The sequence below is a fragment of the Kitasatospora sp. NPDC048540 genome (assembly GCF_040651175.1).
Taxonomy (GTDB): Bacteria; Actinomycetota; Actinomycetes; order Streptomycetales; family Streptomycetaceae; genus Kitasatospora.
Map to the genome: position 1 here is coordinate 1 of NZ_JBEZIR010000050.1, position 54,414 is coordinate 54,414.

The 54,414-nt window shown below is 74.8% G+C and carries 44 protein-coding genes and 1 pseudogene; 29 read left to right on the top strand and 16 right to left on the bottom strand.

What is annotated here, in order from left to right; all coding sequences use genetic code 11:
• The first annotated feature begins 149 nt into the window (after positions 1-149).
• Positions 150-437 (top strand): hypothetical protein, encoded by a 288-nt coding sequence (locus tag AB0D08_RS20515; protein ID WP_033818318.1) that lies wholly within the window; start codon positions 150-152, stop codon positions 435-437.
• Positions 438-461: 24 nt separating this feature from the next.
• On the opposite strand, the gene AB0D08_RS20520 is transcribed toward AB0D08_RS20515, so the two are convergent.
• On the bottom strand, positions 462-1,061 hold the full coding sequence (locus tag AB0D08_RS20520) for a hypothetical protein (RefSeq protein ID WP_033818319.1): 600 nt from the start codon (positions 1,059-1,061) through the stop codon (positions 462-464).
• A 198-nt stretch (positions 1,062-1,259) separates the two neighbouring features.
• Here AB0D08_RS20520 and AB0D08_RS20525 point away from each other — a divergent pair, with 198 nt between their 5' ends.
• The 12 genes from AB0D08_RS20525 (at position 1,260) to AB0D08_RS20580 (ending at position 21,535) form a co-directional block, all read left to right on the top strand.
• Positions 1,260-2,954: an acyclic terpene utilization AtuA family protein gene (locus AB0D08_RS20525; protein WP_359890445.1), complete on the top strand. Its 1,695-nt coding sequence runs from the start codon at positions 1,260-1,262 to the stop codon at positions 2,952-2,954.
• The gene (locus AB0D08_RS20530) at positions 2,951-4,549 is read left to right on the top strand and encodes a carboxyl transferase domain-containing protein (RefSeq protein ID WP_033818321.1); all 1,599 of its coding nucleotides are present in this window, start codon (positions 2,951-2,953) and stop codon (positions 4,547-4,549) included. The genes AB0D08_RS20525 and AB0D08_RS20530 overlap by 4 nt, the downstream gene beginning before the upstream one ends.
• 43 nt (positions 4,550-4,592) lie before the next feature.
• Entirely contained in the window at positions 4,593-6,617 is a 2,025-nt protein-coding gene (locus AB0D08_RS20535; RefSeq protein ID WP_359890447.1) for a biotin carboxylase N-terminal domain-containing protein, read from the top strand.
• Between the two features lie 64 nt (positions 6,618-6,681).
• A complete protein-coding gene (locus tag AB0D08_RS20540; protein WP_051811792.1) occupies positions 6,682-7,884 on the top strand; it encodes an acyl-CoA dehydrogenase in 1,203 nt (400 codons plus the stop codon).
• A 104-nt stretch (positions 7,885-7,988) separates the two neighbouring features.
• On the top strand, positions 7,989-9,575 hold the full coding sequence (locus tag AB0D08_RS20545) for a 4-coumarate--CoA ligase family protein (protein WP_359890450.1): 1,587 nt from the start codon (positions 7,989-7,991) through the stop codon (positions 9,573-9,575).
• Positions 9,576-9,615: 40 nt separating this feature from the next.
• Positions 9,616-10,233, top strand: a complete 618-nt coding sequence (locus tag AB0D08_RS20550; RefSeq protein ID WP_033818323.1) for a TetR/AcrR family transcriptional regulator — start codon at positions 9,616-9,618, stop codon at positions 10,231-10,233.
• Positions 10,234-10,461: 228 nt separating this feature from the next.
• Positions 10,462-12,939: a SpoIIE family protein phosphatase gene (locus AB0D08_RS20555; protein ID WP_051811794.1), complete on the top strand. Its 2,478-nt coding sequence runs from the start codon at positions 10,462-10,464 to the stop codon at positions 12,937-12,939.
• Between the two features lie 256 nt (positions 12,940-13,195).
• Entirely contained in the window at positions 13,196-14,710 is a 1,515-nt protein-coding gene (locus AB0D08_RS20560; protein WP_033818324.1) for a hypothetical protein, read from the top strand.
• Between the two features lie 186 nt (positions 14,711-14,896).
• Entirely contained in the window at positions 14,897-16,126 is a 1,230-nt protein-coding gene (locus AB0D08_RS20565) for an MFS transporter (RefSeq protein WP_033818325.1), read from the top strand.
• A complete protein-coding gene (locus AB0D08_RS20570; protein WP_359890454.1) occupies positions 16,123-17,283 on the top strand; it encodes an aminotransferase class V-fold PLP-dependent enzyme in 1,161 nt (386 codons plus the stop codon). The genes AB0D08_RS20565 and AB0D08_RS20570 overlap by 4 nt, the downstream gene beginning before the upstream one ends.
• A gap of 320 nt (positions 17,284-17,603) precedes the next feature.
• On the top strand, positions 17,604-20,072 hold the full coding sequence (locus AB0D08_RS20575) for a hypothetical protein (protein WP_359890456.1): 2,469 nt from the start codon (positions 17,604-17,606) through the stop codon (positions 20,070-20,072).
• Positions 20,069-21,535: a leucyl aminopeptidase gene (locus AB0D08_RS20580; protein ID WP_359890458.1), complete on the top strand. Its 1,467-nt coding sequence runs from the start codon at positions 20,069-20,071 to the stop codon at positions 21,533-21,535. Before AB0D08_RS20575 ends, AB0D08_RS20580 begins: the two co-directional genes overlap by 4 nt.
• Before the next feature lie 385 nt (positions 21,536-21,920).
• Here AB0D08_RS20580 and AB0D08_RS20585 read toward each other — a convergent pair whose 3' ends face one another.
• The 7 genes from AB0D08_RS20585 to AB0D08_RS20615 form a co-directional block, all read right to left on the bottom strand.
• Entirely contained in the window at positions 21,921-23,492 is a 1,572-nt protein-coding gene (locus AB0D08_RS20585; protein ID WP_051811579.1) for an MFS transporter, read from the bottom strand.
• Positions 23,489-24,043 carry a TetR/AcrR family transcriptional regulator gene (locus AB0D08_RS20590; RefSeq protein WP_033817899.1) on the bottom strand — a complete coding sequence of 185 codons (555 nt, stop codon included), beginning with the start codon at positions 24,041-24,043 and terminating at the stop codon, positions 23,489-23,491. Before AB0D08_RS20590 ends, AB0D08_RS20585 begins: the two co-directional genes overlap by 4 nt.
• A gap of 130 nt (positions 24,044-24,173) precedes the next feature.
• On the bottom strand, positions 24,174-24,569 hold the full coding sequence (gene sepF, locus AB0D08_RS20595) for a cell division protein SepF (RefSeq protein WP_051811581.1): 396 nt from the start codon (positions 24,567-24,569) through the stop codon (positions 24,174-24,176).
• Positions 24,570-24,838: 269 nt separating this feature from the next.
• Positions 24,839-25,354, bottom strand: coding sequence for a DinB family protein (locus tag AB0D08_RS20600; protein ID WP_033817912.1), 516 nt, complete (start codon positions 25,352-25,354; stop codon positions 24,839-24,841).
• Positions 25,355-25,503: 149 nt separating this feature from the next.
• Positions 25,504-26,394 carry an SDR family oxidoreductase gene (locus AB0D08_RS20605; protein ID WP_359890460.1) on the bottom strand — a complete coding sequence of 297 codons (891 nt, stop codon included), beginning with the start codon at positions 26,392-26,394 and terminating at the stop codon, positions 25,504-25,506.
• An 8-nt stretch (positions 26,395-26,402) separates the two neighbouring features.
• Positions 26,403-26,930 carry a hypothetical protein gene (locus AB0D08_RS20610; RefSeq protein ID WP_051811584.1) on the bottom strand — a complete coding sequence of 176 codons (528 nt, stop codon included), beginning with the start codon at positions 26,928-26,930 and terminating at the stop codon, positions 26,403-26,405.
• Between the two features lie 154 nt (positions 26,931-27,084).
• The gene (locus AB0D08_RS20615; RefSeq protein ID WP_051811587.1) at positions 27,085-27,630 is read right to left on the bottom strand and encodes a MarR family transcriptional regulator; all 546 of its coding nucleotides are present in this window, start codon (positions 27,628-27,630) and stop codon (positions 27,085-27,087) included.
• Between the two features lie 162 nt (positions 27,631-27,792).
• On the opposite strand from AB0D08_RS20615, the gene AB0D08_RS20620 reads away from it, so the two are divergent.
• Positions 27,793-28,152: a DUF2568 domain-containing protein gene (locus tag AB0D08_RS20620; RefSeq protein ID WP_063794260.1), complete on the top strand. Its 360-nt coding sequence runs from the start codon at positions 27,793-27,795 to the stop codon at positions 28,150-28,152.
• Here the strand turns inward: AB0D08_RS20620 and AB0D08_RS20625 are convergent.
• The 3 genes and pseudogenes from AB0D08_RS20625 to AB0D08_RS20635 form a co-directional block, all read right to left on the bottom strand.
• Positions 28,142-28,888 carry a VTT domain-containing protein gene (locus AB0D08_RS20625; protein ID WP_359890463.1) on the bottom strand — a complete coding sequence of 249 codons (747 nt, stop codon included), beginning with the start codon at positions 28,886-28,888 and terminating at the stop codon, positions 28,142-28,144. The genes AB0D08_RS20620 and AB0D08_RS20625 overlap by 11 nt on opposite strands.
• Positions 28,889-29,012: 124 nt before the next feature.
• Positions 29,013-29,918 (bottom strand): annotated as a pseudogene (locus AB0D08_RS20630) (deoxyribonuclease IV); the annotation flags it as partial.
• 61 nt (positions 29,919-29,979) lie between these two features.
• Positions 29,980-31,170: an MFS transporter gene (locus AB0D08_RS20635; RefSeq protein WP_359890466.1), complete on the bottom strand. Its 1,191-nt coding sequence runs from the start codon at positions 31,168-31,170 to the stop codon at positions 29,980-29,982.
• Between the two features lie 114 nt (positions 31,171-31,284).
• Between AB0D08_RS20635 and AB0D08_RS20640 the strand changes: the two genes are divergently transcribed.
• The 8 genes from AB0D08_RS20640 (at position 31,285) to AB0D08_RS20675 (ending at position 39,997) form a co-directional block, all read left to right on the top strand.
• Positions 31,285-32,481 (top strand): ROK family transcriptional regulator, encoded by a 1,197-nt coding sequence (locus tag AB0D08_RS20640; RefSeq protein WP_033817903.1) that lies wholly within the window; start codon positions 31,285-31,287, stop codon positions 32,479-32,481.
• Between the two features lie 112 nt (positions 32,482-32,593).
• Entirely contained in the window at positions 32,594-33,010 is a 417-nt protein-coding gene (locus AB0D08_RS20645) for a TOBE domain-containing protein (protein WP_199520241.1), read from the top strand.
• A gap of 89 nt (positions 33,011-33,099) precedes the next feature.
• Positions 33,100-33,804, top strand: a complete 705-nt coding sequence (locus AB0D08_RS20650) for a glycerophosphodiester phosphodiesterase (protein WP_359890469.1) — start codon at positions 33,100-33,102, stop codon at positions 33,802-33,804.
• Positions 33,801-34,904 carry a winged helix DNA-binding domain-containing protein gene (locus tag AB0D08_RS20655; protein ID WP_359890472.1) on the top strand — a complete coding sequence of 368 codons (1,104 nt, stop codon included), beginning with the start codon at positions 33,801-33,803 and terminating at the stop codon, positions 34,902-34,904. Before AB0D08_RS20650 ends, AB0D08_RS20655 begins: the two co-directional genes overlap by 4 nt.
• A 300-nt stretch (positions 34,905-35,204) precedes the next feature.
• Entirely contained in the window at positions 35,205-37,571 is a 2,367-nt protein-coding gene (locus AB0D08_RS20660) for a SpoIIE family protein phosphatase (RefSeq protein ID WP_359890475.1), read from the top strand.
• 129 nt (positions 37,572-37,700) lie between these two features.
• Positions 37,701-38,831 carry an AI-2E family transporter gene (locus AB0D08_RS20665; protein WP_063794262.1) on the top strand — a complete coding sequence of 377 codons (1,131 nt, stop codon included), beginning with the start codon at positions 37,701-37,703 and terminating at the stop codon, positions 38,829-38,831.
• 81 nt (positions 38,832-38,912) lie between these two features.
• Positions 38,913-39,455: a GNAT family protein gene (locus AB0D08_RS20670; protein WP_033817921.1), complete on the top strand. Its 543-nt coding sequence runs from the start codon at positions 38,913-38,915 to the stop codon at positions 39,453-39,455.
• The gene (locus AB0D08_RS20675; RefSeq protein WP_033817922.1) at positions 39,452-39,997 is read left to right on the top strand and encodes a flavoprotein; all 546 of its coding nucleotides are present in this window, start codon (positions 39,452-39,454) and stop codon (positions 39,995-39,997) included. Before AB0D08_RS20670 ends, AB0D08_RS20675 begins: the two co-directional genes overlap by 4 nt.
• Before the next feature lie 23 nt (positions 39,998-40,020).
• Here AB0D08_RS20675 and AB0D08_RS20680 read toward each other — a convergent pair whose 3' ends face one another.
• Positions 40,021-40,980, bottom strand: coding sequence for an alpha/beta hydrolase (locus tag AB0D08_RS20680; RefSeq protein ID WP_359890479.1), 960 nt, complete (start codon positions 40,978-40,980; stop codon positions 40,021-40,023).
• Positions 40,981-41,240: 260 nt separating this feature from the next.
• On the opposite strand from AB0D08_RS20680, the gene AB0D08_RS20685 reads away from it, so the two are divergent.
• From AB0D08_RS20685 to AB0D08_RS20695, 3 genes are all read left to right on the top strand, one after another.
• A complete protein-coding gene (locus tag AB0D08_RS20685; RefSeq protein ID WP_051811595.1) occupies positions 41,241-42,026 on the top strand; it encodes a fused MFS/spermidine synthase in 786 nt (261 codons plus the stop codon).
• Between the two features lie 99 nt (positions 42,027-42,125).
• Complete coding sequence (locus AB0D08_RS20690; RefSeq protein WP_359890481.1) at positions 42,126-42,974, top strand: class I SAM-dependent methyltransferase; 849 nt, start codon at positions 42,126-42,128, stop codon at positions 42,972-42,974.
• Positions 42,975-43,388: 414 nt separating this feature from the next.
• Positions 43,389-44,996, top strand: coding sequence for an ABC-F family ATP-binding cassette domain-containing protein (locus AB0D08_RS20695; RefSeq protein WP_359890483.1), 1,608 nt, complete (start codon positions 43,389-43,391; stop codon positions 44,994-44,996).
• A 103-nt stretch (positions 44,997-45,099) separates the two neighbouring features.
• On the opposite strand, the gene AB0D08_RS20700 is transcribed toward AB0D08_RS20695, so the two are convergent.
• Positions 45,100-45,906: a carbon-nitrogen family hydrolase gene (locus tag AB0D08_RS20700; protein ID WP_033817908.1), complete on the bottom strand. Its 807-nt coding sequence runs from the start codon at positions 45,904-45,906 to the stop codon at positions 45,100-45,102.
• A 168-nt stretch (positions 45,907-46,074) separates the two neighbouring features.
• Between AB0D08_RS20700 and AB0D08_RS20705 the strand changes: the two genes are divergently transcribed.
• Positions 46,075-46,848: a glucose 1-dehydrogenase gene (locus tag AB0D08_RS20705; protein ID WP_033817909.1), complete on the top strand. Its 774-nt coding sequence runs from the start codon at positions 46,075-46,077 to the stop codon at positions 46,846-46,848.
• Positions 46,849-47,083: 235 nt separating this feature from the next.
• Here the strand turns inward: AB0D08_RS20705 and AB0D08_RS20710 are convergent, their stop codons facing one another.
• The 3 genes from AB0D08_RS20710 to AB0D08_RS20720 form a co-directional block, all read right to left on the bottom strand.
• Entirely contained in the window at positions 47,084-48,385 is a 1,302-nt protein-coding gene (locus AB0D08_RS20710) for a transcriptional regulator (protein WP_359890487.1), read from the bottom strand.
• A gap of 138 nt (positions 48,386-48,523) precedes the next feature.
• Positions 48,524-49,504: an NAD-dependent epimerase/dehydratase family protein gene (locus AB0D08_RS20715; protein WP_359890490.1), complete on the bottom strand. Its 981-nt coding sequence runs from the start codon at positions 49,502-49,504 to the stop codon at positions 48,524-48,526.
• Entirely contained in the window at positions 49,501-50,511 is a 1,011-nt protein-coding gene (locus AB0D08_RS20720; protein WP_359890493.1) for a ScbA/BarX family gamma-butyrolactone biosynthesis protein, read from the bottom strand. The genes AB0D08_RS20715 and AB0D08_RS20720 overlap by 4 nt, the downstream gene beginning before the upstream one ends.
• A 156-nt stretch (positions 50,512-50,667) precedes the next feature.
• On the opposite strand from AB0D08_RS20720, the gene AB0D08_RS20725 reads away from it, so the two are divergent.
• The 3 genes from AB0D08_RS20725 to AB0D08_RS20735 all read left to right on the top strand — a co-directional run bounded on the left by AB0D08_RS20725 (position 50,668) and on the right by AB0D08_RS20735 (position 54,290).
• A complete protein-coding gene (locus tag AB0D08_RS20725; protein WP_359890495.1) occupies positions 50,668-51,342 on the top strand; it encodes a ScbR family autoregulator-binding transcription factor in 675 nt (224 codons plus the stop codon).
• A 573-nt stretch (positions 51,343-51,915) separates the two neighbouring features.
• Positions 51,916-52,578: a ScbR family autoregulator-binding transcription factor gene (locus tag AB0D08_RS20730; protein WP_051814096.1), complete on the top strand. Its 663-nt coding sequence runs from the start codon at positions 51,916-51,918 to the stop codon at positions 52,576-52,578.
• A 164-nt stretch (positions 52,579-52,742) separates the two neighbouring features.
• Positions 52,743-54,290 (top strand): MFS transporter, encoded by a 1,548-nt coding sequence (locus tag AB0D08_RS20735; RefSeq protein WP_359890498.1) that lies wholly within the window; start codon positions 52,743-52,745, stop codon positions 54,288-54,290.
• Positions 54,291-54,414 lie beyond the last annotated feature (124 nt).

The window sequence follows — 54,414 nt, forward strand, 5'->3', positions numbered from 1 at the left end:
ACCATCCACGCCACCACCGCCTACGGCGACATCACCGCCCGCAGCCTCTGAACCACCACCCACCGCACCGCCACGGCGCGCCACGGCGGGCACGCAGGTCGACGGGGGGGGTGCACCCCTGCCGCGCCCGCGGGTGAGACCATCTGCGCATGGACTCGGGACGTCGCAAGGAGCGCCTGCGCGAGCAGCGTGCCGCAGGCGGGGAGACCGCCGGTGACGTCCTGCGGCGTGCCGTCCGGAGCAAGCCGACGCTCCTGAGGATCCTGGCCGTGGTGGTCCCGCCGACCGCGGTCGGCGTCGCGTTCGTCCCGGCGCCGTACCAGAGCTTGCCGGGCGCCCTGCTGGGTATGCCCGCGGTGGCGTGGTTGCTGAGGCGGGACCGGCCGGAACCCACCCTGCCCACGCCGGCGCAGCCCGGCCCCGCCGAGGAGTCCTGAGCCGCTCGCAGTGCCGGCGCGGGGCTACCCCGCCGGCTCGCGCCAGGCCGTGACGAGATCGTGGAAGCGCGGGAAGCGGGCGCCCGGAACGGTCTCGCCGCTGATCGCCTCGCCGTTGAGCCAGCAGATGTCGAAGGTGTCGGTCTCGGTGTCGAGAACGCAGCACGCGCCACCGGCGGCGGCGGTGAGCTCGGTGAACACCTTCCTGACGTTCGCGGACTGCTCGAACATCCGGCTCATGCCCGAGGTGGCCGCGGTGAACTGCAGCGAGGCGAAGTCCGGGTGCCATGCGGGCGAGAACCTGACGGTCAGGTAGATGCACCCGACCGGCGCCCTTCCCGATGCGTCGACCCGGTCGAAGACGCTGAGGTGGAACTCGCGCACCGCGTCGTCGACGCCGATCATGACGACGAGGTCCAGTTCCAGCGTGCCGCCCGCCGAACAGTCGACCGGTTCACTGCTGAACCTCGAGGTGAACGGCACGGTCAGCCGCTCGCCGCCCGGCAGGGTGACCGGAAGCGGGGGTGTGCCGCGGTCCCGGGGTGCGAGGTCGGCGAGCAGGGTCAGCGCCTTCGCAACGTTCCGGGCGGGCATGAAGATCTCGTAGCTGTAGTCCAGTCCCATGCGTCCGGCCTCCCGTCTCCTGTCCCCCCCGTCTCCCGGTCCTGAGCCGGCATCCTCCCACCGCACGGACCGGCCGCCCATCCCATTTTCCGGGCCGGCTCCGGGCTCCGGGCAGAAACAAGCATGCATGCTTGATTTATCCGGACGGCGCTGCCAGGCTGCTCGCGACGGGCAGCGGCGGCGGCAAGGAGGCTTGCGGTGCTGAGGATCGGCAATGCGTCGGGGTTCTACGGCGACAGGTTCACCGCGTTCCGGGAGATGCTCACCGACGGGCCGCTGGACGTGCTCACCGGCGACTACCTGGCCGAACTGACCATGCTGATCCTGGCCAAGGACAGACTGAAGGACCCCGGCCTCGGATACGCCAAGACCTTCCTGCGGCAGATGGCGGACTGCCTGGCCCTCGCCGTCGAGCGCGGCGTCCGCATCGTGGTGAACGCCGGCGGCCTCAATCCGGCCCAACTCGTCAAGGCGCTCGAGGAGTTGGCCGAGCAGCAGGGCGTACGGGTGCGGATCGGGCAGGTGGTCGGGGACGATCTGCTGCCGCGGGCCGCAGAGTTCGGGCGCCCCGGGCTGCTCGCCGCCAACGCGTACCTGGGGGCGCAGGGCATCGCCGAGTGCCTGCGCGGCGGCGCCGACATCGTGGTGACCGGCCGGGTCACCGACGCCGCCCTGGTGGCGGGCCCCGCCATCGCGCACTACGGCTGGGGCCCGGCGGACCTCGACGCGCTGGCCGGCGCGGTGGTCGCGGGCCACGTGCTGGAGTGCGGCGCGCAGGCGACCGGCGGCAACTACGCGTTCTTCACCGAGCACGACACCACCCGCCCCGGCTTCCCGATCGCCGAACTGCACGCCGACGGCAGCAGCGTCATCACCAAGCACCCCGGCACCGGCGGCGCTGTGACCACCGAGACGGTCACCGCCCAACTGCTGTACGAGACCGGCGGCGCCCGCTACGCCGGTCCGGATGTGACGGCCCGGCTGGACACCGTCCGCCTCACCCAGCAGGGCCCGGACCGGGTGCTGATCGACGGCGTCCGGGGCGAGGCGCCGCCGCCCACCGTCAAGGTCGGCCTCAACCGGCTCGGCGGCTGGCGCAACGAGGTGGTGTTCGTCCTCACCGGCCTGGACATCGAGGCCAAGTCGGCCTTGGTGCAACGGCAGTTCGCCGACGCGCTGGCCGCCTCGCCGGCCGGACCGCCGGCCGAGCTGCGCTGGACCCTGGCCCGCACCGACCACCGCGACGCCGACACCGAGCAGGCCGCCAGCGCCCTGCTGCAGCTGACCGTCCGCGACCGCGACCCCGAGCGGGTCGGCCGGGCCGTCGGCGCCGCCGCGGTCGAACTCGGCCTGGCCGGCTACCCCGGCTTCCACCTGGCCGCGCTGCCCGGCGCCGGCAGCCCGTACGGCGTCTTCGAGGCCGCGTACCTGGACGCCAAAGCCGTCGAGCACACCGCGGTGCTTCCCGACGGCCGCCGGATCCCGATCGAACCGCCGGCAGCCGTACGGGAGTTGCTGCCGCTGCCCGAACCGCCGCGACCCGAACCGCTCCCGCCGGGGCCGGTCCGGCGGGCGCCGCTCGGCCTGGTGGCCGGCGCCCGCAGCGGCGACAAGGGCGGTGACGCCAACCTCGGCGTGTGGGCCCGCAGCGAGGACGGCTGGCGCTGGCTGGCGCACGCCCTGACCGTCGACCGGCTGCATGAACTGCTCCCCGAGACCGCCGGACTGACCATCACCCGGCACCTGTTGCCGCAGCTGCGGGCCGTCAACTTCACCATCGAGAAGCTGCTCGGCGAGGGCGTCGCCGCCCAGGCCCGCTTCGACCCGCAGGCCAAGGCCCTGGGGGAGTGGCTGCGCTCCCGCCACCTCGACATCCCGGAGGCCCTGCTGTGACCGTGCTGCCCACCCGCCTCGACCCGGCCGCCCCCGACCACGCCGCCAACCGCACCCAGATGCTGGACCGGCTCGCCGCGCTCGACACCGAACACGCCAAGGCGCTGGCCGGCGGCGGACCCAAGTACGTCGAACGCCACCTGAGCCGGGGCAAGTTGCTGGCCCGGGAGCGGATCGAGCTGCTGATCGACCCGGACTCGCCGTTCCTGGAGCTGTCGCCGCTCGCCGCCTGGGGCAGTGACTACCCGGTCGGTGCGGGCCTGGTCAGCGGGATCGGGGTGATCGAGGGCACCGAGTGCGTGATCACCGCCAACGACCCGACCGTGCGCGGCGGCGCCAGCAACCCGTGGACCCTGCGCAAGGCGCTGCGGGCCAACGAGATCGCGCTGCGCAACCGGCTGCCGCTGGTCAACCTGGTGGAGTCCGGCGGCGCCGACCTGCCCAGCCAGAAGGAGATCTTCATCCCTGGCGGGGCGCTGTTCCGCGACCTCACCCGGCTGTCGGCGGCCGGTATCCCCACCGTCGCGGTGGTGTTCGGCAACTCCACCGCCGGCGGCGCGTACGTCCCCGGCATGTCCGACCACACCATCCTGGTCAAGGAGCGGGCCAAGGTCTTCCTGGGCGGCCCGCCGCTGGTGAAGATGGCCACCGGCGAGGAGTCCGACGACGAGTCGCTCGGCGGCGCCGAGATGCACGCCCGGACCTCGGGCCTCGCCGACCACTTCGCGCTGGACGAGCCGGACGCCTGCCGGCTGGCCCGCCGGGTGGTGCGGCGGCTGAACTGGCGCAAGGCCGGGCCCGAGCCCGCCGCCGTGGTCGAGCCGCCGAAGTACGGCGAGGAGGAGCTGCTCGGCATCGTGCCGGGCGACCTCAAGGTGCCGTTCGACCCGCGCGAGGTGATCGCCCGGATCGTCGACGGCTCCGACTTCGACGAGTTCAAGCCGCTGTACGGGCAGAGCCTGGCCACCGGCTGGGCCAGCGTGCACGGCTACCCGGTCGGGGTGCTGGCCAACGCGCAGGGGGTGCTGTTCAGCGCCGAGTCGCAGAAGGCCGCGCAGTTCATCCAGCTCGCCAACCAGCGCGACATCCCGCTGCTGTTCCTGCACAACACCACCGGCTACATGGTCGGCCAGGCGTACGAGCAGGGCGGCATCATCAAACACGGCGCCATGATGATCAACGCGGTGGCCAACAGCACCGTCCCGCACATCTCGGTGCTGATGGGCGCCTCCTACGGCGCCGGACACTACGGCATGTGCGGGCGGGCCTACGACCCGCGCTTCCTGTTCGCCTGGCCGAGCGCCAAGTCCGCGGTGATGGGCCCGCAGCAGCTCGCCGGCGTGCTGTCGATCGTGGCCCGCCAGTCGGCGGCGGCCAAGGGACAGCCGTACGACGAGGACGCCGACGCCGCGATCCGCGCCATGGTCGAGCAGCAGATCGAGGCCGAGTCGCTGCCCGCCTTCCTGTCCGGCCGGCTGTACGACGACGGCGTGATCGACCCCCGCGACACCCGCACCGTCCTGGGGATCTGCCTCTCCGCCGTGCACGGCGCCCCGGTCGAGGGCGCCCGCGGCTACGGCGTCTTCCGGATGTGACCGGGTGCCAGCCGTGACCCCGCCCGAGCCGAAGGAGAGGCCGATGCCGACCGGGACGACCGACCAGGGAGACAAGCACGTGCAGCAGCCGGCAACAGCGGCCGACGGCCGGGAACAGGCGCCGCCGCAGCGGCGCACCATCCGGTCGGTGCTGGTCGCCAACCGGGGCGAGATCGCCCGCCGGGTCTTCCGGACCTGCCGGGAGCTGGGCATCGCCACCGTCGCGGTCCACTCCGACCCGGACGGCGACGCCCCGCACGTCCGCGAGGCCGACACCGCCGTCCGGCTGCCCGGCGCCGCTCCCGCCGACACCTACCTGCGGGCCGACCTGCTGATCGCCGCCGCCCGCGCCGCCGGGGCGGACGCCGTCCACCCCGGCTACGGATTCCTCTCCGAGAACGCCGAGTTCGCGCAGGCCGTACTGGACGCCGGGCTGACCTGGATCGGTCCGCCGCCCGCCGCCATCGCCGCGATGGGATCCAAGACCGAGGCCAAGCGGCTGATGGCGGCCGCCGGCGTCCCGGTGCTCAGCGCGCCGGAGCGGCCCGGCGAGGCGGACCTGCCGCTGCTGGTGAAGGCCGCCGCGGGCGGCGGCGGCCGCGGCATGCGGATCGTGCGCACCCTCGCCGAGCTGCCCGGCGCGCTGGCCGCCGCCCGCACGGAGGCCGCCAAGGCGTTCGGCTCCGACGAGGTGTTCTGCGAGCCGTACCTGCCGGCCGGCCGGCACGTCGAGGTGCAGCTGATGGCCGACGGGTACGGCACCGTACTCGCCCTGGGCGACCGCGACTGCTCGCTCCAGCGCCGCCACCAGAAGGTGATCGAGGAGGCTCCCGCCCCCGGAATCGCCGACACCACCCGCCGCGACCTGCACGCCGCCGCCGTCGCCGCCGCCCGCGCCATCGGCTACACCGGCGCCGGGACCGCGGAGTTCCTGCTCGCCCCCGACGGCCGGTTCTTCTTCCTGGAGATGAACACCCGCCTGCAGGTCGAACACCCGGTCACCGAGTGTGTCACCGGACTCGACCTGGTCGCCCTCCAACTCGCCGTCGCCGAGGGCGGACACCTCCCCGAGCAGACCCCGCCCACCACCGGCTGCGCGATCGAGGCCCGGCTGTACGCCGAGGACCCCGACCAGGACTGGCAGCCGCAGACCGGCCCGCTCCACCTGATCGAACTCCCCGGCGAACCCGTCGAGTTCACCACCCGGGCGACGCCCACCGGGCTGCGGCTGGACTCCGGGGTGGGCGCCGGCTCCACCGTCACCGTGCACTACGACGCCATGCTGGCCAAGGTGATCGCCTGGGCACCGACCCGCCCCGCCGCCGCCCGGCTGCTCGCCGACGCGCTCACCCGCGCCCGCCTGCACGGCCCGCGCACCAACCGCGACCTGCTCACCCGGGCGCTGCGCCACCCCGCCTTCCTGGACGCCCGCCTGCACACCGGCTTCCTCGACGAACACGCGGCCGCGCTGACCGCACCCGCCGACAAGGACGCGCCGCTCGCCGCCCTGGCCGCCGCGCTGGCCGACGCCGCCACCCGGCGCACCGAGCTGCCCTCCGGCTGGCGCAACCTGCCCTCCCAGCCGCAGGTCAAGCGCTACCGTACGGCCGACGGCGCCGAGTCGGAGGTCCGCTACCGGATCACCCGGGACGGCCTGCAGGCCGAGGGCCACCCCGACACGGTGCTGGTCGAGGCCGCCGAGGACCGGGTGGTGCTGGCCGTCGGCGCGCTGCGCCGCAGCTACCGGGTGGCCCGCTACGGCCCGGTCGTCCACCTGGACTCGGCGGCCGGTGCCACCGCGCTGACCGCGCTCGACCGCTTCCCGGACCCGGTGCTGCACACCGAGCCCGGTGCGCTGCTCGCCCCGATGCCGGGCACCGTGGTGCGCCTGGGCGCCGCCGTCGGCGACCGGGTCACGGCCGGCCAGCCGCTGCTGTGGCTGGAGGCGATGAAGATGGAGCACCGCATCACCGCCCCCACCGACGGTACCCTCACCGACCTGCTGGTCGGCCCCGGACACCAGGTCGAGCCCGGCACCCTGCTCGCCGTCGTCGCCGAGACCGCCTGAACCCCGGGCCCGGTCCGTCAGGCGCCGGGCCACCCCACCACCCGCCCGCCCGGAAGGACCGCCGATGTCCGCACCGCGCACCACCGACAACTCCGATTCCACCACCGACAGTTACCTGGCGGAGAGCGCCGAGCGCCGCGCCCTGCGCCAGGCGGTCGGCGACCTCGCCCGCCGCTTCGGGCCCGGCTACTTCCAGGCCAAGGCCCGCGCCGGCGAACCCGCCGACGAGGTCTGGGCCGAGGCCGGAAAGCTCGGCTACCTCGGCGTCAACCTGCCCGTCGAGTACGGCGGCGGTGGCGCCGGGATCGGCGAACTCGCCATCGTGCTGGAGGAGATGGGCGCCGCCGGCTGCCCGCTGCTGATGATGATCGTCTCCCCGGCGATCTGCGGCACCGTGATCGCCCGGTTCGGCACCGACGAGCAGAAGCGGCGCTGGCTGCCCGGACTCGCGGACGGCACCCGCCGGATGGCCTTCGGCATCACCGAGCCCGACGCCGGCTCCAACTCGCACCGGATCTCCACCGTGGCCCGCCGGGACGGCGACGAGTGGGTGCTCAGCGGCCGCAAGGTGTTCATCTCGGGCGTGGACCGCGCGGACGCGGTGCTGTTCGTCGGCCGGACCGAGGACGCCCGCACCGGCAGGCTCAAGCCCGCGCTGTTCGTCGTCCCGCGCGAGACGCCCGGCTTCGAGTACCGGGCCATCCCGATGGAACTGGTCACCCCGGAGAAGCAGTTCCAGGTCTTCCTGGACGACGTCCGGCTGCCCGCCGACGCCCTGGTCGGCGACGAGGACGCCGGGCTGCTGCAGCTGTTCGCGGGTCTGAACCCCGAGCGGATCATGACCGCCGCGTTCTCCCTCGGCGTCGCCCGGCAGGCCCTGGACACCGCCGTCGGGTACGCCAAGTCCCGTACCGTGTGGGACACCCCGATCGGCGCCCACCAGGGCATCGCCCACCCGCTGGCCCAGTGCACCATCGAGGTCGAACTGGCCAGGCTGATGATGATGAAGGCCGCGCACCTGTACGACGGCGGTGACGACCTGGCCGCCGGCGAGGCCGCCAACATGGCCAAGTACGCGGCGGGCGAGGCCTCCTGCCGGGCCGTCGACCAGGCGGTGCAGACCCTCGGCGGCAACGGCCTCACCCAGGAGTACGGCCTGGGCGCCCTCCTCACCGCGACCCGGGTCGGCCGGGTCGCCCCGGTCAGCCGCGAGATGATCCTCAACTACGTGGCCCAGCACACCCTCGGCCTGCCCCGCTCGTACTGACCGGCCCCCGGGTCGGCCGGCCGCGGACCGGTCCGGACGCCCTCTGTCCGGACCGGCCCCCAGCCGCCACCCTTGAGACTCCACCCCTCGGTCAGGAGGCCCGCATGGCGTTCCGCAGTGACTACCCGGACATCGAACCGCTCGACCAGCCGATCCACGAGGCGGTGCTCGGCGGCTGTGCCGGGTACCCCGACGTGCCGGCCCTGGTGGACGGGATCACCGGGCGGTCGGTCAGCTACGCCGAACTCGACGCCGCCACCCGCCGCACCGCCGCCGGTCTCGCCGAGGCCGGGGTCCGCAAGGGCGACGTGGTGGCGCTGTACAGCCCCAACACCATCGCCTACCCGGTGGCGTTCTTCGGCGCCACCCGGGCGGGTGCCACCGTCACCACCGTCAGCTCGATGACCACCGCCCAGGAACTGGCCGGACAGCTGCGCGACAGCCGGGCCCGCTGGATCATCACCGTCTCGCCGTTCCTGCCGGTGGCCGCCGAGGCCGCCGCCGCGCTGGCCGCCGAGGGCCGCCCGATCGCCGAGATCTTCGTCTGCGACACCGCCCCCGGCCACCGCTCGCTGACCGACCTGGCCGCCACCACCGCGCCCGAGCCGCAGGTGGCGATCGACCCGGCCGAGGACGTCGCCGTCCTGCCGTACTCCAGCGGCACCACCGGCCTGCCCAAGGGGGTGATGCTCACCCACCGCTCGATCGCCTCCAACCTGGCCCAGGTCGACGCCGTGCACTCCACCGAGCCGGGCGAGCGGATCCTCGCCGTGCTGCCCTTCTTCCACATCTACGGACTGGCGGCCCTGCTGAACCACCCGCTGCGCTGCGGCTCGACCGTGGTGGTGCTGCCGAGGTTCGACCTGGAACAGTTCCTGCGCACCATCCAGGACCAGCGGATCCAGGGCGTCTTCGTGGCCCCGCCGATCGCGCTGGCGCTGGCCAAGCACCCGATGGTGGACCGGTTCGACCTGTCCTCGCTGCGCTACGTGCTGTGCGCCGCCGCGCCGCTCGACGCCGAGCTGGCCGACCTGTGCGCCCGCCGCCTCGGCCTGTCCGCGATCCGCCAGGGGTACGGGATGACCGAGCTCTCCCCGGTCACCCACGTGGTGCCGCTGACGGACGACCAGGCCCCGCCCGGCACGGTCGGCCGGCTGGTCGCCAGCACGGAGCTGCGGGTGGTCGCGCTGGACGGCTCCGGCAAGGACCTCGGACCGGGCGAGGACGGGGAACTGGTCTTCCGCGGCCCGCAGGTGATGAAGGGCTACTTCGGGCGGCAGTCCGAGACCGACGCCATGATCGACGAGGACGGCTGGCTGCACACCGGCGACATCGGCCACGTGGACGCGGCCGGCTACCTCTTCGTGGTCGACCGGGTCAAGGAGCTGATCAAGTACAAGGGCTACCAGGTCGCCCCCGCCGAACTGGAGGCGCTGCTGCTGACCCACCCCGGGATCGCCGACGCGGCCGTGATCGGGGTCGTCGGCGAGGACGGCGAGGAACGGCCCAAGGCGTACGTCGTCCGGGCCCCGGGCAGCGCGCTGACCGAGCAGGAGGTGGCCGAATTCGTGGCCGGGCAGGTCGCGCCGTACAAGAAGGTGCGGGCGGTGGAGTTCATCGACGCCGTCCCCAAGTCCGTCGCCGGGAAGATCCTGCGCAAGGAGCTGCGGGCCCGCTCCCGCCAGGTCTGACAGGATCGGCGGGTACCGGCCCGACCATCGGAAAGCAGCCATGAACACCACCCACGCCGCCTCCCGCACCCCCCAGCAGGACCGCAGCCGCGCCACCCGGCGGCGGCTGCTGGAGGCGGCGGTGGAGTGTCTGGCCGAGCTCGGCTGGAACGGCAGCACCGTCGCCGTGGTGGCCGAACGGGCCGGGGTGACCAGGGGGGCCGCACAGCACCACTTCCCGACCCGGGAGGACCTGTTCACGGCGGCCGTGGAGCACGTGGCCGCCGAGCGGCTGGCGGCGGTGCGCGCCCACAGCGAACTGCTGCCCCCGGCCGGTCCGGCCCGGACCGAGGCGGTCGCCGAGATGATCGTCCGGCTCTACACCGGACCGCTGTTCCGCGCCGCACTGCACCTGTGGGTGGCCGCCGCCACCGAGGAGCCGCTGCGGGAGCGGATAGTCGCCCTGGAGAACCAGGTCGGCCGGGAGGCCCACCGCGCGACCGTGGAGTTCCTGGGCGCCGACGAGAGCGCCCCCGGCGTCCGCGAGAGCGTCCAGGCCACCCTCGACCTGGCCCGCGGACTGGGCCTGGCCAACCTGCTCACCGACGACGGCCCGCGCCGGGCCGGGATCGTCCGCCAGTGGGCCAGCATGCTCGACGCGGTGCTGGCCACGGCCTGAGCCACCGGGCGGACACCGGGGAGCGCGGGCCCGCCGCCGGGGCCGGCCGGCACCGATTCGGACGGATGTCTTGCACGCCCGGGTCAGACGCTCGTACTGTCTGACCGGCCGGCCGCACGGGCGGCCCGTGGAGCTGACTCGCCGTCCGGGCGGGTGCCGTGCAGTCTGGTGGAAGCCGGGTTGGCCGGGCTCCGAACGGGAAGGTACCGGGCAGGTGGTCACCTGATCATGCACGGATTCGAGCAGACCGCGCCGGACGGCGCCGGCCGGGATGCGGCGGGCGCCGCTTCGGCGCGCCTGGCCGGTCACCGCCTGGTGCCACTGGCCACCGCACTGCTCCAGGACGACGGCCGGATCCTGCACTGGAGCCAGGAGGCCGAGGCACTGCTCGGCTACCCGGCCGGGGACGCCATCGGCTCCTACGCCGCCCAGCTGCTGCTCACCGACGCCGAGCGGCCCCAGGTGGTCGGCCTGTTCCGGCAGATCATGTCCGGCCGCGGCTGGTCCGGCACCCACCCGGTGCGCCACCGCGACGGCCACCTGGTCGAGCTGGAGTTCCACACCTACCCCATCAGCGGCCCCGGCGACCGCCCGCTGCTGCTGGCCACCGCCTCCGACGTGTCCGCACTGCGCCAGGTCGAGTCCGACCTGGCCATCCTCGACGGCTTCTTCACCCAGTCGCCGATCGGCCTGGCCGTCTACGACACCGACCTGCGCTACGTCCGGCTGAACAACGCACTCGCCCGGATCAACGGCATCCCGGTCGAGGACCACCTCGGCCGGCGGATCAGCGCGGTCCTGCCCGGCATCAACAGCAGCGAGATCGAGGCCGTCATGCGGCAGGTCCTGCTCACCGGCCGCCCGGTGGTGGACGCCCGCTCGCACGGCCACACCCCCGGCGACCCCCGGCGCGACCGCGCCTGGTCGGCCTCCTACTTCCGGCTGGAGGACCCCACCGGCCGGGTGCTCGGCGTCAGCTCCTCCATCATCGACGTCACCGAGCGCTTCCGCGCCGAGGCCCGCGCCTCCCGCGCCCAGGAACGCCTCGCCATGCTGGCCGCCGCCACCGCCCGCATCGGCACCACCCTCGACCTCCAGCGCACCGCCGAGGAACTGGTCGAGGCGGTGGTGCCGCGGTTCGCCGACTTCGCCACCGTCGACCTGCTGGAGTCCGTGCTCGGCGGCGAGGAACCGGGCCCGCTGCGCCCCGACAGCTCGGTGCAGGTACGCGCCGTCGCGGTCGGCGAGGCCTTCGGCTCCGGGCTCACCCAGGCCGCCGACGCGGTCGGCCTGGTCTCCCGGTACGACGCCAAGCGGATGTACGCGCGCACCCTGTTCAGCGGCCGCCCGCTGCTGCGGGCGCACGTCGACGAGGAGACGCTGACCGGCCTGGTGCCCTCACCGGACCGGGTCGGCCCCGCGATGGCGGCCGGCATCCACTCGTACCTGCTGGTGCCGGTCATCGCCCGCGGGATGGTGCTGGGCGGTGCCGAGTTCGTCCGCACCCGCAACCCGGACGCCTTCACCGCCGCCGACGTGGCCCTCGCCGAGGAACTGGTCGCCCGCACCGCGCTGGCCATCGACAACGCCCGGCTGTACCGCCGCGAGCGGGAGACCGCACTCACCCTGCAACGCAGCCTGCTGCCCCAGGAGATCCACCGCACCCTCGGACTGGAGATCGCCCACCGCTACCTGCCGAGCAGCCTGGTCAGCGAGGTCGGCGGCGACTGGTTCGACGTGGTGCCGCTCTCCAGCGGCCGGGTCGCGCTGGTGGTCGGCGACGTGATGGGCCACGGCATCCGGGCCGCCGCCACCATGGGCCAACTGCGCACCGTCGCCCGCACCCTGGCCACCCTGGACCTGCCGCCCGAACAGGTGCTGACCCGCCTCGACGAGACCGCGAGCGGCATCGGCGAGGGCCAGTTCGCGACCTGCGTCTGCGCGGTCTACGACCCGGTCGAACGGATCTGCACCATCGCCTCGGCCGGCCACCTGCCACCGGTCGCGGTCGCCCCCGACGGCTCCGCCCGGATCCTGGACGTACCGCCCGGCGTGCCGCTCGGGGTCGGCGGGGTGGCGTTCAGCGCGGTCGAGTTCACCCTGCCGCCGGGCGGCCTGATCGCCCTCTACACCGACGGCCTGGTCGAGCGGCGCGGCCGCGACCTGGACGAAGGCATCGGCCTGCTCTCCAAGATCCTCGCGGTGCGCGGCCGCACCCTGGAGGAGAGCTGCGACGCCGTCCTCACCGAACTGGTCGCCGAGGGCACCGACGACGACATCGCGATGATCATGGCCCGGGTGCTGCCGGTCCCCGCCGACCGGATCGCCACCCTCCCGCTCACCGGCGACGGACCACTGCCCAGCAGGGCCCGCCGCTTCACCCGGGCCACCCTGGAGGCCTGGGGCCTGTCCGCCGCCGCCGACTACGCCGAGCTCATGGTCAGCGAACTGGTCACCAACGCCATGCTGCACGCCGACGCCCCGCGGCGGCTGCGGCTGTTCCGCGACCGATACCTGACCCTCGAGGTCTCCGACGCGGGCCGCCAGGCGCCGCGGCTGCGCAGCTCGGCCGAACAGGACGAGGGCGGCCGCGGCATGCACCTGGTCAGCGAACTCGCCCACCGCTGGGGCACCCGCCAGACCAGGAACGGCAAGGTCGTCTGGGCCGAGATCGACCTCGGCCACCGCGGCGGCCTCCCCATGTGACCCCAGGGCCCCACCCGGGCCCCACCCGGGGGGCACCCCGGGGGGCACCCGAGGGGCGCGGGGAACTGCGCGAAGCCGGGAGGTGACGGCCCGACTGTCCGGTTCGCGCCACTCGGCCCCGCCGGCAGGCGCCGCCTGGACGTGCGCGATCACGGCCCGACTCCCCGGCTCGCGTCGTTCACCCCCACCCGCGCGCGCCGCCGTCCCCCCGGGTACCGTCCAGTCCAGTGCGGGACGGGGAGACGGGGGAGGCCCGATGCTGGGGTACGACGAGTTGACGGTGGCCGAGCGCCGGGTGTGGGACGCGTTCCCGACCGGTGCCGCGGTCGAGCTGGCGGACCTGGGCGCGGCACCCGCCGACCCGGCCGAGGAGTCCGGCTGGGACACCCGCCGCGACGTACGGGCCGAGGTGATCGCCGCACTGCTGCTCGGCGCCCGCCCCGCCGCCCCCGGCGCCGTCGCCGCCGTCCGGCTGACCGGAGCCCGGATCACCGGCCGGCTGGACCTGGCCGGTGCCCGCGTCGAACACGAACTGCTGCTCCGCGGTTGCCGGTTCGAGGAACAGGTCACGCTCCGCGGGGCGAGCCTTCGGTCGGCCTCGCTGCTGTCCTGCCGGATACCCGGCCTGGACGGCTGGCTGCTCAACCTGGACGGCAACCTGTTCTTCGAGGACTCCGTCATCGACGGCCGCCTCACCCTCACCCGCGCCCACATCACCGGTGAACTACGGCTCAGCGGAGTCCGGTTGACCGCCACCGAGCTGCTGGACACGTCCACCGCCGACCCGGCCTGCGCGCCGGGCGTCTGGGCGCTGTGGGCCGGCGGCATGGTGCTGGACGGCGGCTGCTTCGCCCGCAAGGGTTTCCGGGCCCGTGGCGGACTGCGCCTGGTGGGTGTGCAGTTCAACGGCGGACTGTTCATGGAGGCGGCCCGGATCGACAACCCGGGCGGTGACGCGATCAGCGGTGACGACCTGACCGCCTCCACCGTGGCGCTCAGCGACGGCTTCACCGCCAACGGCGCCGTCCGGCTGCCCGGCGCCACCGTCCGCAGCCGGCTCACCTTCGCCGGGTCCGTCCTCGCCGGGCCCGAAGTCGCGCTGGAGGCACCGAGGTTGCGGGCCGGCGAGCTGCGGCTGACCCCCGCCGCGGTCCCGTCCGGCATCGTCGACCTGCAAGAGGCCCAGCTGTCCGTCCTGTGCGACAGCGAGCTCGGCTGGCCCGCCGACTTCCGCCTGGACGGGCTCGGCTACACCTCGCTGCAGCGCACCGCACCGGCCGCCCTGGCCGACCGCCTGGCCTGGCTGGACCGCCTGCCCGCCTACTCGCCGCAGCCGTACGAGCAACTGGCCGCCTGGTACCGCCGGTCCGGCGAGGACGACGCGGCCCGCTCGGTGCTGCTCGCCAAGCAGCGCCGGCGCCGCCGGGGGCTGCACCTGCTCGGCCGGGCCTGGGGCCGGCTGCTGGACCTCACCGTCGGCTACGGCTACCGCCCCTGGCAGGCCGGACTCTGGCTGCTCGCACTGACCGCCCTCGGCACCACCGTGTTCGGCTCCGGTACCCCCACCGCCGCCGGGCCCGAACCGGGCGCCCCGTTCAACCCGTTCATCTACACCCTCGACCTGCTGCTGCCGATCGGCGGCTTCGGCCAGCGCACCGCCTGGTACTGGACCGGCGAGCAGCAGTGGGTCGGCTACGGCCTGATCGCCGCGGGCTGGCTGCTCACCACGGCACTGCTGGCCGGCGTCAGCCGCTCGCTCAACCGCCAGTGACCGCAGACGGCTTCCGGGTCCGGCCTTGATCCCCTTCCGGCCTCGATCCCCTCCGGCCTCGATCCCGTTCCGGCCCCGGGCCCAAGGGTGCTGAGATGAACGGCTTCAGATAGTCCGTCAGCTCCCCTTGTCCGCAGCCGCTCGGGTGCGGCAGCATGTCGATCACCCGGACGGGAGGTGCGGCAGATGCCACCGCTGACGGCCGCGCCCCCAGCGGCCACCGCGACACGTCGGGACCTGGCGGTCTTCCTCACCGCCAAGGCGGTCTCCGACATCGGCTACGCGCTGGACTTCATCTGCCTGTCGGTCTTCGTCTGGGAACGCACCCGTTCCGCCGCAGCCACCGGACTGGTCAGCGTCGCGCTGTACGCGGGGGCGATCACCGGCGGCCGGCTCGGCCACCGCTTCGGCGACCGCTGGGACCGGCTGCGGGTGATGGTGGGCGCCGACCTGGTCCGGCTGCTCGCGCTGCTCACCCTCACCCTGCTGCCCGGGCGCCAGCAGGGCTGGTGGCTCTACGTGGCGGTGTTCCTGGTGGGCACCGGCCGTTCGGTCTTCGAGGCGACGCTCTCGGCGGCCACGCCGGTACTGGCGGGCCCGGCCACCCAGACCGTCAACAGCGTGCTCGCCGGACTGCGCGGCATCGCCTTCATGACCGGCATGGGCCTGGCCACCGTCGCCGTCCCGCTGCTCGGCTACCGGGGCGTCTTCGCCCTGGACGCCGCGAGCTACGGCCTGTCCGCGCTGGTCCTGCTCCTCCTGCGGCCGACCCTGCGGGAGGCCGCAGCCACCACCGGCCCGGATGCCGAACGGGTGCCCTCCTGGCCGCTGTTGGCCGCCGCCGGACTCGCTCCGCTGGTCCTGCTGCGCGCCCTGGACGCCTTCGGGAGCTCCTCCCAGCACGTCGGACTGCCGATGCTGGGCAGCGAGTTGCGGCCGGACGCGCCGACCGCGGTCTCCGGTGCGGTGTGGAGCTGCTGGGCGGCCGGGCTGCTGATCGCCGGGTTCGTGCTGCGGCCGCTGGCGCGGCGGATCGTCGAACGCAGCCCGCGGTTGGTGTTCTGCCTGGCCACCATGGTGATGTCGGTGGGCTTCATCGGGGTGTTCTGGCTGTCCGGCTGGTGGCCGCGGCTGGCCTGCGCCGTCCTCGCGGGCCTGGGCGACGCGCTCAGCGAGATCACCTTCAAACAGGCGATGCAGCGCCTTCCGGACGCCCGCCGCGGCCGGGCGTTCGGCTTCTCCCAGATCACGGTGAACGCCGGCTTCATGGCCGGACTGCTCGCCACCAGCGTCGTGCTGCAGCCGGACCGGGTACCCGAGTGGGTGCTGCTGCTGCACGGCGTACCGTTCCTGCTCTCGGCCTGGACCGCGGCCACCGCCGGGCGCGCCGCTCGGCTGGCGGAGCCCGCCCGGTGACCGGCCCCCCGCCGGGAGCCCCGCCCACCCCAGCGTCCACCCCCTCCGACCGCGCCTACTTCGACCACGCCGGCCTCGGCCGGCTGCGGCCGGTGGCCGCAGCCGCCATGCGCAGCGCCCTCGACGATGCGCTGCCGCACGGCAGCGCGGGGGTGGGCTCGCTGTTCCCGGCCCGCGCCGCCGCCCGCCGCTCGGCGGCCGCCCTGCTCGGCTGCACCCCGGACGAGGTGGCCTTCGTCCCCAATACCTCCACCGGGATCCACCTGGTCGCCGACGGTCTGGACTGGCGGCCCGGCGACCGGGTGGTGGTCTTCGACCGCGACTTCCCGGCCAACGTCCGGCCCTGGCAGCGGCTGGAGCGCCACGGCGTCCGGCTGTCCTGGGTGCCGATGCGCGAGGGCGGCTACCGGCTGGAGGACGTCGCCGACGCGATCGGCCCGGCCGCCCGGCTGGTGGCCGTCAGCCACGTCAACTTCGCCACCGGTTTCCGCCTCGACCTGGACGCCGTCTGCGCGCTGGCCGCCCGGGCGGGCGCCCTGGTCTGCGTGGACGCCGTGCAGAGCCTGGGCGCGCTGCCGCTGGACGTGGCCGCCACCCCGGTCGACTTCCTCGCGGCCGGCGCCCACAAGTGGCTCTGCGGGCCGCCCGGCACCGGCGTCTTCTACTGCCGGGCCGACCGGCTGGAGCTGCTGCGCTCCACCCCCACCGGCTGGTTCGGCCACGAAGGCGCCGCGGAGGTCTCCAAGGGCCCCGGCCGGCTGCGCTACGACCTGCCGGAACGTGCTGCCGCCGCCAAGGTGGAGGGCGGGATGTACGACCTGCTCGGGATGGCCGGCCTGGCCGCGGCCCTGGCGGAGCTGACCGGGGTGGGCATCGAGGCGGTGGCGGACCGGGTGCTGCGGCTCGCCAGCCGGGTCACGGCCGCCGCGGCCGGCCTCGGCCTGCCACTGGTCCTCGGGCCGGACGCACCGGCGGCCTCCGGCATCGTCGCCCTTTCCCGGCCGGGGGCGGACGGTATGCGAATGGCCGAGAAGCTGATCTCCTCGGGTATCCAGGTATCCACCGCCGACGGTGTGCTCCGGATCTCCCCGCACTATTGGACGACGGACCGGGAGATCGAACTCCTGCTGGGCCGATTGGCAACTCTCAAGCCTTGACGCTGCCTGACGGGGTGTCATAGCTTTCGAGCACCCAAACGGTTTCCGGACATCCGGATCCCGGCAATTCGGTGAAAGGAGTTGCGAAATGGCTTACGAGTCCTGGGAGTCCCTCGCGGACGAGGTCGAGATCAGCACCGGTGCAGCGGACTGCTGGACCTGTCTGATCGACGACGCAGCCTGATCCGATCCACTGCGGGCACGCCCTTCGGCCGCGTGCCGGGGGGCGTGCCTCCGGCGGGAGAAATAGGAGGGGGAATCCGCCCGTGGAGCGCTGGGATTTCAGTCGTGGGGCCGTCGGTGCGAATGCGCCGAGCTGGTTGACGTTCGAGGTGCACCGGCCCTATTTCGACGGCGGTGAATCCGAGTTCACGGCCGTCCAGGCGCGGGCCGCGCTGCTGGCCGCCCGCCGGTTCGAGCAGCGCTCGCCGGCCGCGCTGCGGTTCGGGATGACCATGCCCGCCAGCTACCGCAAGCTGCTGGTCGAGGAGTCCGGGCTGACGGCCTACCGGGCCGCCGCCCCCACCGACCTGCCCGAGGAACTGGCCTCGCCCGCCTGGCGGCGGATGGCGGAGGCCCACCGGCACCGCGCCGACCTCGACCCGACCGCGCGCACCGGACTCGCGCACTGGCTGGTCGCCGCCTGCCTGCTGCCGGCGGTCCTGGAGCTCGCCCCCGAGGACCTCACCGCCGACGCCTGCCGGGAGCCGGTCACGGCCGGCCTGCAGGCCGCCCGGGCGGTCGCACTGTTCGGCTCCGAGGGCCTGTCCGCGCGGACCGTCGCCGCCTACCGGCCGCTGGTGGAGGACCCGGTCCCGACCGTCACCCACGTCCAGGCCGTCGCCGGCTGGGGCTACCTGCTGGCCCGGCACTCCGGCGACGACCGCGCCATCCCCGCCCACCTGGAGCGCGCCCGCGCCCTGCTGGCCGACATCAACGCCGAACTCACCCCGTTCGACCACGCGATCCTGACCGTCCGGCTGGCCCTGCGCGAGGTGATGTACGCCGAGCGCAGGCGTGACTTCACCGGCGCCCACGCCCTGCTCACCGAGGCCCGCGCAACCGTCGCGGAGCTGCGCACCGACGATCCGGACGACGCCGAGGTGCTGCTGGAGTCGCGGCGCCGGGTGATCGACCGCCGGGTGGAGATCGCGGTCCGGCTCGGCGACACCGACGCCGAGCGGGAGGCGATCGAGGAGGGCACCGCCGCCGACCCCTGGTGCGTCAAGATCCGGATGCAGGCCGCCCAGGCCGCCGAGCGCGCGGGCGACCACGAGCGCGCCCTGGCCGGCTACCTGCACGCGGCCCGCCTCGGCCCCTTCGGCACCGCGTACGCGCTGCTCCAGGCGGCCGGTGCGGCCCGCACCCTCGGTCACCGCGAGTTCGCCCGGGTGCTGACCGAACGCGCCTTCCGCGCCGCCCCGCGCGCCACGCTCACCCGGGACCGGCTGGTCGAGGCCTGCCGCGACGCCGGCGACGAGCCGATGGCCGAGGTCGCCAGGCGTGCCTCGCTGGCCGAGCCGGGGCAGCCCTGGACCAACAACTGGCACTACCGGATGTACGCCGCGTACTTCAACCTCGGGGAATCCCGCTCGCCCGGCCTGTACGCCGACCTGCCGACGCTCGCCTTCGAATTCGCGGAACGCGGCGGCCGCCCCGAAATGAACTGGCAGCGGCTCATGCCGCCCGCATTCCGGAGCAATCTGATCCGCGAGTCCGGACTCACCGAATTCGCCGTCGACCACCCGGCCGACCTGCCCGAGCGGTTGCGCACACCGGCGTGGGAGAAGCTCTGCGCATGGCTCGATGATTTCGCCGGATCGGATGTCGAGACGCAGCACCGGATCGCGGTGGTGCTCTACCGGCTGGGATTCGGGAGACTCGTTCTCGAGCTGCTGCCGGAAATCCCGCCGGAGCGGCTCACCACCCCGGAGGAACTCCGGCTGCACCATTGGCTGGACACCGTCAGGTATGTCGGTTCGGTCGGCCGCCGGGTGGTCGCGCCGAGGAATTCCTTCGCCATCGCCCGGCACCCGGCCTGCCCGGTCCGGCTGCGCTTCACCATCGCGGTGTTCGCGGTGGTGTTCCACGCCCGGGAGACCAAGGACCTCGACGAGGCCCTGGCCTGGCGCAAGACCGCCGACGAGGCCCTGACCGAGCTCCTCGCGGACGAGGGCCGGCCGCCGTTCGAGAAGATGATGCTGGAGAGCCGGTTCTACCGCAGCGTCAGCTACGTGCCCTTCCTGCAGCGCGACCGCGCGCTGCTGCGGCAGGACATGGACCGGGCCGAGGAACTCGCCAGGGCGCTCACCGCCGACGGCGCCTACCAGGAGTTCCTGCGCCGGGAGAACCTGCGGGCCTGCCTGGAGAGCCGTTCCAAGGAGTGCTACGCCTTCGGCGAGGACGAGGCCGGGCACCGGCTGGTCGCCGAGGCGCTGGCGCTCGACCCGTACGAGCCGAAGACCCACATCGAGGTGGGCGAGAGCCTGTTGAAGCGCGGGCTGCCGGGGGAGGCGGCCGACAGCTTCCTGCGCACCGCCCGGCTCGGCCCGGTCTCCACCGCGCTCGGGTACGCGGCCGCCGCCGACTGCTTCGCCGCGGCCGGCCAGCCGGTCCTCGCCGAGGACTGCTACCTCCAGGTGCTGCGGCTCGACCCGTACGCGATCTCCGCGGCCCGGGGCTGGGCGGCCACCGGTGCGGCGGGCGGGATGGCCGGGGCGGCCGGGCAGTACCTGGCCGGGCTGGAGGCCTGGGGCGCGGCCCGGCGCTCGGCGAGGGCCGCCGGATGACCGTGCGGTGGCGGGTGCTCGGCGAACCCGCGGACGACACCGAGGCCGTGGTGGTGCCGGTCCACACCGGGGAGCTGCCCGGGTGGCTGCCGGCCGCGCTGCTGGCCGGCACCGGGTTCGACGGGACGGCCGGCCGCACGCTCCAGCTACCCGGCCCGGACGGCGGGCCGGTCACCGTCCTGCTCGGCCTCGGCCCGCGTGCGGGGGCGGACCGCGCGGCGGTGCGCGGTGCGGCGGCCCGGCTGGCCCGGGCCGTGACCGGCTACCGGCGGCTCGCCGTCCGGGCCGGCGCGCTCGACCTCGGGCAGCTCGCGGAGGGTTACCTGCTCGGCGGGTACCGCTTCGCCGGGTACCGCAGCGGCGGCCTTCCGGCGCCCGACCAGCGGGTCGACGTGCTGGCCGGGCCGCAGGAGCAGGCACGGGCGCAGGCCTCGCTGTTCACCGGCCGCCGCCGTGCCGAGGCCGTGCTGCTCGCCCGCGACCTGGTCAACGAGCCGGGCGGGGTGCTCACCCCGCGCACCTTCGCGGAGCGGGCGGCGAAACTGGCCGCCGGGGCCGGTCTGGAGTGCGAGGTCTGGGACGGCGAGCGGATCGCGGCCGAGCGGCTCGGCGGGCTGCTCGGCGTGGCCCGCGGCTCGCTGGAGCCGCCCCGGCTGGTCCGGCTCGGCTACCGGCCGGCCGGTGCGGGTCCGGCCGGTGCGGGGCCGGGGGGCCGCCGGATCGCCCTGGTCGGTAAGGGTGTCACCTTCGACGCGGGCGGCCTCTCCCTCAAGCCGAACGCCCAACTCGCCGACATGAAGGCCGACATGGCGGGAGCGGCGGCCGTCCTGGGGGCGATGTCGGTGCTGGCCGACCTGCGCTGCCCGGTGGCGGTGGACGGCTGGCTCCCGCTCACCGAGAACATGCCCAATGCCGATCCGACCAGGATCGGCGACGTCCTGCGGATGCGGGACGGCACCACGGTGGAGATCCGCAACGCGGACGCCGAGGGCCGGCTGATCCTGGCCGACGCGCTGCTGCTGGCGGGCGAGAGCGGGCCGGACGCGATCATCGACCTCGCCACCCTCACCGACGCGGCCGCAGTGGCGCTCGGCCGCCGGATCGCCGCCCTGATGGGCAACGACCGGGCGCTCACCGAGCGGGTCATGGCGGCGGGCGAACGCGCCGGCGAGCCCAACTGGCCGCTGCCGCTGCCCGACGCGTACCGCGGCCAGCTCGCCTCCCGCGTCGCCGACCTGGTCAACTACACCATCGGCACCCGGCACGGCACCGCACTGCTGGCCGGGCTGTTCCTGAGGGAGTTCGTCCCGCCCGGCGTCCCCTGGGCCCACCTCGACATCCAGGGCACCGCCCTGGCCGACGGCGACGAGGGCGAGTGGACGGCCGGCGGTACGGGCTTCGGGGTCCGCACCCTGATCGAACTGCTGCTGGAGGTGGACGCGGACCCAGGGGCGCAGCGGTAGCGCCCGCCGGCGGTTCCGGGACGCGCGCAGCCGGGCACCCCCCCCAGGGGGTGCCGATGGCCATCGACGGGGACGGCAAGGCGTACGGCGAGGATGACGGGGACGGCGGACCGGACGATCCGGCGGCGCGTTCGGCCGGGCGGATCATCGCCCTGCTGTGCGGGCTGTCCGCGGTGGGGGTGATCGTCGGCTGCGTGGTGGGTGTGCTGGTGTTCGGGCTGTTCGCGTGGACTTCGTCCACGACACGGTGGCCGCGATGTGGCCGGTCGAGGCACGCTGAGCCGGCCGGCCGACGGGTGGGCCGGCCGACCGGCGTCTCCCGGCAGCCCGGGGTGGGCCGGCCGACCGGCGTCTCCCGGCAGCCCGGGGTGGGCCGGCCGACCGGTCAGGCGTCGACCCGGTCGGCCGCCGCCCTCGGCCGGGCCGTCGACGCGGCCCCGCCGCGCGGGCGCCGTGGGCGCAGCAGGTACCAGGACAATGCGGCCGAGAGCAGCAGCAGTCCGGCCGCCAGCCAGGCGGAGGTGTTCATGCCCTGGACGAAGGCGTCCTTCGCGCTGTGCAGCAGCTGCCCGCCGCTCTGCGCCGGGAGGGAACCGGCCGCCTCCACCGCGCCGCCGATGGACTCGGCGGCCCGGGCGGCGGTGTCCGGGTCCGTCCCCGCGGGGACGGCCACGGTGCCGCTGTAGATCGCGGTGAGCACCGAGCCGACCAGCGCGATGCCGAGCGCGGTGCCCAGCTCGTACGCGGTCTCCGAGACGGCGGAGGCGGCGCCCGACTTGTCGGCCGGGGCGGCCCCGAGCACCAGGTCGGAGGCGAGCGTGTAGACCACGCCCTCGGCGGTGCCGACCGCCAGGAAGGAGGCGCCGAGCAGCAGGTAGGTGGTGTCCTGGTGGACCAGGCCGAGCAGGCCGATCCCGAGGCCCATCGCCAGCAGACCGGTGGTGAGGGCGGCGCGGTGGCCGAACCGGCGGGCGAACCGGGCCGTCAGCAGCCCGCCGACGACCGCTCCGACGAAGGCCGGCATCTCCGCGATCCCGGCGGTCAGCGGGCTGAGGCCCCGGACCAGCTGCAGGTACTGCGACATGAAGAAGATCACGCCGCTGAGGCCGATCAGCGCGGTCAGCGAGGCGACCACGGCTGCCGTGAACCGCGGTTCGGCGAACAGCCGCACGTCCAGCAGCGGGGTCTCCAGCCGGAGCTGGCGGCGGACGAAGACGGTCAGGGCGGTGACGCCGACGGCGAAGACCACCGGTACCGGCCACTGGCCGAGCCCGTGCGCCGCGGCCTCCTTGATCGCGTAGACCACGCCGATCACGCCGACCATGGAGAGCGCCACGCTCAGCACGTCCCAGCGGCCGGGCTTGGGGTCCTTGGACTCCGGCAGCAGCCAGGCACCGAATACCAGCAGCAGCGCGAGCACCGGCAGGTTCAGCAGGAAGACCGAGCCCCACCAGAAGTGCTCCAGCAGCACCCCGCCGACCAGTGGGCCGAGCGCGGCGCCCGCGGTGGCGCCGGCACCCCAGATGCCGATCGCGGTGGCCCGCTCCCGGGCGTCCGGGAAGAGCGTGCGGATCAGCGAGAGGGTGGACGGCATGATGGTCGCGCCGGCCACGCCCAGCAGGGCGCGGGCCAGGATGAGCCAGCCAGGGGTGGGCGCGTACGCGGCGAGCAGGGAGGCGGCGCCGAACGCGGTGGCCCCCGCCAGCAGCAGCTTCTTGCGGCCGATCCGGTCGCTCAGGGCGCCCATGCTGACCAGCAGGCCGGCCAGGACGAAGGAGTAGATGTCGCCGATCCACAGCAGCTGCGTGCCGCTGGGGTCGAGGGTCTCGCTGATGGAGGGGATGGCCAGCGACAGCACGGTCGCGTCGACCGCGACCAGGGTGACGGCGAGCACGAGCACGCCGAGACCGGCCCAGCGACGCCGGGCGCCCGCGTGGGTGAGGGGCTTGCCGGTCATGAGTTATCAGGTCTCCTGAGAGCGCCGCCGAGAAAGAGTTCGGCGAGCGAGTGGGCACTGTCACGGGGGGCGAGGCGTCCGTCCTGGACGGCCCAGCCGACGCCCGCGACGAGGTCGAAGAAGGCTTCGCTGAGCCAGCCGGCCGAGAGTTCGATCCGGAACACGCCCTCCTGCTGGCCGCGCAGGAAGAGCGCGCGGACCCGGGCGTCCTGGATCTCCCAGAGTTCGTTGATCCCCGGGTCGTCGTAGAGCTGGTTCTCGCCGGCCAGGAGCGCGCAGAGCGCGGCGTCCGGGACGACGGCGTCGATCAGGCGTCTGAGCGCGGCCTGCGCGTCGCCCTCCTCGATCATCGCGGTGTCGAGGGCGGTGGCGAACCGGCGCAGGCCGAGCGTGCCGACCTCGCGGATCAGTGCCTCCCGGCCGGGGAAGATCCGGTGCAGGGTGGCGCGGCTGATGCCGGCCGCCCTCGCGATCTCGTCCAGGTGGGCGGTGGGGCGGCGGGAGAGCACGCCGACGGCGGCTTCGAGCACGGAGTCACGGTCGGTTGCCATGAATCGAGTGTAGAGCAACTGAGACATCGATGTCTCATGAGATTGACGGCCGACTCAGCCGGCCCGGCTCCGGGCAGCAAAAAACCGGGGACGGCGGGTGCCGTCCCCGGTGGTACCGCTCGGGGCGTGGTCAGCTCTGGTTGTAGAAGCCGGTGTCGTCGAGCGGGCGGTCGATCACCGTGACCTCGACCTCCGCCGGTGTGAGCAGGAACACCCGGCGGGCGATCCGCTCGATCCCGCCCCGGGTGCCGAAGATCAGACCGGAGGCGAAGTCGACCATGCGCTTGGCCTCGGCCTCGCTCATCTCGGTCAGGTCCATCACGACCGGGACCGAGGCCCGGATGTGCTCGCCGACGGTACGGGCGGACTCGAACCCGGTCGGGCGCAGCGAGACGATCTTGGCGGGTGCGGGCACCGCGTTCTGCAGGGTCTCCTCGGAGTCCCACGGTTCCTCGTACACCGCGGCCGGGTAATTCCCGGAGGGCATCAGCCACCCGTTGTGGTGCTCGTCGCGAAGTGCTCCCATGCCGCGCCTCCCTGTCCCGTCCCGTACGCGTCCCCCGGGTTTCCGTGCCTTCTTGACACGTCATCCACTTGTTGGAACTGTCCGAGTATCGCATTGATCACCGGTCTGGTGCCCGCTCGCGACCGCCGGACGGGTTGTGGCGAGCGGGAAATCCGTGATTGTCCGGATGATCCATGCGACGCCCCAGGTCCGCCGGTGGTTGCGCGCGTAGACCATATCGGTGTGCGTCAGGCCTTGGTTGACTATCTGTCAACAATCATGTAACGGGTTCACTCGCCGGTGGCGCCGTCGATCCGCTCGCGGAGCAGATCGGCGTGCCCGTTGTGCCGGGCGTACTCCTCGATCATGTGGATCAGGATCCACCGGAGCGTCACTTCCTCGCCCCGGCGCAGGCCTTTGCCCACGGCGTCGAGCGGCACGCCGGCCGCGGACCGCCGGGCCAGCTCGACCTGCTCCCGCCAGGCGGCGAAGTCGGCGGCCACGTCGCCGGTGGCCACGTTGTCGAAGTCGCCGTCCGGGTCCTCCTTGGTCCAGTACAGGCCCTGCTCGCCGAGGTCGACCCCGTCGAGCACGGCCTGGAACCAGTGCCGCTCGACCTCGGCCATGTGCCGGACCAGGCCGAGCAGCGACAGCGAGGACGGCTCCACGGAACGCTCACGCAGCTGATCGTCGGTCAGGCCCTCGCATTTCAGGGCGAGGGTGGCGCGGTGGTAGTCGAGCCACGAGTGCAGCATCGCGCTCTCGTCGGCGGCGAACGGGGGGTCGATCCGGGAAATGGTCGTCATGCCCGTCATGATGCTCGCCGCTTCCCGGACCGGCCAGCAGTTTTACCGGGCGGCCTTTCCGGCATCCCGTTCCGACGCCATGCCGGGGTCCGTCCGGAGTTCTTCCGGACTCCTTCCGGGGCCCTTTCCGGCACCGTCGCCGGACATCTTCACCGGGTATCCCTGGCGGGTCCCGGCCGGAACGCCCCGAGGTGCTCGTGCAGGAATGCCTCCAGGCTCCGCGGCGGTCGGCCGAGTATCCCGGCGACCGTGGTGGTCGGCGTCTCCGGCCGGTCGACGGCCAGTTGCTGGATCTCCGCGACATGGGCGGCCAGCCAGCCCGGCATCCCGGCGTGTTCGAGCAGGTGGCGGCGCAGGCCCTCGGCACCCAGGTCGAGGTGGCGCACCGGGTGGCCGAGCAGAGTGCCCAGCAGGTGCGCCAGTTCGGGGTGGCTGTAGGCGCGGTCCCCGGTCAGGGTGTACGTCCGTCCCGCCAGTTCCGGCCGGGTGAGCACGGCGGCGGCCACATCGGCGATGTCCCGGCAGTCCACGTAGTTGCAGGGGGCGTCGGCCATCGCCCCGTACAGCACACCTCGTGCCGCGATCTCCGGGCCGAGCAGCAGCAGCTTCTGCATGAAGGCGTACGGGCGCAGCAGGGTGTGCGGCAGGCCGGAGGCGAGCAACTGCTGCTCGACGGCGTGGTGCCAGCGGGAGATCGCGACGGGGGAGTCGGCGCCGACGCCCGGTGCGGAGAGCTTGACCACGTGCCGGATTCCGCTGCGGGCGGCGGCCTCGACGGCGTTGCCCTCCAGGGCGGCCTGGGCCGGGCTGTTGGCCATGGTCAGGAAGAGCTGGTCGGCGCCCTCGAACGCGGCCCGCAGCGTCACGGGATCGGCGGCGTCCGCCGCCCGGATCTCGACGCCGGCGGCGGGTGAGCCGCCGGTGGGGGAGCCGAGGCGGGCCCGCAGCCGGGCGGGGTCGCGGGTCAGGGCGCGCACGGGGACGCCCAGGGAGGTGAGGCGGTGCAGGAGTGCGCTGCCGGTGGATCCGGTGGCTCCCATGACGACGATCATCGGTGGTCCTCTCGGGTCGGGATCTCCCCGGTCGGGGAGAGCGGGAGTGCTGTCGGGCCCGGGACGGTCCGGGTCCGTTCGGCGCTGCGCCAGCGCCAGCTGACGATGGCGGCCGCAGGCGCCGCCGCGATCGGCAGGTCCAGCTGGAGGCGGCCCGCCCAGGGGGCGAGGTGTGCGGTGGTCCAGACGTCGAACGGGCCGGTCGCGAGCTGGGCGGCGAGGGCGGCGACGGCGCCCGCGACCAGGGCGGAGCCCGCTGCCAGCAGGGGCCGTGGCACGGTCCTGGCCCAGCGGCGGCCCGGCGCGCGGCGGCTCAGCCAGCCGCCGGTCAGGGCCGTGGACAGGGCCGAGGTGCCGGCGATCGAGGTCCAGGCGGCCAGGGTCAGGCCCGGCTGCCCGCTGATCAGGCCGCCGGCGCCGGCGCTCAGCGCGGGCGCGGCGTAGCCGACCAGCACCTCGCGGCGGAGCCGGAAGCGGGGCGGCACCGGCCGCCGGCCGGGTGGGGCGTCCCTGCGTTTTCCCATGGGGTTCCTCCGGGTGTTCTCGGGGTGTTGCTCGGGGTGTTGCTCGGCGGGCCTGCGGGTCGAGCAGGCGGTCTAATTAGGTGCCTAACTATATGGGCGTGAAGGCTCCGGGCCGGGCTCCGGCCGGGTGGACGTGGTGCGGCCGGGGCCCCGGTTACGGTTCGGTCAGCGCCCCGATGCCGCGGGTGATCCGGGCCAGCAGGTCCAGGAAGACCGCGCGCTCCTCGCGGGTGAGCTCGCCGACCATCGCCTGGAGCCGGTCGAAGTGGTCGGGCGCCAGGTCGCGCAGTCGCTGCGCCCCGCGGGCGGTCAGCACCACCACGGCGCCGCGGCCGTCCTCGGTGGAGGGGCGCCGGACCACCAGTCCGTCCCGCTCCAGCGCGTCCACCAGCCCGGTCACCGTCGCCCGGGACACCCCGAGGCCGGCTGCCAGGCGGGAGGGCGACTTCTCGCCGCCGCTGTCCTCCAGGTCGGCCAGCAGCCGGTAGCGTCCGGTGGACAGCCCGTACCGGGCGAAGTGCGTCTCGGCCGCCTGGCCCAGCCGCGCCCCGGCCGACATCAGCCGGACCGCGACCAGGACCGCCTGCGGGTCCGCGTCCAGGCCGTAGTGCCGCAGCTGGCGGCGGGCCTGGTCGAGGGTCGGCGACTCCTCCTCGGGAGTGCCCGGTGTGCCCGGTGCGTCCGGGGTGCCCTTGCTCATGGCAAGTAATATGGCAGCTAACCAGTTGGCGGGTCAAGCGCGTGGGGCCGGGGGCCTGCGGTGAGCCGGTGCCGGTGGCCCGCAACCCGTGGTGCGCCCTGCGCGCAGCTCCTAGGATGGCCCGCGTTCCGGCCGTGGCGGCCGGGGACGGGGGCGGGCACTGTGCGTGCGGTACTGCGGGGAAGCAATCTGGCGCTCCGGCTGCTGCTGGAGCTGGCCGCGCTGGTCGCGCTGGGGGCGGGCGGCTACCGGGTGGACGGCCCGTTGGCGGTGCGGGTCCTGCTGGCGGTGGCGCTGCCGCTGGCGGCCGCGCTGCTGTGGGGCAGGTACGCCTCGCCGAAGGCGACCGTGCGGTCGGCGCCGGCCTGGTACCTGACCCAGGTGCTGGTGTTCGGCGGTGCGGTGGCGGCCCTGGCGTTCGCCGGCCGGCCGACCGGAGCGCTGGTCCTGGGCGTGGTGATGGTGGCCAACACGGCGGTGCTGCGGGCGCTCGGCGAGTGGCACCCCTCGATCAGGCGGTAGCGCGCTCCGGGACGGCCGGGACATCGGGGACGGGCGTGGCCGGGTGGTGCGCGGCGTCCCGGGCGGCCGAGGCGCGGGCGGCCGCCCTGGCCCGCCACAGGGTCACCACGGTGAGCACGCACATCAGCACGATCAGCGCGCTGGAGATCAGGAACGCCGGGGAGCCCGGCGAACCGGCGCTGGCCCCCGCCACCACGTACGCCGCGGTGCCCGGCGCCACCCCGAGCGCGGTGGCCCAGGTGTACGGCCAGAACCGGACCCCGGAGACCGCGCAGCCGAAGTTGGCCGCCTGGAACGGCACCCCGGGGACGATCCGCAGCAGCAGGACGCTGCGGAACCCCTGCTCGGTCAGCCGGCGGTCCAGCGAGGCCAGCACCTTGGTCCGCAGGAACGGGCGCAGCGCGTCCCGGCCGAGCGCCCGGCCGAGCCAGAAGGCCAGCACGCCGCCGAGGGTGGTCGCGGCGATGGCCATCGTCAGGCCCTCGCCGACGCCGAGCAGCAGGCCGGCCGCGGCGTTCAGCGCGGGCTTGGGGACGAACGCCAGCGTGCCGACGGCGTACGCCGCGATGGCGACCGGCAGCCGCCAGGGGCCGGTGGCGCCGGCCAGGACCGCGGCCGGGTCCCAGAGCAGCAGCGAGCCCGCCAGGGCGGCCAGGATGGCCACCAGCAGCGCGAGCCGCAGCCGGACGGCGCGGCCGAGTGGCGGGAGGGCGGGGAGGCCGGGGAGCTTGGGCACGGGGACGAGCCTAGCCAGCGGTCCGGGCGGCGGGCCCACGCAGGTGGCCGGTGGGCAGGCTGTCGGTCCGTGGGGCGTCGCTCGGTGGCCCGTCGTCGCTCGGTGGCGCGTCGGTGCGCAGCGGCCCGTCGGTGCGCAGCTCCTTGAGGCGGGCGATGTCGGCGGCGTGCCGGACGCCCTCGACCCGGTCGGGGTCGTGGCGGCCGTCCGGGGTCTCGATGACCAGCGGGACCCCGGCCGTCGCCGGGTGTGCCATCAGCACGCGGAACGCCTCGGCCCCGATGTGGCCCGCGCCGATGTTCTGGTGCCGGTCCTTGCGGGCGCCGACCACGTCCATCGAGTCGTTGGCGTGGATCAGCCGCAGCCGCCCCGGTCCGGCCGCCGCCACCAGCTCGTCCAGCATCGCGGCGACGCCGCCCGGCTCCGCCAGGTCGTGCCCGGCCGCGAAGGCGTGGCAGGTGTCCAGGCAGACGCCGACCCGCGGGTGGTGCTCCAGCGCCTCGAGGTACGGGGCGAGGTCCGCCATCCGCGAGCAGAGCGAGCTGCCCTGGCCTGCGGTGGGCTCCAGCAGCAGCCAGGGGACGTCCTCCCCGCGCCGGTCCAGCTCGTCCAGCAGCGGCAGCACGTCCGCGCGGACCTGGGCCAGTGCGGCCGGCCGGCCGCCTTCGCACAGGGCCGAGCCGGTGTGCACCACCACGCCCAGCGCGCCGATCGCGTGCGCGCGCAGCAGCGAGTGCCGCAGCGATTCGGCGGAGCGTTCCCGGGTGGCGGCCGAACCGGAGCCGAAGTTGATCAGGTAGGGCGCGTGCACGTACGCGGGGACGCCCTGCTCGGCGCAGGCCGCGCGGAACGCCTCGTCCTGGGCCGGGTTCCCGGCCGGGGTGGCCCACCCGCGCGGATTGGCGACGAACACCTGCACCGCCTCGGCGCCCACCTTCGCGGCGTACGCCAGGCCGGTCCCGGCCAGGCCGCGCCCGGCGACGGGGACATGGGCGCCGATCGGGTTGCGGGGGACGGCTGCGCTGCTCACCGGGGGAGCATCGCACGGCGGGCGGCGCCGGTGGGAATCGCGGGCGGCCGCCGGTCGCGGTTCAGCCGGCCCGTTGGAGGTCGGCCGCCGGCTCGGGTTCCGCCGCCGGGCGCTGCCGCAGGGCCGGGGCGCTCGCGACCAGGGCGGCGCACAGGGCGGTCACCACGGCGAACGAGACGGTCAGCGAGCTGGCCTGGGCGATGCCGCCGACGATCGCGGGGGCGACCAGCCCCGAGGTGTAGGTGATGGTGGCCACGCCCGCGATGGCCTGGCTGGGGTTGCCGCCGGCCCGGCCGGCGGCCGCGAAGGCGAGCGGGACCACCACGGCGATGCCGATCCCGATCAGGCCGAACCCCGGGATGGCGAGGTACGGGGTGCGGGCGAGGACCACCAGCAGGCCGCCGGCGGCCGCGAGGGCGCCGCCGAGGCGGACCGTGCGGACCGGGCCGAGCCGCCGGATCACGGCGTCGCCGGCCAGCCGGGCGGCGGCCATGGTGCCGGCGAAGGCCGAGTAGCAGGCCGCGGCCGTCCCGGCCGAGGACCCGGTGACGTCCCGCAGGTAGACGCCGCTCCAGTCCATCGAGGCGCCCTCGGCGAACACCGCGCAGAAGCCGACCAGTCCGATCGTGAGCGCGGCCCGCGGCGGCAGGGCGAACCGCGGCGGCGCCTGTTCGCCGGTGCGCGGCCGGACGTCCAGCAGTCCCGCGCAGACCGGCTGGGCCAGCGCCGCCAGGACCAGCGCGGTGACGGCGAACTCCAGCCGGGCATCCGTCTGCCGGTGCGCCGCCAGCACGCCGAAGGCGGAGGCGACCAGTCCGCCGAGGCTCCACATGCCGTGCAGGCCGGACATGATCGACCGGCCGAGCCGCTCCTCGACCTCGACCCCCTGGGCGTTCATCGCCACGTCGGCCATCCCGGCCGTCGCCCCGTACAGGAACAGGGCCAGGCACAGGGCGGGCAGGTCGGGGGAGAGGGCGGGGACGGCCAGCGACAGGCACCACAGGGTGAGCAGGCCGCGGACGGCGGCCCGGGCGCCGTACCGGTGCACGACCCGCCCGGCCAGCGGCATCGCGAGCGAGGCACCGACCGCGGGCAGCACCAGGGCGAGGCCGAGCCGGCCGGGGCTGAGGTCCAGGTGGTCCTGGATCCACGGGATGCGGGTGACGAAGGTGCCGGTGACGGCGCCGTGCACGGCGAAGACCAGGGCGATGCTCGCCCTGGCCCGGCGGACGTCCTTCAGCTGCTGCCCCATGTTCCCTGGCCCTCCCCGTTCCGGCTGTGTTCCCACGGTGCCACCGGCCCGCCGGCGCACCGATAAATTATCAGGAAGGGACCCTGATAGAAACCTCTGGAAGGATGCAGCTTCATGACCATCGCGCGTACGGCCACCCCGAGCACCGCCCGCGCCATCAACGACCGGCTGGCCCTCGACCTCCTGCTGGAGCGGGGACCGCTCACCGCGTCGGAGCTGCGCAGCCTCACCGGCCTGTCCCGGCCCACCGTCGCCGACCTGCTGGAACGGCTCCAGCGGGCCGGCCTGGTGGCGCCCGCGGGCGAGAGCGCCCAGCTCCGGCGCGGCCCCAACGCCCGGCTGTACGCCCTGGTCGCCGACCGTGCCCACCTGGCCGCCATCGACGTCCGCGCGACCGGCGTCACCCTGGCCGTCGCCGACCTCACCGGCCGGACCCTGGCCACCGCCGAGATCCCGGCCGGCCCCGGCGAGGAGGACTTCGCCGCCCGCACGGTACGGGCCCTGCTGGCGGCCGCCGCCGAGGCCGGCGCCGACCGGCTGCACACCGTCGCGGTCGGCGCCCCCGGCCTGGTCGACCCCGCCACCGGTGCGCTCAACAACTCCGGCAACCTGCCGCGCTGGCACACCGAACTGCTGGCCGCGCTGCGGGCCGGCGCCGGCGGCCCCGCGCTGGACGGCGCCGAGGTGATCCTGGAGAACGAGGTCAACCTGGCCGGCATCGCCGAACACCGGCTCGGCGCCGCCCGCGACCGCGACACCTTCGCGCTGGTCTGGCTCGGCCACAGCGTCGGCGCCGCCGTGGTGCTGGACGGCCGGCTGCGCCGCGGCGCGTCCGGCGGCACCGGGGAGATCTGCTTCCTGCCGGTCCCCGGCACCACCGCGCTGCCCAGCGCCACCGGCTGCGAGGGCGGCTTCCACTCCCTGGTCGGCAGCGTCGCGGTGGCCGAACTGGCGCAGCGCCACGGGCTGCCGGTACCGGCCGCCACCGGGCCGGTGCGGCGCGCCGAACTCCTGCTGCGGGACGCCGTCGCCGCCGGGGAGGCGGCCTTCCTGGACGAGCTGGCCGAGCGGATCGCGATCGGCGCCGCCGCGATCTGCGTGGTCCTCGACCCGGGGTGCGTGGTGCTCGGCGGCGAACTGGGCCGGGCCGGCGGCGCCGACCTGGCGGCCCGGGTGGAGCGGCGCCTCGCCCGGCTGTCGCCGTTCTCCACCGAGGTGCGGGCGGGGACGGCGGGCGGCGGCGCGGTGCTGGCGGGCGCGCTGCTGACGGCCGGTGACGCGGTGCGCCGGGACCTGTTCGGCGGCGAGTGAGGAACACCCGGACGGCGGGTGGGCGACCCGCGAGGTGACGGTGCGTCGCCAGGCCGTCCCCCGGTAGGGCAGGATGGCGGCGACAGCCTTCCGATCACCGCAGGAGCGCACCATGGCCCAGCCCCACCGGCCGGTCCACTCGTACCGCATCGGCGAGGCCGCCGCGATGCTCGGCGTCAGCGCCGACACCATGCGCCGCTGGGTGGACGCGGGCCGGGTCGGCGCCGAGCGCGACGAGCACGGCCACCGGATCGTCCCCGGCGCGCAGCTCGCCGCCTTCGCCCGTGAGCTGGCCAGACCGGAGAACGCCGCCGCCGAGGGCCGCCCGTCCTCGGCCCGCAACCGCTTCCCCGGCATCGTCACGGACGTGGTGCTCGGCGACGTCGCCGCCCAGGTGGAGATCCAGGCCGGACCGTTCCGGGTGGTCTCGCTGATCAGCCGGGACTCCGCGGAGGAACTCGGTCTGGTGCCCGGCGCCCCCGCCATCGCGGTGATCAAGTCGACCAACGTCGTCATCGAACGCGCCTGAAGGTGCCCGACCCGCCCTCGACCTGGCCCGACCGGCCCTGCCCCGGGCCCCGAACGCCGCCCCGCCCGAGCCCCGAGGAAGGCCCCGCCATGAGCCGCGTGCTCGCCGTCGCCCACCGCGGCGACCCCTACCGCCACCGCGAGAACACCGTCCCCTCGGTGCTGTCCGCCTTCGCCGCCGGGGCCGACGTCGTCGAGGTCGACGTCCAGCTCACCCGTGACGGCGTCCCCGTCCTGCTGCACGACCCGACCCTGGAACGCCACTGGGGCGACCCGCGCGCCGTCGCCCGCCTCACCCTGGACCAGCTCGCCGACCTCGGCAGCCCCGGCCTGCGGGTGCCGACCCTCACCGAGGTGCTGAAGGCCACCGACGGGATACCGGCCGGGCGGCTGCTGATCGACCTCGACACGGCCGGTCCCGCGGCCGCCACCTGGGAGGCCGTCACCGCGTTCGGCGCCGAGGACCGGGTGGCCTTCTGCGGACCGGTCACCGCGATGCTCGCCATCCGCGAACTCGCCCCCGCCGCGGAGGTGGCACTGACCTGGAAGCAGCCCACCCTGCCGGTCAGCGCCCTGCTCGCGGACCTTCGCCCGTACGCGATCAACCCGCCGTTCGGCCTGGTCGACGAAGGGTTCACCGCGGCCGCGCACGGCGCCGGCCTCACCGTCTCCACCTGGACCGTCGACCTGCGCCGCACCATGCGGCGGATGCTGCGGGCCGGGGTCGACTCCCTCACCTCCAACCGGCCCGCGCTGCTGCGCTCGGTGATCGACCGCGCGGCCGGCCACCGGTGAGTGCCGCGGGTCAGGACGGGCTGGGCCCCCGGGAGCTCGGCCGCGCCCTGCTGGCCCGCCAGCACCTGCTCGAACGCTCCGGCGCGGACCCGCTCGCGATGATCCGCCACCTGGTCGGCCTGCAGGCCCAGGCGGCGCCCGAGCCGCCGTACCTCGGTCTGCTGTCCCGGATCGAGGGCCTGCGGCCCGAGCACCTCACCGCGCCGATCGAGGACCGGCGGGTGGTCCGGATCGCCCTCCAGCGCGGCACCATTCACCTGGTCACCGCCGAGGACTGCCTGACGCTGCGCCCGCTGCTGCAGCCCGTCCTCGACCGGGCCTTCGGCTCCAACTGGGGGAAGCGGCTGCCCGGTGTCGACCTGGACCGGGTGACGGCCCGCGCCCGCGCCCTGGTCGAGGCGGAGCCGATGACCTTCCAGCACCTCGGCGCGGCGCTGGCCGAGCACGACCCGGGGGCCGACCCGGCCGCGCTCGCCCAGGCGGCCCGCTGCCGGCTGCCGCTGGTCCAGGTCCCGCCGCGCGGCCTGTGGGGGCGCGGCGGACCCGCCGCGCACACCACCGCCGAGCACTGGCTCGGCCGCCCGCTGGACCCCGGGCCCGCGCCCGACGCGATGGTGCTGCGCTACCTGGCCGCGTTCGGCCCGGCCGGCCCGGCCGACGTGCAGAAGTGGTGCGGACTGACCGGACTCGCCGCCGTCCTGAAGCGGCTCGCCCCGCAGCTGGTCACCTTCCGCGACCGGGCCGGCCGGACCCTGTACGACCTGCCGGACGCGCCCCGCCCGGACGCCTCGGTGCCCGCGCCCGTCCGGCTGCTCGCCCCCTTCGACAACCTGCTGCTCTCGCACGCCGACCGCACCCGGGTGCTCCCCGAGGAGTACCGCCCGCGGATCATGACGCAGAACGGCATCGTGCTCGGCTCCGTCCTGGTGGACGGGCTGGTCGCCGGGGCCTGGAGGACCGGGGACGACGGGGTGCTCCGGGTCCGCGCCTTCACCCGGCTCGGCCGGGCCGACCTGGCCGGCGTCGAGCGCGAGGGCGCGCGGGTGCTGGCCTTCGGCGGCGACGACCGCGGCCGGGTCGCGGTCGAGCAGGACGGCTGAGCGGGGCGGTACCCGGCCCGGCCGGACCGCCCTCCCTCCCGGCGGGCGTCCGCACTGCGGTCTTCGTAGGGGCAGGTCGTACGGGCGGTGCCGGTACCGCACCGGAACCCGACCGCAGGAGCCCCGGCCGCCGTCGGATTCCTCTGTACCCTCCGCCGCCGGCCCGCAGCTGCGGCTCCGACACCGGTACGGCACCCGCCGGCGCCTCCCGCAGACCGGCAGGGCTGTCCGGGGGAGGGGCCGCCGCCCCCGCCCGGGGCCGGCGGTGGGTCGGGCAAGCTTGGTGGTAGAGGTGGTGACGTGGCACATGATGATCCGCTGATGGTCGTGGACGCCGTCGGCACGCTGGCCCGGTGGAGCCGGCGGGCGGAGGAGCTGCTGGGGTACCCGGCGGGCGAGGTGCTGGGCCGGCCAGCCACCGTGCTGGCGGCGGAGCCGCCCTCCGCCGCCGACGGGCAGGGGCGACCGGCCAGGGCGGTGCTCCGGCACCGCGACGGCCACCACGTCGCCGTCGACCTGCGGGTACGGCCGACGCCGGCCCCCGGCGGCGGCCTGGCCTGGGCCGTCAGCCGGATCCCCGAGGGCACCACCGCCGGGGACGGACTGCGCGAGGCGCTGCTGGACGCGCTGTTCACCCGCTCCCCGGTCGGGCTGCACCTCCTCGACACCGACCTGCGGATCGTCCGGGTCAACACCGCCACCCGCAACCTGCGCGGCGTCCCCGAGGAGCGGATGATCGGCCGCCTGCTCATCGACGCGTACGACGTCGAGGACGCCCGTGCCCTGGAGCGGATGCTGCGCAGCGTGCTGGCCGACGGCCAGCCGGTGCAGGGGCTCCTGGTCCGCGTCCGGCCCGAGTCCGACCCCGAGCGGATCCGGTCGGCGGACGTCTCCGCGTTCCGCCTGGAGGGACCGGACGGCGAGGTGCTGGGCGCGGCGGTGACCGCCGTGGACGTCACCGAACGCGAGGCCTCCCGGACCCGGGTCCGGACTCTCGACCGGGTCCGCGAACGGGTCGGCCGGACCCTGGACACCGTGATCACCTGCCAGGAGCTGGCCGACGCCCTGGTGCCGGGCTTCGCCGACCTCGCCGTGGTCGAGGTGGTGGACGCCGTGGTCCGCGGCGACGAGCCCCCGCTCGGCCCGCTCGGCCAGGACGTACCGCTGCGCCGCGCCGCCTACCAGGTCCGGGCCGGCATCACCGACGCCCCCGCCTACCCGGTCGGAGACGTCCGCACCCTGCCCTGGCCGACCCCGTACGCGCAGAGCGTGGCCGACCTGCGGCCCCGGCTGACCTCGCTCGGCCCCGACACGCCCTGGCTGGCCATCGACCCGCGCCGGGCCGAGGCGATCCGGGCGTCCGGCGCCCACAGCCTCATCTCGGCGCCGCTGGTGCTGCGCGGCACCGTCCTCGGGCTGCTCAGCCTCTACCGGGCCGAGCTCCCTCCGTTCGAGCAGCAGGACGTCGACCTCGCCCTGGACCTGGCCGCGCACACCGCGCTGTGCATCGACAACGCCCGCCGCTTCGCCCGCGAGCACACCATCGCCGCCACCCTGCAGCGGCGCCTGCTGCCCACCGACTCCACCGAGCGGGCCACCGTCGAGTCGGCCCACCTGCACGTGCCCGGCGGGGGCGGCGGAGGCTGGTTCGACACCATCGCGCTGCCCGGCGCCCGGACCGCTCTCGTGGTCGGGAACGTCTCCGGCAGCGGCATCCACACCGCCACCACCATGGGGGAGCTGCGCACCGTCATCCACACCCTGGCCGCCCAGGACCTGGAACCCGACGAACTGCTCGCCCGCCTCAACGACACCACCGTCCACCTGGCCGCCGAACGGGCCGGCCTGCCGTCCGGCGACCCGCTGCACCGCGAGCCGCTCTCCGCCACCTGCGTGTACGCCGTCTACGACCCGGTCACCCGCAACTGCACCATCGCCAGCGCCGGGCAGCCGGCGCCGGTGCTGGTCTCCCCGGACGGCACGACGACGGTCACCGAGGTGAGCGGCTGGCCGTCGCTGGGGAGCACCGACGAGGAACCCTTCCCGATCGCCGTCGTCACCCTGGCCGACGGCAGCGTCCTCGCCCTCTACACCCCGGCCCTGCTGGCGGCCGGCCCGGCAGCCGCCGGTCCCGGGGCGCTGTGCCGCGTCCTCGACGACCCGGCGGCCCCGCTCCAGGACCAATGCGACCGGGCGCTCTACGGCCTGCTGGGCGGCCCCGGGCAGGGCGCCGCCCCGGCCGGTGACGCGATCCTGCTGCTCGCCCGGACCCACGCCGTCGACCCGGGACTGGTCGCCGACTGGCTGCTGCCCGCCGACCGCACGGCCCCCGCCATCGCCCGGGCCCACGCCCGTGACCGGCTCGCCCGCTGGGGTGTGGACGAGGAGACCGGGTACGCCGCCGAGCTGATCGTCAGCGAGCTGGTCACCAACGCCGTCCGGTACGGCGAGCCGCCGCTGTCGCTGCGGCTGATCAAGGACCGGGCGCTCAGCTGCGAGGTCCACGACGCCGGGGCGACCGCACCCCGGCTGCGGCACGCCAGGACCATCGACGAGGGCGGCCGCGGCCTGTTCATCGCCGCCCAGCTGGCCCGCAGCTGGGGCACCCGGTACACCGCCGACGGCAAGACCGTCTGGACCGAGCAGCCGCTGCCGCCACCCGCCTGACCGGCCCCCGTCCGAGGGGCGCCACCCGATCGCACCGGACGCGCCACGGAACGGGTCAATTCGGGCGGATCGGCTGATCATCTGCTGAGATCGGTCGATCGGGACTGGCCGGCCAACGCGGAGGTGCCCATGTCGGCGGAGCCCCCGCCCCCCACCCCGGCGGGCGGCCCGGCCCAGGACGACCGCCGCCCGTACCGCTGGCTGCCGCCCGCGGTCCGGGCCACCGCCGCCTGGTCGGCCGCGGTGATCCTGTTCATCGCCGTGGCCGCCCTGGTGGTCTACGCCTTCGTCGCGCTGCGCGCCGCCACCGTCCCGCTGCTGCTCGCCCTGCTGGCCACCGCCCTGCTCTACCCCGCGGTGCCCTGGCTGGTGCGCCACGGCCTCGGCCGGGCCGCGGCCGCCGGCCTGACCTGCGTGGTGCTGGTGCTGGGCGTCCTCGGCGTGCTCGCCCTGCTGGTCAACTCGCTGGTGCACAGCGCCCCGCAGATCGCCACCGCGCTGCAGGACGCGGGCGCGCGGATCGCCTCCTGGCTCGGCCCGTTCGGCGACAAGATCCAGCACGCCCTCCAGCAGGCCTCCGGCTCCGGCAGCCGACTGGTCAGCTCGCTCGCCGACGGCGTGGTCTCCGGCCTCGGCCTGGCCACCCAGGTCGCCACCGGCGGTGTCCTCGGCCTGGCACTGGTCTTCTTCTTCCTGCGCGACGGCCACCGCAGCCCCGACCTGGTCCGCTCCTACCTGCCCGGCGAGGCCGCCGAGAAGGTCATCGCCTGCGGCCGGCAGGCCTTCGACGCGATGGCCGGATTCATGCGCGGCACCACCCTGATCGCGCTGATCGACGCCACCTTCATCACCATCGGCCTGGTGGCCCTCGGGGTCCCCGGCGCGGCCGGCCTCGGCGCCCTGGTCTTCCTCGGCGCCTACATCCCGTTCATCGGGGCCTTTCTGTCCGGCTCCGCCGCCGTCCTGGTCGCCCTGGCCGACGAGGGCCTCGGCACCGCACTGTGGGTGCTCGGCGTGGTGCTCGCGGTCCAGGCGATCGAGGGGAACATCCTCCAGCCCGTCATCCAGAGCCGCACCGTCGAACTCCACCCGGCCACCATCATGATCGCAGTGGTGGCCGGCTCCGGCGTCGCCGGCATCATCGGCGCCCTGCTGGCGGTACCGCTGAGCGCGGCCGCCCTCGGGGTGGTCTCCGTGCTGCGCGGCACCGCCGGCACCCGCCGGCGCGGCGGCGGCCCGCCCGGCCCCGACCAGGGCTGATCCGGACCCGACCAGGGCTGATCCGGCCGGGGCCGGCAATTCGCTTGCGGTCGTGCCGTGGCCTTCGGTACCACTGGCCGCATGATGCAAGGCGAGAAGGTCACCCTCCGGGCCCGCACCGAGGCCGACGTCCCGATCCTGCACGGCGACCTCTACGACGACGTGCTGAACCGCTGCCGCGACAGCGCGAAGCCCTGGCGGCCGGTCGCGGCCGGCCCGTACTCACCGTTCACCCCGGCGGCACCGGCCGACACCTCCGCGGCGTTCTCCGTGGTCGAGGCCGCCACCGGCGAGCTCGCCGGCGAGGCCAACCTCTGGGGCATCGACCTGCACAACCGGGTCGGCCACCTCGGCCTGTCACTGCGCCCCGCCTTCCGCGGCCGGGGCCTGGGCACCGACGTCGTCCGGGTGCTGTGCGAGTACGGCTTCGCCGTGCGCGGCCTGCACCGGCTGGCCATCGAGACGCTGGCCGACAACGCCGCCATGCGGGGCGCCGCCCGCAGCGCCGGCTTCGCCGAGGAGGGCACGCTGCGCGCCTCCGCCTGGGTGTACGGCGAGTTCATCGACGAGGTGTACTTCGGCCTGCTCGCCGACGAGTGGCGGTCCGCCCGGGGACGCGCATGACCGGCGGCCGGGCACCCTTCCTGTACGTGGTGGTCTGCGCGGCCGGGGTGGCCGAGGGCGTCGGCACCCTGATCGGCGCCGCACAGCGGGAGGGCTGGCAGGTCGGGGTGGTCGCCACGCCGCCGGCGCTCGCCTTCATCGACCCGCAGGCCGTCCAGGAGCTCACCGGCCACCCGGTCCGCTCGGCCTGGCGGCGGCCCGGGGACCCCAGACCGCTGCCGCCCGCCGACGCCGTCGCCCTCGCCCCGGCCACCTTCAACACCGTCAACAAGTGGGCCGCGGGCATCTCCGACACCCTCGCCCTCGGCATCCTCTGCGAGGCTCCCGGCCTCGGCACGCCCGTCGCCGTCCAGCCCTGCCTGAACACCGCCCAGGCCGCCCACCCGGCCTACCGGGCCAACCTGGACACCCTGCGCTCGATGGGCGTGCTGATCGGGACCCAGCCGCCGGTCACCGGCAAGGAGACCGCCGGCCGCACCTTCGACTGGACCGAGCCGCTCACGCTGCTGCGCCCGGTCCTGGACGCGCGCCGCGACGTCTGAACACGTGCGACGGCGAGGGCGGCTCAGCCCTGCGCGGCCGGGAAGTACGCGTCGAGCCAGCGGTCCAGCTCGGCGAAGACCTGCTCCCGGACGGGCGGCGCGGACAGCACCAGGTCGTGCATGCCGCCCTCGATCCGCACGGTGGTGACGTGGCGGCCGAGCCGCGGCGCCAGGGCGGCGATGTCGTCGGCGCGCAGCACGGCGTCGGTGTGCAGCAGCGCCGGGTCCCACTTGTTGGTCACGGTCGACGCGGTCGAGGCCATCAGCAGCACCGGGCAGTCGATCTGCAGCCCCTGCCGGACCTGGCGGTGGCCGCGCTGGATGGCGGCCAGCCAGCCCGCGTACAGCGGGAAGCCCTCGGCGGGCTTGAGGGTGAGGTCGAAGTCCCAGCTGCCGCGGTGGTCGCGGTGCAGGCTGTGCACGTAGTGCGGGTTGAGCGGGGCCGGCAGCTTGCGGGTGGCGGCGAACCGGCCGAGCGCCTCGAGGGCGGGGGCGCCCAGGGTGCGGACCGCGGGCGCGGCCGGCATCGACAGGAACGGACTGTTCAGGAACAGCCCGTCGACCAGGCCGCGCCCGGCCCGCCGGGAGGCCCACAGGGCGGCCGCCAGACCACCGGTGGAGTGGCCGTTGACCAGCAGCCGGGTGTGGCCGTCCTGCTCGCGGATGATCCGGACCGCCTCGTCCAGCTCCTCGTCGTACGCGGTCAGGTCGCGGACGAAGTTCGGGGACTGGTGCGGCCGCAGCGAGCGGCCGTACTTGCGCAGGTCCAGGGCGTAGAACGAGAACCCAGACGAGACGAAGTGGTCGGCGAGGTTGGTCTGGAAGAAGTAGTCGGTGTACCCGTGCAGGTAGAGCACCGCGCGGGTGGCACCGGGCACCGGCCGCCGGACCAGGGTCGCCGTGACCGGCCCCTCCTCGTCGGCGGTCAGCGGCAGCTCGGCCGCCTCGTACGGGGTACCCAGGATGTCTTCTCGGAACTCCACGTCTGCCGCACCCATAATCTCTGCCTCGACCTGCCGTGACGGGGGACCAGCTGCCCTGCGAGCACGACCATACCGGTCGGTAGCCCGGTGCGTGGCGCCGGCCGGGCCACCGGGGCCTATGCTGCCGTCATGCCGAGACCAGCCGCCGCGGGGACCCGCCGTGACCTGCCCCGCCGAGCCCCGGCGACCACCGCGTGAGCGCCTCCGCGCCCGAACCCCGCCCGGTCGAACGGGCGGTCGGCCTCGGCACCGCCAAACTCATGCCCGACCTCGACCGGGACGGCGGCTGGCTGCTCACCCTCGACGGCACCCCGCAGTCCTACGTCGACCTGGCGGACCCGACCCACCTGGAGTTCGAGTACGTCCGCCGCCTCGCCCACCTCGCCGACGCCATCGCCCCGGCGGGCCGGCCGCTGACCGCCCTGCACCTGGGCGGCGGCGCCCTCACCCTGCCCCGCTACCTCGCCGCGACCCGGCCCGGCTCCCGCCAGCGGGTGGTCGAGGTGGACGGGCCGCTGGTGCGCTTCGTCGCCGACCTGCTGCCCTGGCCGGACGGCATCGAGGTCACCGTCGGCGACGCCCGGGCCGCCCTCGCCGAGGCACCCGCGGCCGCCGCGGACCTGCTGGTCGCCGACGTCTTCCACGGCTCCCGCACCCCGGCCCACCTGACCACCGTAGAGTTCCTGGAGCTGGCCGCCGCCGCTCTGCGCCCCGGCGGCTGCTACGTGGCCAACCTCGCCGACGGCCCGCCGCTGGCCTTCGCCCGGGCGCAGGCCGCGACCCTGCGCCGGGTCTTCCCGTCGACCTGCCTGATCGCCGAGCCGGCCGTCCTGCGCGGGCGCCGCTACGGCAACATCCTGCTGGCCGGCTCCACCGGCGAGCTGCCGGTCCGGGAGCTGAGCCGCCGGGTGGCCGCCGACCCGTTCCCCGCCAGGCTCGCCGACGCGGACGAGCTCGCCGGGCTCGCCCGGGGCGCCCGCCCGGTCACCGACGCCCACGCCGAGGACTCGCCGCCGCCGCCCGACGGCGCCTTCAGCGTGGGCTGACCCGGCCCGACCGCGGACGCCGCGCCCGGGCGGTGCACGGCCGGGCGCCCGCGCGGATGTCAGAATGCCGGGGTACCGGACGGGTGGAGGAGCGGGGACATGACGGACGATCAGCCGACAAAGGTCAAGGCCGACCTGGCGGACGTGCCACGGACCGCGCTGTGGACCCTCTACCAGCGTGCCGTCGAGGCCCGGCGGCCCGACCGGATCCTGCACGACCCGAAGGCCGTCGAACTGGTCGACCGGATCGACTACCCGTTCGCCGAGCGGTTCGGCACCAGCGCCGTCCAGGCCCAGCTGCAGGCGCTGCGGGCGTCCTGCTTCGACCGTGAGGTGCTGGACTTCCTGGCCCGGGAGCCGCGCGGCACGGTGGTCTGCCTGGGGGAGGGGCTGGAGACCCAGTACTGGCGGGTCGACAACGGCCGCGCCCACTGGCTGACCGTGGACCTGCCCGAGGCGGTGGAACTGCGCGAGCGGCTGCTGCCGCCCGGCCCGCGCCAGCGCTACCTCGCCGCCGACGCCACCGACCTGCGGTGGGCCGAGGAGGTGGACCGCAGCCGTGAGGTGCTGATCACCGCCCAGGGCCTGCTCATGTACCTCCGGCCGCCGCAGGTGAAGGCCCTGATCGCGGGCTGCGCGGAGGCCTTCCCCGGCGCGACCTTCCTGCTCGACGCGGTGCCGCGGTGGTTCGGCGCGCTGTCGGTCCGCGGCCGGCTGCGGACCGGCAGCTACCAGGCGCCCCCGATGCCGTGGGCGATGGACGCGGACGAGCGGGCGAAGCTCCGTACCGCCAGTGCGGCGGTGGCCGTGGTGCGGGACGTCCGGCCGGCCGGCGGGCGAGGGGCGGTCGGCGCCCTGCTGCCGTTCGTGCTGAGGGTCCCGCCGCTGTCCGCCTACCGTCCTTCGGTCACCGCCCTGGAGTTCGCGGGCCGGGCGGCGCAGCCGTAGCCGGACGGCATTCCGGACGGTGGTCCCCGGGCGGACACGGTCGGCGCGGGCAGCTTCGGTGCTGCCCGCGCCGATTCGCGTCCGCGCAGGTCGAGTCGGTGACCGGGGCCCGTTCCCGGCGCCGCGCGGGGCGGGTTGCGGCGGTGGATCCGGGCGGAGCCGGAAATCGGGGGAGCGGATCCGGGGAGATAGGTATACGCTGTAGAAGAACTGCCGCCGTTCATTGGAGAAGGCCGTTGCTCTTCTGAGGTCATGTCACGCCGCACCCCCCGTGGTGCGTGCCGCGCTCCCGCCGACGGGCCGTCAGGGCCCGCCGTACGACAGCCGCTCCCCGTGGAACCACCGGGGGCCGGCGATGTCGCTCCGTGATCGCCGCCCCGCCGTGCCGGGGCCCATGACTCCTCAGGAGGCTCCATGTCCATGGCCAACACTTCCGTCGTCTGCTCCGAGCTCACCTTCGCCTGGCCGGACGGAACCCCCGTCCTCGACGACTTCTCCCTGGTCGTCGGGTCCGGCCGGACCGGCCTGATCGGGGTGAACGGCTCCGGGAAGTCCACCCTGCTGCGGCTGATGGCCGGGGAACTCACCCCGGCGAGCGGCTCGGTCAAGGTCACCGGCGAGCTGGGCTACCTCCCGCAGACCGTCGTCCTCGACGCCGAGGTCCGGGTCGAGGAGCAGCTCGGCATCGCCGGGATCCGCCGCGCACTGAACGCGATCGAGGCCGGCGACACCCGTGAGGAACTCTTCACCGTGGTCGGCGACGACTGGGACGTGGAGGAGCGCGCGCGGGCGACCCTCGACCGCCTCGGGCTCACCCACGTACCGCTGGAGCGCCGGATCGGCGAACTCTCCGGCGGGGAGTCGGTCCTGCTGTGCCTCGCCGCGCAGTTCCTGCGCCGCCCCGACGTGCTGTTCCTCGACGAGCCGACCAACAACCTCGACCTGGAGGCCCGCCGCAGGCTCTACGACGCGGTCGCCGCCTGGAAGGGATCGATGGTGATCGTCAGTCACGACCGCGAACTGCTCGACCTGGTGGACCAGATCGCGGACCTGCGGGACGGCGAGGTGCGCTGGTTCGGCGGCAACTTCGCCGAGTACGAGCGGGTCCTCGCGGTGGAACAGGAGGCGGCCGAGCGGATGGTGCGGGTGGCCGAGTCCGACGTCCGCCGGCAGAAGCGCGAACTGGCCGACGCCCGGATCAAGTTGGACCGGCGGGTGCGCTACGGCAACAAGATGTACGAGACCAAGCGTGAGCCCAAGGTGGTGATGAAGGAACGCAAGCGGCAGGCGCAGGTGGCCGCCGGCAAGCACCGCAACATGCACCTGGAGCGCCTCGAGGACGCCAAGGACCGGCTGACCGAGGCCGAGGAGGCGGTGCGCGACGACCGCGAGATCCGGGTCGACCTGCCGGAGACCTCGGTCCCGGCCGGGAAGACCGTGCTCACGCTCTCCGAGGTGGAGCTCCGCTACGGCACCCGCGCCCACCTGGAGGTGCGCGGAGCCGAACGGATCGCCCTGGTGGGCCGCAACGGCGCGGGCAAGAGCACGCTGCTGCGGACCATCACCGGCGAACTGCCCGCCGTCGCGGGGGAGGTCAAGGTCGGCGTCCCGATGCGCTACCTGCCGCAGCGCCTCGACCTGCTCGACGAGCGGCTGACGGTGGCCCAGAACGTCGGCAGGTTCGCCCCCGAGGCCACCGACAACGCCATCCGGGCCCGGCTGGCCCGCTTCCTGTTCCGGGGCCGGCGGGCCGACCAGGAGGTCGGCACGCTCTCCGGCGGGGAACGGTTCCGGGCGACGCTCGCCGCGCTGCTGCTCGCCGAGCCGCCGCCGCAGCTGCTCCTGCTGGACGAGCCCACCAACAACCTGGACCTCGCCAGCATCCGCCAGCTGACGCAGGCGCTCCGGGCCTACCAGGGGGCGCTCATCGTGGTCAGCCACGACGTCTCCTTCCTGCGGGACCTCGGGATCACCCGGTGGATCCGCGTCGACGGCGACACCTCGGACATCGATCCGCTGTGACGCCGCCGGCCGGCCCGTCCGGTCGCGTGCCCGTCCGTCCCACGGACACGCGACCGGACCGGCGGGCCGGGTCCGGGACCCCGCGGCCCGGGACCCCGCGGCCTCAGGCCGTCGGCAGGGGTGCGGGCAGGGGCAGTGCGAGGACGCGGTCGCGAAGGGCGGGGAAGTCCGCCCGGACGGTCCGGACCAGGGCGGGGTCGATGTCCACGGTGAGGACCTGCTCGGCGGCCCCCGCCTCCGCCACCACCTCACCCCGCGGGTCGACCACCAGGCTGTGCCCCGCCATCTCCACCCCGGCGTGGGTACCGGCCGTCCCGCAGGCGAGGACGTACGCCTGCGACTCGACGGCGCGGGCCCGGGCCAGCACCGACCAGTGGCCGAGCCGGGCCGCGGGCCAGCCCGCGCACAGCACCAGGAGTTCGGCGCCCGCGTCGACCAGGAGCCGGAACTGCTCGGGGAAGCGCAGGTCGTAGCAGGTGGCCAGGCCGAGCGTGGTCGGCCCGGCGGGCGCGGTGACGATCTCGCTGCCCGCCTCCATCAGCACCGCCTCGCCGCTGTCGAAGCCGAACCGGTGGATCTTGCGGTAGGTGCGCTGCAACTGCCCGTCCGGCCCCAGCAGCAGTGAGGTGTTGTGGAGCCGGCCCCGGTCGTCGCGTTCCACGATCGACCCGGCATGGACCCGGCTGCCGGCGTCGGCCGCGGCGGCGGCCAGCATCCGGAGGGTCGGACCGTCGAGCGGCTCGGCGCTCGCGGCGAAGTCGTCGAAGGAGAACGCGCCGACCGTCCAGAGTTCGGGCAGGACGACGAGGTCGGAGTCGGGCAGGCCGCGGACCAGGTCCGCGACGCGTCGGCGCCGGTCGGGGAGGGACTCGGCGGGGTCGACGTCGAGCTGGATGAGGGAGATGCGCATGGTGCCACCGTTCAGGGGTAGTCGGTGCGAGCGGTCCGCAAGGCGGTTACGGGATGGGTGAGTTGGCCCCGGGGAGCTGGCCTCGGGCCGGAACGCCAGTGGTCCCCGGCCCGGCGCCGGTGCGGACCTGCGCCCATGGATGTGATCAACGGATGAAAGACTCGGGGAATGGCTGATGAACACGGATTCCTGTCCGGCAGGACGGTACTGATCACGGGTGCGAGCAGCGGCATCGGCGCCGCCGCGGCCCGGGTCTTCGCACGCGAGGGCGCGGCGGTGGTGCTCACCGCCCGCCGTGAGGAGCGGCTCGCCGCCCTGGTGGACGAGCTGCGCGCGCAGGGCGCCCGCGCCGAGTACGTGACGGCCGACGTGACGCGCTCCCAGGACGCGGTGCACGCGGTGGAGTTCGCGGTGGAACGCTTCGGGCGGCTCGACGCGGCGTTCAACAACGCGGGCTACGGCGTCGGCCGGACACCGCTGCACCTGATGGACGACCAGGTCTACGACGAGATCATGGACACCAACGTCCGCGGGGTGTTCAACTGCCTGCGCCCGGAGATCGCCGCGATGCTGGCGGGCGGCACCGGCGGGGCGATCGTCAACACCAGCAGCACCGGCGGCCTGGTCGCCACCCCGGTCGCCGCGCCGTACGTGGTGTCCAAGCACGCCGTGATCGGCCTGACCAAGGCCGCCGCCGCGGAGTACGGCGGCCAGGGCATCCGGGTCAACGCGATCGCGCCCGGGACGACCCGCAGCGAGATGGTGGCCGACTGGTTCGCACAGAACCCGGGCGCCGAGGAGATGCTGCACCGGGCCACACCGCAGCCACGGACCGCCGAACCCGAGGAGATCGCCGAGGCGGCCGCCTGGCTGTGCAGTGAGCGCGCCTCCTACGTCACGGGCGCCACGCTGGCCGTCGACGGCGGATTCACGATCCTCTAGAACCCGTCCGGCAGATCTCGTCGGATCGGCGCGCGGCGTCGGGTGCCCGTCCGGGCGTGCGCCCGAGTCGGCCTCGTACTGGACGTGCTCGGGCGATTCGGGTGTGCGTCCGGACGGGGTGATCCGGCGCCGCGCGCCCGGCAAGGTCCGCCGGACGGGCTCCGGCACCCGACACGGCATCAGGTGCCGGGCCAGGCGGTCCCCGTGCGGCCGGGCCGGCGGGCCGGCGGTCCGGTCAGCCACGGCGCGGCCCCGGGCGCCGCCCGGCCGCCAGCCGGCGGTAGACCTCGATGGGCGGGACCTGCGCGGCCACCGGCGCCGCGGCGGCGAACACCGCCTCCGGTTCGCGCAGCACCGGCCTGCGCCGGGGGCGGTCGCGGTGCCCGGGCACCACCCGCGCCGCGTACTCCTGCTCGCGGGCGCGCAGGGCCGCCAGCCCCTGCCGGATGCCCTCGGCGAGGAGCGCCCGGACCGCCGGCGACGGGCCCTCGTCACCCGGGCCGCCGTGGTAGTCGTACGTGCGGTGGCGGGCCGCCGCGGAACGCGCGCTGTCGCGGTCCGCCTCCAGCGCGGCGGCACGCTGACGCGGCGTTGCCCAGATCTCCGTCGCGCCGCGCAGCCGGTACGCGAGCAGGGCGGCCGGGCGCCGGATGTCCCGGGGCGCGTCCCTGAGGTTCAGCCAGGCCCGTACCTCGTCCGCACTCCAGCCCGCGTCCGCGGCGGACCGGGCGAGCCAGGCCACCCTGGCGACCGGGGCGCGGTGCAGCCACGGCACGATCCGGACCAGCTCGGCGGCCAGCGCGAAGCGGCGGCGGACGGTGTTCGGCCGGTGGCCGGCCTCCGGGTGCGCCGTCGAACCTTCCGCCGTGGTCACCCGATTCCCCTCGGAGGGGTGAGTAGTACGGTCCGCAGAGATCGTATGAGAAGTACCCACCCGCATTGGGGTGCAATGACGGCGTCCGGCCGGCCGCCCACGGCGCCGGGTACGGGCCGCCTTGCGGGACAGCGCGGCGATCCGCCGGCGGCCGTGCTCGGCGATGCCGACCAGGCGGCGGTGGGGCCCCGAACCGAGGGTCCGCAGGCCCAGGGCACGGTCGAAGGCGAGCGGGATGCAGCGGGCGAACTCCGAGGCCCGGCAGCCCAGTCCACGGATCCGGCCGCCCTTGACCAGGTAGGCGAGCAGGCCGCACTCGCGCAGCGCCGCCAGGTGGTACTGGACCATGCGCTCGCCCAGGGCGAGACGGCGCATCAGATAGGCGACGCCGGGCCTACACGGCGTCAGATCCCTCAACAGGAGCGCCAGTCGGAGCGTCGTGGCGCCGAGGCGCGGGTGCAGGCGGGTCTCCAGGGCCCAGTGCACGGCCTGCATCCAGGAGTGTCCGTCGCGGCTGAGCCGGCCCGTGGTGGTCGACAGCCACTGGGCGGCGGGCGGTGCGAGCTGCGGCGCGTCGGTGAGCTCGGGGGCGCCGGCGGGAGCGGGTACGGCGGGTATCGCGGGTGCGGCAGGGGAGTGCGGGTGCATCGGCGGGTGGTCCATCTGTTCTGTCTGTTCGCTTCGCTCTGTTCGGTGTGCGGTTCGACCGGCCGTGCGCGGGGCTCGGCGGACAGCGAAAGGCCCCGGTGGGTGCACACCGGGGCCTTGGCGCGTCGGCCCGGGAAAGCCGGGCGGGGGCGGCTACTGCGAGGTCGTCGACGGGTGTCCGTCCGCCCGGGTGAGCCCGAGCTGTTCGCGGTACCACGGGGCGTGGCGGGCCAGGGAGTCGGCGAGCCCGGTACCTTCCGGGCAGCCGGACTCCCGCCACAGGCGGTCACTGGCGAACCAGTGGTCGGTGGAGAGCATGGCGAGGTGGTGCAGGAGGACGGGCTCCTCCGCGAGCCGTCTGCGGGCCTCGGCGGCCGGGATGTCCTCGGCGGCCGGCGGCAGGCCGACGGTCCGGACCAGGGCGTCGAACAGCTCGGCGCAGGTCACCGGGACGGGGTGGTTGGCGTGCCAGGCGCCCGGGAGCCCGGCCGGCGCGGTGGCGGCGGCGACCGCGACCCGGGCGAGGTCGGACACGTCGACCACCGACATCCGGGCCCGCCAGCCGTCGACGGACGCGGCCAGCCGCCCGTGGAGCCGGGCCAGCCCGGGGACCACCCAGCGGTCCCCCGTACCGAACACCAGGTGCGGGCGCAGGACCGTGCCACCGGCGTCGAGGACGATCCGTTCGGCGGCGGCGCGGCTGCGGCTGGCGGGAGATCCCGGCGCGACAGCCAGGCTCTCGGGCCCGGCGTCGCGGAAGGTGCCGCGGCCGTACACGGACGCCGTGCTGACCTGGACGAGGCGGCGCACGCCGTGCCGCTGCGCCGCCTCGACCAGGGCGCGGGTGCCGTGCTCGTTGACGGCCTCGACCGCCTCGGCGGGCCCGGCGATCCGGGCGGCGCAGTGCAGCACGATGTCGATGCCGTCGCAGATGCCGTCCAGGGTGGCCGGATCGGTGAGGTCGGCGCGGACGTGCGCGGCGCCGGAGTGTGCCGTACTGAGCGAGGATTGATGCTGCATCAGGGTCAGCCGGACGCCGGGGACGGTGCGGGCGGCGGCGGCGACGTGCCGTCCGATGAAGCCGCCGGCGCCGGTGATCAGGATCCGGGGGGCGGTGCCGTGGGCGGGCGTCACCGGGTGGAGCCGGGGGTGCCGGTTCCGGGCGTGCCGGGGGCGCCGAGGACGCAGCTGAAGACCAGGGCGCCGTCCTGGAGTCCGGTGACCCGGACCGCGCGTTCGCCGGACCCGTTCGGGGCCAGCGGCTCGGCGTCGATCCAGCACGGGCGGTCGAGTTCGCAGTAGCGGTGGAACTCGCTCTTCATCCGGACCGGCAGAAACGGTTCTGCAGGGTCGATGGCCTGGGCGGCCTGGCGGGCCGCCTCGATCAGCACCATGCCCGGGACGTGGTCCACCGGGTGGTCGAACAGGATGGGGTGCTGGTCATCGGCGCACAGCTGCCAGCGCAGCGGCTCGGCGGTGGGGGAGAGGACCACGTCGCTCTCCAGGAACCTGCCGACCACGGCGGGCGCGAGGGCGGCCGGCAGCGGGCGCAGGGCCGTGGCGGTGCGGCGCTCGCCGCGCACCCGCCGGTAGACCTCCGGGCTGGTGCAGTCGAAGGCGGCGCCGCCGGAGGCGATGACCTGGCCGCCGGAGTAGAAGGTGACCTCGTAGCGCATGCCCACCAGGCGGCTGCCCCGGCGCCGGATGTCGGAGCAGATCACGTCCAGTTCGAGGTCGGCGGGCGCGGCGCCGACCGCGGCCCGGCCGGGCCGGACGCTGTGGTGCAGGCCCCACATCAGGAACTGGGCGCCCAGCGGGACGCCGAACTCGGCGTGCGCGAGCAGAGTACCGACCTGTCGGACTGTTTCGGCCGTGAGCAGCGGGTCGTAGTGCCGGCTGACCGGGGTGAAGTAGCTGTGCGCCCGCGGCCACTGGCCGGTCAGCGCGAACCGGTTGTCGGCGGTGCGGCTCCAGCCGGTCAGGAAGACCTCGGCCACGGCCGCCCGGTGCACCAGTTCCCTGGGAACAGTGCTGGTCAGGCGGTTTCCCTCGGCCGCCGGGCGGCGGCTCCCCGGTATGGCGCGCCGGGCGGGAACCGCGGTGGGCTGCATGATGTCGCGCGGAAGCGTTACAACAGACACGAATCCCCCATGAATGTCAGTGTCTTGGGGGCGGCAGCTCCACCCCTGTCGAGTAAGATACATACCAACCGGTTCTTTTGGTAGCCGGATGTGAAGGTCACTAGGCTGGCCGACCGGATCGCCCTCAGGGGGCGGATGTATGACAGGAGAGTCCCCATGGCAGTGAGGCAGGAGCGGGCCGTCCGCACCCGGAACGCGATCGTGCGCGCGGCCGCGTCGGTCTTCGACGAGTACGGCTTCGAGGCCGCCTCGGTCGCCGAGATCCTGGCCCGGGCGTCGGTCACCAAGGGGGCGATGTACTTCCACTTCACCTCCAAGGAGGACCTCGCCCGGGGCGTCCTGGCCGAGCAGACCATGCAGGTGGCGGTCCCGGAGTCGGGCTCCAAGGCGCAGGAGCTGGTCGACCTGACCATGCTGGTCGCCCACGGCCTGGTGCACGACCCGATCCTGCGTGCCGGCACCCGGCTCTCCCTGGATCAGGGCGCGGTGGACTTCTCGGACGCCAACCCGTTCGGCGCCTGGGGCGACATCTGTGCGCGGCTGCTGGCCGAGGGCAAGGAGCGCGGCGAAGTGCTCCCGCACGTCGACCCCAAGGAGACCGGCGACTTCATCGTGGGCTGCTTCACCGGTCTGCAGGCCGTCTCGCGGGTCATGTCGGACCGCCGGGACCTCGGCCGGCGGATCTCGGTGATGTGGAACCACGTCCTGCCCACGATCGTCGCGCCGTCCATGCTCACCTGGATCGACGTCAGCGAGGCGCGGATCGAGAAGGTGGCCGCCGCGGCTGTGGCGGCGCAGCCCGCGGAGGCAGCCGCCCCGGACGTCGCCTAGGGCGCGTTTGCAAAGTCCGCCGGGGCCGCGACGCCGTGCATCCTCCCCCAGCCTTCGGCCGGGCGGTGCCCCCAGCTGAACGCACGCCCGAATCACCCAAGTACGACCCAGTACGAGGGCGATCCGGGCGCACGCCCAGCCGGGCGCCCAACGCCGCGGCCTCATCCGACGCGACTTTGCAAACGCGCCCTGGCTCGCGCCCCGAGTCGCGCTGCCGGCTCCCTTGACGATCGCGTGCCTGGCCTCCCGAACGGGGCGCCCGGCACGTTTTTCGTGCCTGCTCCCGGGGTCGTGGGGTCCGGTCGGGAGGGGTGTGGCCGAAAAACAAGGCGAACGGTCTGCTTTGACTTGGCAAGCGGGTCCGGCGGTTTGTATCGTGGTGCCCGCCGGGCCCCGCGGTCTGCCCGGGGCGCCGGTCGGCTGCTCCGCTCAGGTGTGTGCGGGGCTGTCCCCGGGCGGCCGTACCGCGGTGCGCCGCCGCCCGGTTCCCCTCACGCTGCGCGGGGCGCACCGAGCCGCCCCGACTCCTGACGGCGCCGTGCGCGCGCCCGAAGGCCCATGCCAGGAGCTCTCTTGACGCCCAAACAGGAACGTGCCGTCCGCACCCGCAGCCGGCTGGTGCTCTCGGCGGCCGAGGCCTTCGACCGGCAGGGCTTCGCGGTGGCCTCGTTGACCGCGATCAGCCGCAGCGCCGGTGTCAGCAACGGCGCCCTGCACTTCCACTTCGAGAGCAAGGAGGCGCTCGCCGTCGCGGTCGAGACCGAGGCGGTGGGCCGGGTGCGGGCGGCGGTCGACGACTCCGCGCGGCCCGGGATCTCCGCCCTCCAGGTGCTGGTGGACGCCACGCACGTGCTCACGCAGCGGCTGCGGGAGGACGTCGTGGTGCGGGCCGGGTTCCGGCTGGGCGGTGATGCGGCCCGGGGGGTCGGGAGCGGTCTGCCGGTGCAGTGGCATCGGAGTGTCGTGCGGTTGGTGGATCGGGCCCGCCTCGACGGCTCGCTGACCTCGGCCGTGACGCCCTCCGATGCCGCCGCCGCGGTGGCCGCGGTCGTCCTCGGGTCCGAGGTGCTGGCCCGGTTCGACCCGGCGTGGCTCGGTCCGGACCTGGTCGCCGGGTTCTGGGACCTGCTGTTGCCGCGACTGGCCGCCGGCCCGGTGGAGCGCGGCCAACTGGACAGCGGACCGGCCGGGTTCGGCGGACCGCCGGCCTCCGCCCGGCCCTCGTGGGCCGGCTGACCGGAGGGCCGTCGCCCGCCCGTCACCGGGCTCCCGTGGGCCGTCCCGCGCCCCGCATCCGGCGTGGCCGGACGGCCCGTCGCGCAGTTCACTTGTACAACGTATAACTGTGCTCTACGCTGTAGAGCACATCCTCGCACTCGTCCTTTGGGGGCCCCTTGCACATCACACAGAGCGCGGCCGCCCCGGCCGTGGCCCGCAACCCGAGGCGCTGGGTGATCCTCGGCGTCATCTGCCTCGCTCAGCTCGTCGTCCTGCTGGACAACACGATCCTGAACCTCGCGATCCCCTCGCTCACCGAGGACCTCGGCGCCAGCACCGCCGACATCCAATGGATGATCAACGCCTATGCGCTGGTCCAGTCCGGACTGCTGCTCACCGCGGGCAGCCTCAGCGACCGCTACGGCCGCAAGCGGGCGCTGATCACCGGTCTGGTGCTGTTCGGGCTCGGCTCGCTGGCCGCCGCGTTCAGCCAGTCCTCCGGCCAGCTGATCGCCGCCCGCGCCGGGATGGGCATCGGCGGGGCCCTGCTGATGACCACCACACTGGCAGTGATCATGCAGGTCTTCGAGGGCGACGAACTGCCGAAGGCGATCGGCCTGTGGGGCGCCGTCAGTTCGCTCGGATTCGCCGGCGGCCCGCTGCTCGGCGGCGTCCTGCTCGCGCACTACTGGTGGGGCTCGATCTTCCTGATCAACGTGCCGGTCGCGGTGATCGGCGGGCTGGCGGTCGCCAGGCTGGTACCGGAGACCAAGAACCCGCTGGGCAAGCGGCCGGACCTGGTCGGCGCCGTGCTCTCCACCATCGGCATGGTCGGCGTGGTCTACGCGATCATCTCCGGCCCCGAGCACGGCTGGACCTCGGTCGGCGTGCTGGTACCGGCCGTGGTCGGACTGCTCGCGCTGGCCGGGTTCGTCCGCTGGGAGCTGCACGTGCCGTTCCCGATGCTCGACATGGGCTTCTTCCGCAACCGGCGCTTCAACGGCGCGGTGGCCGGCGGCATCCTGGTCGCGTTCGGGATGGCGGGCTCGCTCTTCCTGCTGACCCAGCACCTGCAACTGGTGCTCGGCTACAGCCCGCTGGCCGCCGGTCTGCGGATGGCCCCGCTGGCCCTGACCATCGTGGCGCTCAACCTGCTGGGCGTCGGGGCGAAGGTGCTCCCCAAGCTGGGCTCCGCCGGGACCATCGCCGCCGGGATGACCCTGCTGGCCGGCGGCCTCGGCGCGGTCGCCACGGTGGGCGGCCGGGGCCACGGCTACGGCGGCATGCTGATCGGCCTGCTGCTGATGGGCTGCGGCATCGCCCTGGCGATGCCGGCCATGGCCAACGCCATCATGGGCGCCATCCCGCCGGAGAAGGCCGGCGTCGGGGCGGGCGTCCAGGGCACCATCACCGAGTTCGGCGGCGGCCTCGGCGTCGCGGTCCTCGGTGCGGTGCTCAACTCCCGGTTCGCCGCGCTGCTCCCCGCCGCCCTGGGCGCGGGCACGGCCGGCTCCCTGCACGAGGCGCTGGCCGCCGCCCCGACGGCGGAGCTCCAGGCCCGGGTCCGGGACGCGTTCGCGGACGGGGTCAGCGCCAGCCAACTGATCGGCGCCGCCGCCGTCCTCGCCGGCGGTCTGGTCGCGGGCCTGCTGCTGCACCGGGCGGCCCTGGCCGAGGCGGCCGCCCAGGACGCCGACAACGGCCGCGAACCGGCGGCAGCGTCCGCCTGATCCGTCACCGGCGGCAGCGGCCGCCGGTATGTACTTCTCCGACAGCTATAAGAGCGTCGCCGCCCAACTGCCCGGCCTGTTGCGGGACGCTGCGCGGGCCGTCGCCCACTACGACAGCGGCGAG

Bases quoted from the DNA above. Each gene is read 5' to 3' on its own strand.
- AB0D08_RS20515 (WP_033818318.1), top strand. From the start codon at position 150: ATGGACTCGGGACGTCGCAAGGAGCGCCTGCGCGAGCAGCGTGCCGCA.
- AB0D08_RS20520 (WP_033818319.1), bottom strand. From the start codon at position 1,061: ATGGGACTGGACTACAGCTACGAGATCTTCATGCCCGCCCGGAACGTT.
- AB0D08_RS20535 (WP_359890447.1), top strand. From the start codon at position 4,593: ATGCCGACCGGGACGACCGACCAGGGAGACAAGCACGTGCAGCAGCCG.
- AB0D08_RS20540 (WP_051811792.1), top strand. From the start codon at position 6,682: ATGTCCGCACCGCGCACCACCGACAACTCCGATTCCACCACCGACAGT.
- AB0D08_RS20545 (WP_359890450.1), top strand. From the start codon at position 7,989: ATGGCGTTCCGCAGTGACTACCCGGACATCGAACCGCTCGACCAGCCG.
- AB0D08_RS20550 (WP_033818323.1), top strand. From the start codon at position 9,616: ATGAACACCACCCACGCCGCCTCCCGCACCCCCCAGCAGGACCGCAGC.
- AB0D08_RS20555 (WP_051811794.1), top strand. From the start codon at position 10,462: ATGCACGGATTCGAGCAGACCGCGCCGGACGGCGCCGGCCGGGATGCG.
- AB0D08_RS20560 (WP_033818324.1), top strand. From the start codon at position 13,196: ATGCTGGGGTACGACGAGTTGACGGTGGCCGAGCGCCGGGTGTGGGAC.
- AB0D08_RS20565 (WP_033818325.1), top strand. From the start codon at position 14,897: ATGCCACCGCTGACGGCCGCGCCCCCAGCGGCCACCGCGACACGTCGG.
- AB0D08_RS20580 (WP_359890458.1), top strand. From the start codon at position 20,069: ATGACCGTGCGGTGGCGGGTGCTCGGCGAACCCGCGGACGACACCGAG.
- AB0D08_RS20585 (WP_051811579.1), bottom strand. From the start codon at position 23,492: ATGACCGGCAAGCCCCTCACCCACGCGGGCGCCCGGCGTCGCTGGGCC.
- AB0D08_RS20590 (WP_033817899.1), bottom strand. From the start codon at position 24,043: ATGGCAACCGACCGTGACTCCGTGCTCGAAGCCGCCGTCGGCGTGCTC.
- sepF (WP_051811581.1), bottom strand. From the start codon at position 24,569: ATGGGAGCACTTCGCGACGAGCACCACAACGGGTGGCTGATGCCCTCC.
- AB0D08_RS20600 (WP_033817912.1), bottom strand. From the start codon at position 25,354: ATGACGACCATTTCCCGGATCGACCCCCCGTTCGCCGCCGACGAGAGC.
- AB0D08_RS20605 (WP_359890460.1), bottom strand. From the start codon at position 26,394: ATGGGAGCCACCGGATCCACCGGCAGCGCACTCCTGCACCGCCTCACC.
- AB0D08_RS20610 (WP_051811584.1), bottom strand. From the start codon at position 26,930: ATGGGAAAACGCAGGGACGCCCCACCCGGCCGGCGGCCGGTGCCGCCC.
- AB0D08_RS20615 (WP_051811587.1), bottom strand. From the start codon at position 27,630: ATGAGCAAGGGCACCCCGGACGCACCGGGCACACCGGGCACTCCCGAG.
- AB0D08_RS20635 (WP_359890466.1), bottom strand. From the start codon at position 31,170: ATGGGGCAGCAGCTGAAGGACGTCCGCCGGGCCAGGGCGAGCATCGCC.
- AB0D08_RS20640 (WP_033817903.1), top strand. From the start codon at position 31,285: ATGACCATCGCGCGTACGGCCACCCCGAGCACCGCCCGCGCCATCAAC.
- AB0D08_RS20645 (WP_199520241.1), top strand. From the start codon at position 32,594: ATGGCCCAGCCCCACCGGCCGGTCCACTCGTACCGCATCGGCGAGGCC.
- AB0D08_RS20650 (WP_359890469.1), top strand. From the start codon at position 33,100: ATGAGCCGCGTGCTCGCCGTCGCCCACCGCGGCGACCCCTACCGCCAC.
- AB0D08_RS20665 (WP_063794262.1), top strand. From the start codon at position 37,701: ATGTCGGCGGAGCCCCCGCCCCCCACCCCGGCGGGCGGCCCGGCCCAG.
- AB0D08_RS20670 (WP_033817921.1), top strand. From the start codon at position 38,913: ATGATGCAAGGCGAGAAGGTCACCCTCCGGGCCCGCACCGAGGCCGAC.
- AB0D08_RS20675 (WP_033817922.1), top strand. From the start codon at position 39,452: ATGACCGGCGGCCGGGCACCCTTCCTGTACGTGGTGGTCTGCGCGGCC.
- AB0D08_RS20685 (WP_051811595.1), top strand. From the start codon at position 41,241: ATGCCCGACCTCGACCGGGACGGCGGCTGGCTGCTCACCCTCGACGGC.
- AB0D08_RS20690 (WP_359890481.1), top strand. From the start codon at position 42,126: ATGACGGACGATCAGCCGACAAAGGTCAAGGCCGACCTGGCGGACGTG.
- AB0D08_RS20695 (WP_359890483.1), top strand. From the start codon at position 43,389: ATGTCCATGGCCAACACTTCCGTCGTCTGCTCCGAGCTCACCTTCGCC.
- AB0D08_RS20700 (WP_033817908.1), bottom strand. From the start codon at position 45,906: ATGCGCATCTCCCTCATCCAGCTCGACGTCGACCCCGCCGAGTCCCTC.
- AB0D08_RS20705 (WP_033817909.1), top strand. From the start codon at position 46,075: ATGGCTGATGAACACGGATTCCTGTCCGGCAGGACGGTACTGATCACG.
- AB0D08_RS20710 (WP_359890487.1), bottom strand. From the start codon at position 48,385: ATGGACCACCCGCCGATGCACCCGCACTCCCCTGCCGCACCCGCGATA.
- AB0D08_RS20725 (WP_359890495.1), top strand. From the start codon at position 50,668: ATGGCAGTGAGGCAGGAGCGGGCCGTCCGCACCCGGAACGCGATCGTG.